This is a genomic window from Roseinatronobacter bogoriensis DSM 18756 (genome assembly GCF_004366635.1).
Lineage (GTDB): Bacteria > Pseudomonadota > Alphaproteobacteria > Rhodobacterales > Rhodobacteraceae > Roseinatronobacter > Roseinatronobacter bogoriensis.
The window spans coordinates 1-57,671 of the sequence record NZ_SORN01000010.1; the positions used below are offsets into that span (position 1 = coordinate 1).

Sequence of the window (57,671 nt, forward strand, 5' to 3'; positions counted from 1 at the left end):
GCAGCCGTCAGTGTCGTCTTGCCGTGGTCAACGTGACCAATCGTCCCGATGTTCACATGCGGTTTATTACGTTCAAACTTTTGCTTTGCCATGGTGGCTACTCCTCAGTCTTGTTGGGTGCGGTGGCATGGGCCACCCTACGGTTTGTGGTAGGGCGGGGCTGTCCCCGCCGCACCGATCAGGCGAATTTCTTCTGGATCTCTTCAGAGACGTTCTGTGGTACCGGTTCGTAATGGTCGAACTGCATGGTGAAGTTCGCACGACCCGATGACATCGAACGCAGTGTGTTGATGTAGCCGAACATGTTGGCCAGAGGCACGAAAGCCGCAATTGCAATCGCGTTGCCGCGCTGCTCTTGCCCGGTGACCTGACCCCGACGCGAGGTAAGATCGCCGATCACGGAACCCGTGTATTCTTCGGGCGATACAACTTCGACTTTCATCATCGGCTCAAGCAGTTTCGCACCAGCCTTTTTCAGACCTTCGCGCATTGCCATGCGTGCGGCGATTTCAAAGGCCAGAACCGATGAGTCAACATCGTGGTATTTGCCGTCCAGCAGCGCAACCTTGAAGTCGATCACAGGGAAACCGGCAAGAGGGCCGCTGTCCATAACCGACTTGATGCCTTTTTCAACACCGGGGACATATTCCTTGGGAACTGTACCACCGACGATGCGGCTCTCGAAGGTGTAGCCTTCGCCCGGTTCGGTCGGGCTGATTTCCAGCTTGACCTCTGCGAACTGACCGGACCCGCCCGACTGTTTCTTGTGGGTATAGGTGTGCTCGATCTTGTGGCTGATGGTTTCACGGTATGCCACCTGTGGCGCACCGATATTCGCTTCAACCTTGAATTCGCGCTTCAGACGATCAACCAGAATGTCGAGGTGCAATTCGCCCATACCCTTCATGATGGTCTGACCGGATTCGAGGTCGGTTTCCACACGGAAGGAGGGGTCTTCTGCTGCAAGACGCGCCAGACCCTGGCTCATCTTTTCCTGGTCATTCTTGGTCTTCGGCTCAACCGCGATCTCGATCACCGGATCAGGGAAGGTCATGGTTTCCAGAACGACGGGCGATTGTGCGTTACACAGCGTGTCGCCAGTTGTCGTTTCCTTCAGCCCTGCAAGCGCGATGATGTCGCCAGCCGCAGCCCAATCGATCTCTTCACGAGAGTTCGAGTGCATCATCATCATACGACCAACACGCTCTTTCTTGCCTTTGGTCGAGTTCAGGATCTGGTCACCCTTGGAGATGATGCCAGAATAAACGCGGGTAAAGGTAAGCGTGCCCACGAATGGGTCGTTCATGATCTTGAATGCAAGCGCTGCAAACGGGTCATCATCTTTTGCCGAGCGCGCGATATTGCGTGTCTCTGTCTCGTCGCTGGGGTCGAAGCCCATATAGGCGGGCACGTCCAGCGGGCTGGGCAGAAAATCGATTACCGCGTTCAGAAGCGGCTGAACACCTTTGTTCTTGAACGCCGAACCTGTACAGACCGGAACGAAATCCAACGCCAGGGTGCCCTTGCGGATCAGGCGACGCAATGTTTCCTGGTCGGGCTCGTTGCCTTCAAGATAGGCCTCCATGACGTCATCGTCCTGATCGACAACGATCTCGATCATTGTCGAACGCCACTCTTCGGCCATGTCCTTCAGCTCGTCACGGATCGGCTGACGGGTCCAGCTTGCGCCCAGATCCTCGCCCTTCCATGTCCATTCTTCCATCTCGATCAGGTCGATGATGCCCTCAAGCTTGTCTTCAGAACCGATAGGCAACTGAACAGCAAGCGGAGTCGCGCCGGTGCGATCCTTGATCATCTTGACGCAGTTGAAGAAATCTGCGCCGATCTTGTCCATCTTGTTGACAAACACGATCCGCGGAACCTTGTAGCGGTCGGCCTGACGCCAGACAGTTTCGGTCTGCGGCTCGACACCGGCATTGCCGTCGAGCAGACAGATCGCGCCGTCCAGAACAGCCAGCGAACGCTCAACTTCGATGGTGAAGTCAACGTGGCCGGGCGTGTCGATGATGTTGAAGCGGTGCTTCTCGCCAATCGGCGTTGAACCGTCGACAGTCTTTTCCCAGAACGTGGTGGTCGCAGCCGAGGTGATCGTAATGCCACGCTCTTGCTCTTGCTCCATCCAGTCCATGGTGGCGGCGCCATCATGAACTTCGCCAATCTTGTGCGACTTGCCGGTGTAGAACAGAATGCGCTCTGTCGTCGTGGTTTTACCAGCGTCGATATGCGCCATGATCCCGAAATTACGGTAGCGATCAAGGGGGTATTCGCGTGCCATGATAATTATCCTCAGGCTTGCAGGTGGGCGGGAAGTTACCAGCGGTAGTGGCTGAATGCCTTGTTGGCATCGGCCATCTTGTGCGTATCTTCACGCTTCTTGACGGCGGAACCGCGCGAATTCACGGCATCGACCAGCTCACTGGCCAGACGCTCTTCCATGGTGTTCTCATTGCGGGTGCGTGCGGCTTTGATCAACCAGCGGATGGCCAGCGCCTCACGACGAGAAGGGCGCACCTCAACAGGAACCTGATAGGTGGCACCACCAACACGGCGAGAACGAACCTCGACCGATGGCTTGATGTTATCAAGCGCTTCATGGAACACTTCGATCGGGGCGCGCTTGAGCTTTTGCTCGACGCGGTCCATCGCGTTGTACACGATCGATTCCGCGACCGACTTCTTACCGTCGATCATCAGGTTGTTCATGAATTTCGACAAAACCATGTCACCAAACTTGGCGTCAGGCAGGATTTCGCGCTTTTCAGCAGCGTGACGACGAGACATCTGATGCTCTCCTTACTTCGGCCGCTTCGCGCCGTATTTCGAACGGCGCTGCTTACGATCCTTGACGCCCTGTGTATCCAGAACACCACGCAGGATGTGATAGCGCACACCTGGAAGGTCTTTCACACGACCGCCGCGGATCAGCACGACCGAGTGCTCTTGCAGGTTATGCTTTTCACCGGGGATATAGCTGATCACCTCATAACCATTGGTCAGGCGCACCTTGGCGACTTTCCGCATGGCCGAGTTCGGCTTCTTCGGTGTTGTTGTATAGACGCGCGTGCATACGCCGCGTTTCTGGGGGCACTGCTCCAGATGCTGCGACTTGGAGCGCTTGACTTTCGGCTGCCGCGGCTTGCGGATCAGCTGTTGGATCGTTGGCATTCCGGTTCTTCCCGTTTCAACCCGTGTTACACGGCGCTTGCGCGCCTCTCTATCGCACGTCCAAGCCACAAGGGCAGAACGCATAAAACCGCTTGCGTCCCAAGCTAGGGTCGCCGCGGTGGAATTTCAGAGGATCGGGGCAATGGGCCCGGATCATGACCACTACAATTCTGATTTCTGACCCACACAGCACAAGGCCGGCGGGCTAGGTAGGCTGGCGTATAGGGGGAGTCGCAGGGGTTGTCAACAGGTGCTAGCCCGCTTGTGCGTTCAACCGCGCAATGCGCCGCATCTTCCCCTCGCGGTAGAGAGTGTAGATCCCGGTCGCCACGATAATCCCGCTGCCAATAAAGGTCAAAGCATCCGGCCATTCATCGAACACAAGCCAGCCTGCGACCAACGCGAACAGCAGCGCGGCGTAGCGGAATGGCGCCGCAAAGGTCAACTCCCCCACCCGCATGGCGAGGATGACGAAATAGTATCCGGCAATGATGAAGCCCGTCGCCCCGAGCAGCCAGATCCAGCCCAAGGCACTGGGGATGGCCCATATCTCGGTCAGGCTGCCAAGCCCGCCAAACAGCATGACCCCGCAAGACGCGGTGAAGGCGACCATGACTGATGGCATCGACCGTCCCAGCATTCGTGTCGCCAGATCTCTGATCGTGATCATGGCAACCGACATCAGCGCAGACAAGGAATAGACTGTGAAACCCTCTGCCCCCGGCCGGACGATGAGAAGCACCCCGCAAAAGCCGATCATGATGGCCGACATTCTGCGCCAGCCCAGGGGTTCCTTCAGCACGACAAAGGCCGCCAGCGCGACTGTTAGCGGAATCACCTGCAAGATCGCTGTCAGATTCGCAAGCGGCATATTGAACAAGGCATGAAGGAAGAAATACGCAGCCGCCGCTTCGGCGAGTGACCGCAACACGACCAAGCCCATATCTTTGCGCGCCAAGCCTGTCATTTGGTCACGCACCTGCCACAGCAACACACCAAAAAACAGCGTGACCACCAGACCGCGCAGGAACAATATCTGGAACATGGGCAACTCACTGCCCAGCAGTTTCAGGAACACATCGTTGATTGTATAGGCACCAGTGCCCAGCATCATGAACAGGGCGGCGCGGATATTGTCGTCTTTCATGCGTGCATCTTACAGGCTCAGCGCCAACAATTCTGCGCGGGTGAAAGGAAAGTTCTGTGCCAGAATCTGGTCAAGCTCTGCATCCGAATACTTGGGCTTTTCGCCCGATGCCAGCGCATCCGAATCATTGTCGCGGTGGACTGTCCGAATGAAGCGCGGTGTGCGCGCTTCGGTATAGCAGTTCCAGCGCGTATGAACACGGCGATGATCCGTGGAAAAGATAGTAGGGCGCGCGCCCACGGGTGCAATCATGCCCATGCCAATGCCAAGCGGCAGTTTCTCGATTACGCCATACAGGCGATTGCCGTGTTCGGACAATTCCAGAAAAAGCCCGTTGTTGAAACAGATCACGGCAGGGGCGTCGCTTGGGTCAAGCGCAGAGACATTTGGTGCGATATGTTTCTGCGCAGCAATGCAATCGCGGCCCAGGGCGTCATCATCATCCAGCCGCACCGAAATCACATGCGTGGCGATCTTCCGCTGACATGCCTCAATCGCGAGTTTGGTGGCCTTGTAATTGTTATGCGGCGGCAGGGCGACAAGATGGGCATCGCGCAAAGGTGCCATTAGCCGCACCAGACGCGCCCGCGCCTCTTGGGGGAAATCATCGCCGATCAATACTGCAACGGTGAAATCCGGGTCTGTCTGGGCCAGCAATGAAGGCAGGGTCAATGCCTCGAACAGGTGAAACCGCCTTTCCAGCCGCTCGGGCGCATACAGCATCTTGCGGATCGCACCGACCCCTTGTGTGCTGATCTTGAAACCAGCCTCGGCGACATAGGAAAACCGAATAACGACAATAACCTGAGCGCGCATGAAGCGTGGCACCTGACATTTAACTGAAACTGTCCCAGCATTGCCCGACCGGCCTGCAAATGAAAAGCCCCCACAGCGAATTCGCTGCGGGGGCCAAACATTTCAAAAGGGTGCCTTAAGGCGGCGCTTAGCTATCGCGCTTGCCAAAGACCTTGTCCGCCTCTGACATCTCGGCGGGTTCCGGCGCGGCAAGTGCCGCTGCGGCTTCGGCCTCGGCGCGGCGCGCATCCAGAACCTTGCGGTCCCGTTCTGCCGCGACCTGACGGACCTTGGTGACAACGCCGCCCGTACCAGCCGGGATAAGACGACCCACGATGACGTTCTCTTTCAGGCCAACCAGATGATCCCGCTTGCCCTGAACCGATGCTTCGGTCAGCACGCGCGTTGTTTCCTGGAACGATGCCGCAGAGATGAAGCTACGGGTCTGCAACGACGCCTTGGTGATCCCCAGAAGGATCGGCTCGCCCTTGGCAGGTGCCAGCCCGTGCGCTGCTGCTTTCTCGTTCATCTCGTCGAACTCGGCCTTGTCGACATGCTCACCTTTCAGCAGCGTGGTTTCGCCACTGTCGAGGATCTCCCATTTCTGCAGCATCTGCCGCACGATCACCTCGATATGCTTGTCGTTGATCTTCACGCCCTGCAGGCGATAGACGTCCTGCACTTCGTCGATCAGGTAGTTGGCCAGCGCCTCGATACCCAGAATACGCAGGATGTCATGGGGGGCAGGGTTGCCATCCATGATGTAATCGCCGCGCTGGACGAAGTCACCTTCCTGAACCGGAATGTGCTTGCCCTTGGGGACCAGATATTCCGCAGGCTCCAGCGAGTCATCGACAGGCTGAATCTTGATGCGGCGCTTGTTCTTGTAGTCCTTCTCGAACCGGACATAGCCATCGATTTCACAGATGATCGCGTGGTCCTTGGGACGACGTGCCTCAAACAGTTCAGCCACACGCGGCAGACCACCGGTGATGTCCTTGGTCTTGGCGCCTTCGCGCGGAATACGCGCGACAACGTCACCCGCCTGCACATCCTGCCCGTCTTCTACCGACAGAACAGCATCAACCGACATCTGATAGGTGATCGGGTTGCCCTGTTCGTTGCGCACAGGTTCGCCAGTTTCCGCATCCATCAGAATGACCTCTGGCTTGAGGTCACCGCCCTTGGGCACGGACCGCCAGTCGGTCACGATCTTCTGGGTCATGCCTGTGGCTTCGTCGGTTTCGTCGCGGACCGACAGACCAGCGATCAGATCGACAAAGCGCACGCGGCCCGTGGTTTCCGCAATGATTGGCAGGGTGTAAGGGTCCCATTCAAACAGCTTCGCCCCACGCTCGACCTGTGCACCATCCTTGACGAACAGTTTGGAGCCATAGCCGGGCTTGAAAGTGGCCCGCTCGACATTGTTTTCGTCAATGATGACAATCTGCATCGAACGGCCTGTGACGATCAACTCGCCCGCGGCATTCTCGATGGTCTGGCTATTGCGCAAGTCGATCCGGCCCGCAGCGTTTGCTTCCTGGAAGGACTGGCTGCCGCCCTGCGCGATCCCGCCGATGTGGAAGGTCCGCATGGTCAGCTGTGTGCCCGGCTCGCCGATTGACTGCGCCGCAATGATGCCGACAGCCTCGCCCTTGTTGACCAATGTCCCGCGTGCAAGGTCGCGCCCGTAACACTTGGTGCAAACGCCCTCTTCCGCTTCACAGGTCAGGGGCGAGCGGATCTTGACCGTTGCGATCCCCGACATCTCCAGCATGTCGGCTTCGCGTTCCTCGATCAATGTGTTGCGCGGCACCAGCACTTCGCCGGTCGCGGGGTCGGTCACATCTTCTGCTGCAACACGGCCCAGAACACGCTCGGACAAGGACGCGACCACTTCACCGTCATTCACCGCAGCTTGTGCTGTGATATAAAGGTCAGTGCCACAATCATCCGTGCGTACGATGCAATCCTGCGCCACGTCCACCAGACGCCGCGTCAGGTAACCAGAGTTCGCGGTCTTCAGCGCGGTATCGGCCAGACCTTTCCGCGCACCGTGGGTCGAGTTGAAGTATTCAAGAACGGTCAGACCTTCCTTGAAGTTCGAGATGATCGGCGTCTCGATGATCTCGCCATTCGGTTTGGCCATCAGACCGCGCATCCCGCCCAACTGCTTCATCTGGGCAGGCGAACCACGCGCACCGGAATGCGACATCATGTAGACAGAGTTCGGCTCCAGTTCGCGGCCTTCGTCATCGCGGCGCACAGCCGAAATTTCGCCCATCATGGCATTCGCCACAGCGTCCGAACATTTCGACCAGGCATCGACAACCTTGTTGTATTTCTCGCCCTGTGTGATCAGACCGTCGAGATACTGTTGCTCGAATTCCTTCACCTGATCGCGGGTTTCATTCACAAGGCCCCATTTCTGATCAGGGATCAGCATGTCGTCCTTGCCAAAGGAAATCCCGGCGCGGAACGCTTCGCGGAAGCCAAGGCTCATGATCTGGTCGCAGAAAATGACCGACTCTTTCTGACCGCAATAGCGGTAGACCGTGTCGATGACATTCTGCACGTCTTTCTTGCGCAACAGACGGTTGACCAGTTCAAACGGCGCTTTCGCGTTCATCGGCAGAAGCGCACCAAGGCGCAGGCGGCCCGGTGTCGTTTCATAGCGGCGCAGAACCTCGTTGCCATCTTCGTCAATCTGTTTGACGCGGCACTGGATCTTGGCGTGCAGATGCACTTCGCCAGCGGCCAAAGCATGCTCGACCTCTTCGATCGACGCGAAGATCATGCCCTCGCCCTTCATGCCTTCGCGCATCATCGAGACATAATACAGCCCTAGAACCATATCCTGCGACGGCACGATGATCGGCGCCCCGTTTGCAGGCGACAGCACGTTATTCGTGGACATCATCAGAACGCGCGCTTCAAGCTGGGCTTCAAGCGACAGCGGAACGTGAACAGCCATCTGGTCGCCGTCAAAGTCAGCGTTGAAGGCCGAACAGACCAGCGGGTGAAGCTGGATCGCCTTGCCTTCGATCAGGATCGGTTCAAACGCCTGAATGCCCAGACGGTGCAGCGTCGGCGCGCGGTTCAGTAGAACCGGGTGCTCGCGGATAACCTCGTCCAGAATATCCCAGACTTCGGGGCGCTCTTTCTCGACCAGTTTCTTGGCCTGTTTGACAGTCGAGGACAGACCTTTGGCTTCCAGCCGCGAATAGATGAAGGGCTTGAACAGCTCCAACGCCATCTTCTTGGGCAGGCCACATTGATGCAGCTTCAATTCGGGGCCGGTCACGATGACCGAACGGCCCGAGAAATCGACCCGCTTACCCAGAAGGTTCTGACGGAAGCGACCCTGCTTGCCCTTCAGCATATCGGACAATGATTTCAGCGGGCGCTTGTTGTTGCCGGTGATCACGCGGCCACGACGGCCGTTGTCAAATAGCGCATCGACCGATTCCTGCAACATGCGCTTTTCATTGCGCACGATGATATCGGGCGCGCGCAGTTCGATCAGGCGCTTGAGGCGGTTGTTGCGGTTGATCACGCGGCGATACAGGTCATTCAGATCCGACGTCGCAAAACGGCCACCATCCAGAGGCACCAGCGGGCGCAGTTCCGGCGGGATGACGGGCAACACGGTCAGCACCATCCATTCCGGGCGGTTGCCGGATTCAATGAAATGCTCGACCACTTTCAGCCGCTTGATGATCTTCTTGGGCTTCAATTCGCCCTTGGCTTCTTTCAGCTCTTCGCGCAGGCGACCAGCTTCATCTTCCAGATCAATATTGGACAGCATCTCGCGGATGGCTTCGGCACCGATATTGGCCGTAAACGCATCAGAGCCGTACTGGTCTTGCGCATCGAGGAATTCTTCCTCGTTCAGCAACTGGCCATAGGTCAGGTCGGTCAGGCCCGGTTCGATCACAACGTAGTTTTCGAAATACAAAATGCGTTCCAGATCGCGCAGCGTCATGTCCAGCATCAGGCCGATGCGTGACGGCAGCGATTTCAGAAACCAGATATGCGCGACAGGTGCGGCCAGTTCGATATGGCCCATCCGTTCGCGGCGGACTTTTTGCAGCGTCACTTCGACACCGCATTTCTCGCAGACAACGCCGCGATACTTCATGCGCTTATATTTGCCGCAAAGGCATTCGTAGTCCTTGATCGGGCCAAAAATGCGCGCGCAGAACAACCCGTCACGTTCAGGCTTGAACGTGCGGTAGTTGATCGTTTCGGGCTTCTTGATCTCGCCATAAGACCAAGACAAAATCCGCTCGGGCGACGCCAGCGAGACACGGATCTGGTCAAAGTTCTTGGTCTGGGCCAAGGGGTTGAACGGGTTTGTGGTCAGTTCCTGGTTCATGATCTTTTCCTTGAAAGGCTCGGAATGGGGTGGCATGGGCGGCGTGAGAACACGCACCCTACCGGCAATGGGCAGGGTGCGTTGGCACGCGCAGCGTTAGCCTTCCTCCTCCGAATCCAGGAGTTCCATATTCAGGCCGAGGCCGCGGACTTCCTTCACCAACACATTGAAGGATTCAGGAACGCCCGCTTCATAATTGTCCTCGCCCTTGACGATCGATTCATAGACCTTGGTCCGGCCCGCCACGTCATCGGATTTCACTGTCAGCATTTCCTGCAAGGTATAGGCGGCACCATAAGCTTCCAAGGCCCAGACCTCCATCTCACCCAGACGCTGACCACCGAACTGTGCTTTACCACCCAAAGGCTGCTGCGTGACAAGGCTGTAAGGCCCTGTTGAACGCGCGTGCAGCTTGTCATCGACAAGGTGGTGCAGCTTGAGCATGTATTTCACACCCACAGTCACGTTGCGGGCGAATTGCTCGCCGGTGCGGCCATCGAACACCGCCGACTGGCCCGAAGTGTCAAACCCGGCCCGCGTCAGAGCATCATTGACGTCGATTTCCTTTGCGCCGTCGAAAACGGGTGTACCAATCGGAACGCCGCGCGTGACCGTAGAGGCGGATTCAATGAGGTGCTCCTCATCCATGCCATCAAACACTTCGGCATAGAAATCGTCACCATATCCGATCCGCATCGCTTCGCGCACAGGAGTCATATCACCAGAGCGGCGATATTCCTTCAATGCCTCGTCGATCTTGACACCAAGGCCACGCAGCGCCCAGCCCATATGGGTTTCCAGAATCTGCCCCACATTCATGCGCGAGGGCACACCAAGCGGGTTCAGAACCAGATCGACCGTGGTGCCGTCTGCAAGGAAAGGCATGTCCTCTTCAGGCACAACCTTTGAGATAACACCCTTGTTGCCGTGACGCCCCGCCATCTTGTCACCGGCCTGAAGCTTGCGCTTCACAGCGACAAAGACCTTGACCATCTTCATCACGCCCGGCGGCAGATCGTCGCCGCGACGAACCTTTTCGACCTTGTCGTCGAAACGGGCCTGCAACTGGCGCTTCTGCTGGTCATAAAGCGCATTCAGCGCCTCGACTTCCTGCGCTTCGGCTTCATCCGCCAGCGCAAGTTGCCACCATTGACCACGGCTCAGGCTTTCAAGCAGTTCCGCGTTGATCTCGGAGTTTGCCTTAACGCCTTTGGGGCCTTTCACAGCAACCTTGCCAAGCATCAACTGACGCAGACGCCCATAGATGTTGCGCTCCAGAATTTCCAGCTCGTCATCGCGGTCGCGCGACAGGCGTTCAATTTCCTCACGCTCGATCTGAAGGGCACGTTCGTCTTTTTCGACACCATGACGGTTGAAGACGCGCACTTCCACGATGGTGCCATAGGCCCCCGGCGGCAGGCGCAGCGATGTATCGCGCACATCGGACGCCTTTTCGCCAAAGATCGCACGCAGAAGCTTTTCTTCCGGTGTCATCGGGCTTTCGCCCTTGGGCGTGACCTTGCCCACCAGAATGTCGCCTGCCTGCACTTCAGCGCCGACATAGACGATCCCCGCTTCATCCAGATTGCGCAGGGCTTCTTCGCCCACATTCGGGATGTCACGCGTAATCTCTTCTGGCCCAAGCTTGGTGTCACGCGCCGCAACTTCGTATTCGTCGATATGGATCGAGGTGAACACATCATCCTTGAGGATGCGTTCAGAGATCAGGATCGAGTCTTCGTAGTTGTAGCCATTCCACGGCATGAACGCGACGACCACGTTACGGCCCACGGCCAGTTCGCCCATATCCGTACATGGACCGTCGGCAATCACCTCGCCACGGGTCACGTGATCGCCCACTTTCACGAGCGGACGCTGGTTGATGCAGCTTGACTGGTTGGAGCGCTTGAACTTGCGCATGCGGTAGATGTCCACACCCGGTTCACCTGGTTCCAGCATCTCGGTCGCGCGCACAACGATACGCTGCGCATCGACCTGGTCGATAACACCTGCACGGCGCGCCATGAAGGCCGCACCGGAATCGCGCGCAACAACGCCCTCGATGCCTGTGCCGACCAGCGGCGAATCTGCCTGCAACAGAGGCACGGCCTGACGCATCATGTTCGAGCCCATCAGCGCGCGGTTCGCGTCATCATTTTCCAGGAATGGAATAAGCGATGCCGCAACCGATACAAGCTGCTTGGGCGACACGTCGATCAGATCGACCGAGTCTGACGGGTTCAGCATGAAGTCACCGCCTTTGCGCGTGCTGACCAGATCATTGACGAACCGCATGTTTTCATCAAGCTGGGCATTGGCCTGCGCAACAGTGTGGCGCTGCTCTTCCGTTGCCGAAAGATACACCACCTCATCGGTGACCTGACCGTTATCGACCTTGCGATAGGGCGTTTCGATGAAGCCGTATTTATTCACCCGCGCGAATGTCGCTAGGCTGTTGATCAGACCAATGTTCTGACCTTCCGGCGTTTCAATCGGGCACATGCGGCCATAATGGGTCGGATGCACGTCGCGCACTTCAAACCCGGCACGTTCACGTGTCAGACCACCCGGCCCAAGCGCGGAGAGGCGGCGCTTGTGCGTCACCTCTGACAGCGGGTTGGTCTGGTCCATGAACTGCGACAGTTGCGAAGAGCCGAAGAATTCACGCACTGCCGCCGCAGCGGGCTTGGCGTTGATCAGATCCTGCGGCATGACCGTGTCGATCTCGACCGAGGACATGCGCTCGCGGATCGCGCGTTCCATGCGCAGCAGGCCGACGCGATACTGGTTTTCCATCAATTCGCCAACCGAACGGACGCGGCGGTTGCCAAGGTGGTCGATATCATCAACCTCGCCCTTGCCATCGCGCAATTCCGTCAACCCGCGAATACAGGCAACGATATCTTCGGGACGCAGGGTGCGCAGGGTGTCGGGCGCATCCAGTTGTAGACGCATGTTCATCTTCACGCGCCCCACGGCCGACAGGTCGTAGCGCTCGGAATCGAAGAACATCTGGTCAAACAGCGCCGAAGCCGTCTCGACCGTGGGCGGCTCACCCGGGCGCATCACGCGATAGATGTCCATCAACGCGTTGTCGCGGCTCCAGTTCTTGTCGGCTGCCATTGTGTTGCGGATATAGGGGCCAACATTGACACCATCAATGTCAAGCACCTCAATGTCGGTGATGTCGTTGTCCAGCAGCACTTTCAATGTGCCGCCCTTGACTTCGCCGTCCTTGTCCAGTTCCCATGTCAATTCGTCACCGGCTTCGACATAAATCTCGCCGGTTTCTTCATTGATGATGTCACGCGCGACATAACGGCCAAGAATGCCCTCGAACGGCACAAGCAGGTCAGTGACCTTACCTTCATCGATCAGTTGCTTGACCGCGCGCGGCGTCATCTTGTCGCCTGCCTTGCAGATCACCTCGCCGGTGGCGGCATCGACCAGATCCATTGTCGGGCGGGTGCCGCGCACGCGCTCGGGGAAGAACTTGGTGACCCAGCCTTTATTCTTCCGCAACGAATAGCTGACCGTATCGTAATAGGCCGCCATGATCTGGTTCTGATCCATGCCCAGGGCATAGAGCAATGTTGTCACGGGCAGCTTGCGCCGACGGTCAATGCGCGCAAAGACATTGTCCTTGGCGTCAAATTCGAAATCCAGCCATGAACCGCGATAAGGGATAATCCGGCACTGGAACAACAGCTTGCCAGAAGAATGGGTCTTGCCCTGATCATGGTCAAAAAACACGCCGGGGCTGCGGTGCATCTGGCTGACGACAACACGCTCTGTCCCGTTGACAACAAATGTGCCATTCGGGGTCATCAGGGGCATGTCGCCCATGAACACGTCTTGTTCCTTGATATCCTTGACCGATTTTGCGCCGGTATCTTCATCGACATCAAACACGATCAGACGCAGCGTCACCTTCAGGGGTGCGGCATAGGTCATGTCGCGCTGCATGCACTCGTCAATGTCATATTTCGGCTTTTCCAGATCGTATTTCACGAATTCCAGCGTTGCTGTCTCGTTGAAATCCTTGATCGGAAATACCGACTGGAACACACCCTTGATGCCTTCGCCATCCAGCGGTGCGTCTGCATCACCAGAGCGAAGGAACAAATCGTAAGAAGATCTTTGAATCTCGATCAGATTCGGCATTTCCAGAACTTCACGGATCTTGCCGAACATCTTGCGGATACGTTTCTGGCCTACATAGGACTGAGCCATGCGCGTCATCACCTTTCCTGGTCTTCGCGGGCGGGCTGGCTGTTGGGCCTCAGCCGCCGGCCGCTTGCGAAATGGGGTGTGGCTCTATTCCTGCAAACCCTCCCACAGGTCTGCTCCCGAGCCGAACACTTTCCCTGGACAAGGCTTTGAAAGCGCGCTTTCACAAAGCCCTGTCCAGAAACAGTGCGAAACTGGGACCGGATAAATCCGGCCCCAGTCCAGTTTTCAGTGGGTTGAGATGCTGTGCATCTCTCCCGATTACTTAAGCTCGACCTTCGCGCCAGCTTCTTCAAGCTTCTTCTTGATCTCTTCGGCTTCCTCTTTCGGGGCGCCTTCTTTCACGGCCTTGCCACCAGCTTCGACCAGGTCCTTGGCTTCTTTCAGGCCCAGACCGGTGATGCCGCGAACTTCTTTGATGACCGCGATTTTGTTTGCACCGGCTTCGACCAGAACAACGTCGAATTCGGTTTTTTCTTCGGCAGCAGGGCCTGCATCACCAGCAGGGCCAGCCATCATGACAGCGCCGCCAGCAGCGGGTTCGATGCCGTATTCGTCTTTCAGGATTGTTTTCAGTTCCTGAGCTTCGAGCAGCGTGAGGTTCACGATTTGCTCTGCAAGTGCTTTAAGATCAGCCATTGTATCGTTCCATTCTGTTCAGGTTTGAGTGTCCGACGCGGGCGCGTTCACGCCACACGGGCCAAAGGTTGCTTATGCAGCTTCCCGCTCTTCGAGCGTTGTGAGGATGCTTGCAATATTCGAAGCTGGGGCGCCAATCGCACCGGCAATGTTCGAGGCAGGGGCACCGATGCAACCCACGATCGAAGCAATAAGCTCTTCGCGTGAGGGCATAGCTGCCACAGCTTTCACACCAGCCGGGTCAAGTGCCGACTCGCCCATTGCACCGCCGAGAACCACCAACTTGGGGTTCGCTTTGGCGTAATCCTCGACCACTTTTGCCGCAGCAACAGGGTCTTCGGAATAAGCGAGAACGGTCATACCCGTCAGAAGGCCGCTGATACTTGCACAGGGCTTTCCTTCAAGGGCGATTTTGGCGAGCTTGTTCTTGGCGACGCGTACAGCCCCACCCGCTTCGCGCATTTGCGCACGCAGGGCCTGCATCTCAGCAACCGTGAGGCCAACGTATTGTGCTACCACAACCACGCCAGAGCTTTCGAAGATCTGGCCGAGTTCCTCGACCACTTTCTCTTTTTGGGCTCTATCCACAGGGTCTCTCCAATTATCGAAGGGTTTCCCCTCCGGCTCGTTTCGCCAGACTTGCGCCTGACATTAGGTCCGAACGGGCCTTCCCAATATCGCCCGAGGAAACCCCGGAAATCGACTTGTTCCACTCCCGTCTCAGGCAGGATTTATGATGTGACCATCACCCACCGTCTCGGACGAATCATCTGTGGTGACGAATTCGCACTCGTCCCCCAGACGGACGGGTGCTTAGCCGCTGAAGGCCACAATGCCAAGGGCAAAAATGCACATTGTCACATCAACATGAAAAACAGCCCCGTGAATACGCCTGCCTTACTGGCGCGTGCCCTGCAACTGGCTGCGATAATATTCAGCCTCAGCGCGCGCTTCGCGCAATCCATCCATCGCGGCGGACAATTCAGCCTCGCATTGCGTCAATCTTGTCGTCAGGTCACGTTCGCGTGTTTCAACATATTCGATGGCCTGATCGCGGATTGACTCGGCTTCGTTCAATGCCTGCGCCATGCGATCCAGCTCTCCCAGATCCGACTGGCGCACCCGCGTGAAACGATGCAGCAGCCAGTTTGCCGCCCAGCCCAACGCAAAGGCGACAAACAGGATAATCGCGGTAACAATGACAAATTCAGTCCGGTTCATCTGTTTCCCTCAGTGCAGGTTATACCCTGCTTGTGTCCATCGCGCATCGAAAACATGTCACGCAACGGTCATCTTTCTGGCCGTTCCGGCGGGCGCGGTGTCTCTCCCGCGCCGGTGTTCACGACGATTTCCAGATCTGCCTCGTCAGGCAGTTCAGTGTCTTCCTCTTCTACGGCCTCGACACCGCCTGAGCGTTCGGCGGCAGCCTCCTCTGCCGAACTTCCGGTCAAGCGGAATTCGATCCGCCGGTTTGCCTCGCGCCCGGCGGCCGTCGAATTATCGGCAACCGGAAACTCCGGCCCATAACCTTTGGCGACGAAATCCGACACCAGAATCCCGCGCGCAGAAAGCGCGGCAACAACGGCCTCGGCGCGTTGCTGGCTGAGCCGCATGTTTGTTTCAAGCCGGCCCTGGCTGTCTGTATGCCCAGCAACCTCCAACTCCAACCGCCCGCAGTCGCGCAAAATCTCGGCGATTTCATCAACGACCCGCCCCGCATCCGACACGATGGAAGCAGAACCGGGGTCAAAGGTGATCTGCTGCTCTGCCAGCACCTCTTTTATCCATGCTTCACAGCGCGCCGGTGAAGGCTGCATCGCGACGGGGTCAAACCTCTCATCATACCGGATGTTAAGATTGAACACAGCCCCGCGCCCAAGCTTTTCCGCCACAGATCGCGATATCTTGTCAGATGCCGATGCATCCCCCGAGACGCCGGTGATGTCGAACCGGTCAGCGCGAACGCGGACCTGCCCATATTCCAACTGCGCAAGCGTATCTACGGCCAGCAACGCACGCACGGGCCACCCTTCGGGCAAGTCCGGGTCAATTCGTGCATTGATACGCACTGCGTTCAGGCCGAATTCACTGCGCGCGACCGTATGCACCGCATCGCGCAGACGCTCGTCGGTCAGCTGTCCGCGCAGCAGGACGACCCCATCTTCACCCCTGCTGGCAACAAATTCGGTAACCGCGTCCTCGCGCCCTGTGTCCTCCCCCACTTCGGGGGGAAGGCGCGCGGCATCAAGCGAGAAGACTTCGGGCAAGACGCGTTCCAGGTCTGCCGCCACACGATCCAGATCTTCAGGCGCAACAGAATGCGCAACCAGCAGCGATACATCTGTATCTGCGATGGTCACGCTGCCCCGCCCCAATTCGCTAAGCGCTTTTATCGCTTCTGTCGCAGCCACCTGCCAACGCGGCGACGGGCTGCCCAGACCGATGGTGCAATCTATCACACCTTGCGCACCGGCGGCACGGCCGCTGCGCAAGATAGCCATGCGTGCTTCGGTCGTGTCGGCGGAACATGCGTCAAAGCGTGCGCCATCCTCCTCGATCACGAAGCGAAGGGTGAAGGGCGTAATAACCGGGCGCGGCGCAGAGATGTTGATGCTGGCAATCAAGCCACGAGGCCGGTCGCGCATGAGTTTCTCGCGCATCTCATCGCGCTGACGCTCGCTATCGGCCAGCCCGGTCACTTCGATCTGGTCCGCGGCGATAGAAATCTTGCTGGCGGGGATAAGGGCAAGCGCTTCCAACCCAAAAGACACCGCCTGTTCCCAGCCATGCGGAACGGGGTGATTGGCCGATTCAAGCATATTAACGACCGAAATCTCAGGGTCTATGCGTTCGATGCGGGACACGATGGAGGCGGTGTCAAACCCTGTCGGGATCAGCCCGATCACCGAGACATCCAGACCATTGCGCAGAATTTCCATCAGGAATCGCGGCGCGGCGATTTGCATGGACGGGGCAACTTGCACATCGTCGATCACACGTTCCGCAGCGACCACAGTCGACACGATGCTCAGGGCGCGAAAGCGGGCCGCCTCATTCTCGGCCTCGCCGCGCAGGCTAAGCAACAGCCCGTCTGTCTGCACATCAGCCCAGTGCAACCCGTTTTCGGCAAGCGCGTCGCGCGCGTCGCGTTCCACCACATGCTCGATCCCGCGCACGGCAAGATTTGCCGCCCCAAAGGACATCAGAATCGCCAGCGCAAAGATCGCGACCATCATGATATAGCCCTTCAGGGGCCCCATATCAGCGGGCTGGAATGCGCGCATTTTCTGCGCGACATGTAACAGTCTGTCTTTCATGCCGATCCCCTAGCGCCTTGGTGCAGCGGGCGCAATCACACGAAAATGGTGATGGCAAGAAACAGCGCAGCCAACAAGCCCGCGTCACGGTTTGAGCGGAACAGACGCAAGCACATTTGCGTGTTGTTGATATCCAGTTTGCCAAGCTGCCAGTTCATGTGCCAGCCCATCGCCCATGCCCCTGCAAGCCCCAACGACATTTTCAACGGGTTTGCCAATGGGGCAAGTGCGTAGATTACCGACAGCGACATCAACACAACTGTCACGACCAGAAATCCGCGCAACCATGTCTCTGTATTCTCGGCAAACAGGCGCGCGGTGGATTTCACGCCGATCAATTCATCATCTTCACGGTCCATATGCGCGTAGATCGTGTCATAGAACAGCGTCCAGCTTATCCCCGCCAGATACAGAAACAACGCAGGCAAACCGATGGAGCCGGTCTGTGCGGTCCAGGCCAGAAGCGCGCCCCAGTTAAAGGCCAGCCCCAGAAAAACCTGAGGCCACCATGTAAACCGTTTGGCAAAAGGGTAGATCGCCACCAACCCCAGCGACAACACCCCAAGGCCAATCGCCGCCCAGTTGAACGTAAACAGAATCAGCGCGGCAATGCCCGCCTGCACCGCCATCCAGATTCCCGCCTGCCGCAGCGTGACCTGCCCGGAGGGGATGGGTCGCGAACGGGTGCGGGCAACTTTGTCGTCAATATCGCGGTCGGTAATGTCATTCCATGTGCACCCCGCGCCGCGCATCAGAAAGGCACCCAGCGCACAGCCAGCGAATATCCAGATTGTCAGCCAGCCAGCAGTCTCGGGAAACGCGGCTGCGCCCAGAAACACCCCCCACCAGCACGGCAGCAACAACAGCCAGGTTCCAATGGGCCGGTCCGCGCGCGACAGGCGCAAATAAGGTTTTGCATTCGGCGGCGCGTATAGGTCCACCCAATTTGCGCTATAGGCATCCGCCACGCTGTCATCTTGGGCCGCACCCTCTGGCCTTTGGTCGTTTCCCGTCATAGTCTTGGCCTCATGGACAGCAGTATCATCCGTGCGAAAATTCGCCTCTTTGTAGAGCAGCCTTTGGGTCAGGGGCAAGGGATAGCCCTGTCGCAGGCACATGCGCATTATCTGGCCAATGTCTTGCGCAAGGGAACAGGCACGCAAGTTGCCCTGTTCAACAGTCGCGATGGCGAATGGCTGGCCGAGATTACCGAAATCGGACGGCGCGGGGCCTTGGCAATCTGTCTGGGCCAGGCGGCCCCCCAGCGTATGCCCCCGGACCTGTGGCTTGTTTTTGCGCCCATAAAGAAAGCGCGTACTGATTTCATTGTCGAAAAGGCCACCGAGCTGGGCGCTGCGCGCATCCTGCCTGTTCAGACAGAGTTCACAAATTCCGAACGCATCCGGCAAGACAGGCTGCAAGCCCATGCTATCGAAGCTGCCGAGCAGTGCGGTGGCACCTATGTCCCCGAAGTGGCCGCGCTGAAACCCCTCACGCGCGTCTTGCAGGACTGGCCCGAGGGACGCGCCCTGATCTGGGCAGATGAATCGCTCGCAGATGCAGGTAAGCCCCCGGCCCTGCCCCCTGCCCCGGCCGCGATCCTGATCGGGCCAGAGGGCGGTTTTTCCCCAACCGAGCGCGCGAAACTGCGCGCCACGTCCGGCGTGCATTCCATGTCGCTTGGCCCCCGGATTCTGAGGGCCGACACTGCCGCAGTCGCGGCCCTGACTCTGTGGCAGGCACAGCAGGGGGACTGGCCTTGATCCGCGAAGCCACCGCGACTGACGCGGAACAGATCACTGCGTTTCTGCAACCGCATATCGAAACGTCTATGTTTCTTTTGTCCAACCTCGAACAGCACGGAATCGGCACTTCGGACCATCCGCATGCAACACGGTATTTCCTGTATGAGGCGGGCACAAAGATTCATGGTGTTTTCGGGGTAACCCAAAATGGCTATCTCATGTGCCAGCATCCCCGCCTTTGCCTTGCAACCGCGCGGGGCTATCTTGCGCGTATCGAGGGGACAACGGTGCAGGGGATGACCGGAGATTCGGATCAGGTCAGCCAATTTATCGACGCCCTGCCCAGCCTGCGTGACACATGGCTACTGAACAGGGTAGAGCCACTCTTCACGCTGGACCTCGCAACGCTGCAAGCGCCCGTTTCCCGGTTGAGCCTGCCCAAGCAAAACGACAGCATGATGCTAGAGGGCTGGTTCGAGCAGCTTCTGATCGAGACTGGAATTGCAAGCGGTGAGAATACGCGCCACCTCGCAACCTTGCGGACCAGAGAGGCGATCGCGGGAACTGGTACGCGTATATACTGCGGCGAGGATCGAGCGCCGATTGGCATGACATCCGTGAACGCGCGCGCGGGTGACTGCGTGCAGATCGGCGGGGTCTTTGTCCGGCCTGACTGTCGCGGCCAAGGTCACGCGGGCCGGATGGTTGCCGCGCAATTGGCGGAATTGCGTGACAGTGGCACACAGACTGCCGTTTTATTCGCCGCCTCGGACGCCGCAGCAAAAGCTTACACCCGAATAGGCTTCAGACGCGTTGGTGACTATCGCGTGGCCATGCTGAATGAAGCCTGCACCCTCGGAGCGACCGCATGAACCTGATCCGCCCTGAATTGCGCGCCGTGCTGTCGCGCTGGTCCGAGGTTCTGACCGGGCTGGGCGTGGCGCTGTTTGGCCTTTGGGCCTTGCAGGCGCGCGGCAGTTTTTTTCAGTTTCTCGCCCTGCTTGTCGTTCTTGCAGGGCTTGGCATTGCGTTTATCGGTTGGCGCAGATTGCGCTTTCAGCGTGCTGGCGCGGGGCCGGGGGTCGTTCAGGTTGTCGAAGGCCAGATTTCCTATTTCGGCCCTGATGAAGGCGGTTTTATCGCGGTAAGAGATCTGGTGGAATTGCACCTGATAGACGCGGCGCAGACATGGTTGATGGTCGCGCAGGACGACACGCGGCTGGAAGTGCCGGTTTCCGCCGCTGGCAGCGAAGCTTTATTTGATGCCTTTGCCACATTGCCCGAATTGCGTATGCAACCCTTGCTGGACGCGCTCAATGACCCTGCCCCACCGCCCGCGCGCGCCATCTGGCTGCACCCTGCGCGGCGCAACCGTCATTTGAGGCTGCACTGAGACTTGACTTGGGGCGGCGCAAACTCCAAGTCTGCCCCCTACACACGGACCAGCAAATCGGAGCGCTCATGTCCATTCCCCAGACCGGCGGCGGGCCGATTGAAGACATTTCCCAACTGGCCGAATACCTCGCCCAAGGGTGCAAACCCAAACAAGACTGGCGCATCGGCACCGAACACGAAAAGTTCGGCTATTGCCACGATACGCTGAACCCCTTGCCATATGACGGCCCGCGGTCGATCAGGGCCGTGCTGGAAGGGCTGCGCGATCGGTTTGGCTGGTCGCCGGTGCTGGAAGGGGACAAGATCATCGGGCTGGAAAAGGACGGCGCGAATGTGTCGCTGGAACCGGGTGGGCAGCTGGAACTGTCGGGTGCACCGCTGGAAACGATTCACCAGACCTGTGACGAGGTGAACCAGCATCTGCGCGAAGTGCGCAGCGTGGCGGACGAAATCGGCGTGGGCTTTATCGGTCTGGGCGCGGCGCCAATCTGGTCGCATGAACAAATGCCGGTCATGCCCAAGGGCCGCTATGCGCTGATGACCGAATACATGGACCGCGTCGGCACGATGGGCAAGACGATGATGTATCGCACCTGCACAGTGCAGGTGAACCTCGATTTCGCGTCCGAGGCCGATATGGTGCAGAAACTGCGCGTGGCGCTGGCGCTGCAACCTGTTGCAACCGCGTTATTTGCCAATTCCCCTTTCCTTGATGGCAAACCCAACGGTCACAAAAGCTGGCGCGCCCGCGTCTGGCGCGATCTGGACGCGGCCCGCACCGGCATGTTGCCTTTCGTGTTCGAGGACGGTTTCGGCTTCGAGGCGTGGGTGGATTACGCCCTCGATGTGCCGATGTATTTTGTCTATCGGGACGGCAAGTATATCAATGCCCTCGGCCAAAGCTTCCGCGACTTCCTGCAAGGGAAGCTGCCCGCCTTGCCGGGTGAAGTTCCGACTCTGTCGGATTGGGCGGATCATCTGACCACGATTTTCCCCGAAGCGCGCGTCAAGAAATTCATCGAAATGCGCGGGGCGGATGGTGGCCCTTGGCGCAGGCTATGCGCCTTGCCTGCGCTTTGGGTCGGTCTGACCTATGATCAGTCCGCGCTGGATGCCGCATGGGACCTGGCCCAAAAACTGGACGCGGAAACCCGCGATGCGCTGCGCATCGCCGCGTCGGTCGAAGGGCTGCAAGGATCGGCAGGCAAGTTCAAGCTGCATGATCTGGCGCGCGAAGTCGTGGATATTGCCGAAGCGGGCCTGAAAGCCCGCGCCTGCCCCGGCGCAGGTGGAATGCTGCCGGACGAGACACATTTTCTGAATGCTCTGAAAGAGAGTGTCGAAACAGGTCAGGTTCCCGCAGATGAGTTGTTGCAGCGCTATCACGGCGACTGGCAAGGCGATCTGTCCCGCATCTATGCAGATTACAGCTATTAAGGCCAGGTGCAGCCCTGCTTGACGAGCTGTCAAGCAGGGTGCAATCACAACCTATGTCGCAAAGCGCCCGCAAACCAAAGGACGAAGCAGGCACAGCACCGCTGCGCTGGAAACACGTGTTCGAAGACCGGCTGACCGCCGCGCTTCTGAGCGTGACACGCATTCTGCCCTATCGGCAGCGAATAGCGGTGCTGGGATGGATCGGCGCATATGTGATCGGGCCTATTGCCGGGGTGCGACCGCGTATCCGCGCCAATCTGGCGTTGATCGCGCCGGACCTGCCTGAAAGCGATGTCCGGCATATATGCCGCAGGGTGCCCGGCAATATGATACGCGCACTGGCCGAGACTTTCGCCGGGCAGGATTTCATCGACCATGTCAAGAACAGCCCCATCGAAGGGGGCGGGCTTGGCGCGCTGGAACAGGCGCGCGATGCGGGCCAGCCGGTGGTTCTGGTCACAGCGCATCTGGGCAATTACGAGGCAGCGCGCGTGGTGTTACAGGAACGTGGGTGCAAGATTGCCGGAATTTACATGCCAATGCGCAACACAGCGTTCAACGCGCGCTATGTGGCGGCAATGTCGCGGATCGGCAGCCCGGTTTTTCCGCGCGACCGTACAGGCTTGGCGGGCTTGCTGAAATTTCTGCGCGGTGGCGGCATGATCGGGCTGGTCGCCGACCACTACATGGATCATGGCGAGTTGATGGATTTCATGGGGCAGCCTGCCCGCACGGCGCTGTCATCCGCTGAGATTGCCCTGAAACACGGCGCTCTGCTGGTTCCGGTCTACGGGATCAGGCAGCCCGACGGGACCAGTTTTTGCATTCGCATAGAGCCACCAATACCACATACAGACGCCACAACGATGACGCGCGCCCTTAATGCCTCTGTCGAAACGCTGGTCCGCGATCACATGGATCAATGGATGTGGTCCCACAAGCGCTGGCGAAAGAACAAGCAATCGAAGAAAGCGAAATCACTCGTCCTTTGAGACGGGTTTAGGCTTGTCGTCATAACGCGTGTCCAGAATGCGCTGACTGTCGCCATCGGGGTCGTCATACATGCCTTTGCGCAATGTCCAGACAAAGGCGACCAGACCCAGAAGGCCCAAAAACAGTGATACCGGAATCAGAATCGCCAGAACTTCCATGATGCCCTTTATTTCAGTCGCAATGCGTTCAGTGTAACCGAGATGGACGACACCGACATGATGGCCGCTGCCCAAAGCGGCGTTGCATAGCCAAATAACGCAATCGGCACGAAAATGATATTGTAGATGCCTGATTGCCAGAAATTCTCGCGGATGCGCTGCATCGCGGTTTTCGACATGCGCACGGCATCCGCCACTGGCGAGATGTCGCGCCCCAACAACACCATATCAGAGGCTGCGCGCGCCGCATCCAGCGCCGAAGCGGGCGAGATCGAGACATGTGCCGCAGACAGTGCCACAGTGTCATTCAACCCGTCGCCCACCATCAGAACCTTGTGGCCCGCCGCCTGCAAGTCGTTGATCTTGTCGGCCTTGTCCTGTGGCAAAGCACCGGCATGCCAATCGGCGATATTCAGACGTTGCGCCATATCCTGCACCGCGCCCGGCACATCGCCAGAGATCAGCCACACCGCCTTGCCCTGTGCCTGAAGCGCAGACACCACATCGGCAGCGCCGGGGCGCAACTGATCCGAAAAGGTAAAGGCATGGGTCACACCATCCAGCGCAAGATAGGCCGCAGTTGTCCCGCGCGCCTCAGCTCCGACCCAGTCGGCACGGCCCAGACGGACAGGCTGCCCGCGCCATTGCGCTTCCATCCCATAACCCGGCTGTTCGCTCAGCTTGTCCAGTTGCGCGGGCTGCACATCCCGTTCGCGCAAGGCGCGGGCAAGCGCTTGTGCAAGCGGGTGGCTGGACGCATCGGCAAGCGCCAGCGCAACTGCGCAGATTTCTGGGCTATGCTGGTCCAGATTGGTTGGCACGGGCGTGCCCATCGTCAATGTGCCGGTCTTGTCAAAAACGACCGTGTCTACCTCGGCCAGCCGTTCCAGTGCTGTCCCGTCCTTGATCAACAGGCCCTTGCGAAACAGCTTGCCGCTCGCAGAGGTGACCACCGCAGGCACCGCTAGCCCCAGCGCACAGGGGCAGGTAATGATCAGGCTGGCCACAGCAATATTCATCGACAGGCGCAGGTCACCGCCGGACAGATACATCCAGACCAGAAACGCCCCAAAAGACAAGATCGGAATGGTCGGTGCGTAAGCGCTGGCTGCACGTTCAGCGGCGGTGGTGTAGCGCGTGCGCGCGGATTCCGCATTGGCCACCAGATCGGCCATACGGTGCAGCGAACTGTCCTTGCCCGCCGCAGTGACGCGTATCTGCAAAGGGCCGGTCAGATTGACCTCTCCCGCGCTGACAATCGTGCCTTGTGCGGCGAAAACCGGCAAAGTCTCGCCCGTCAGAAGCGATCGGTCAATTTCGGAATTTCCCCCGACGACTTCGCCATCGACCGGCATACGGCCACCGGGGCGCACGACCACCACATCCCCCACGGCCAATTCGGCCACAGGCACAGGTTTTTCCACCCCGTCAACCAGCCTGATGGCGCGCGGCACTTCCAGCGCTGACAACTCTTGCGCGGCCGAACGGGCCACAGCGCGCGCCCGGAAATCCAGATAGCGCCCTGCCAGCAAGAAGAAGATCAGCATGACGACTGCCTCGAAATAAGCGTGCTGGCCTGATTGCAGGGTTTCGTAAATTGAAATGAACAGGGTCAGGATCAGCGCGACCGAGATCGGCGCGTCCATGTCCATCCTGCCTGCGCGCAACGCCTTCCATGCGTTGCGAAAGAATGGCTGACCCGCAAATGCCACTGTGGGCACCGCGATCAAGGCCGAAATCAGGTGGAACATGTCGCGCGTGGCCCCTTCGGCGCCAGCCCAGACGGCGACCGACAGCAACATGATATTCATCATCGCAAAGCCGGAAACGCCAAGGCGCATCAGCAATTCGCGCCCCTGCTTCTCTGTCTCGGTCATGGACAGGGTGCCGGGGTCCAGCTCATGGGCTTCATAGCCCAGCCGGTCCAGATGCGCGATGACATCGGCGGCTTCGACCCCGGCCATTGCGTCAACGCTCAGCCGCTTCAGCGTCAGGTTCAGCCGGACGGACCGCACCCCTTCCAACTGCGCCATGCCGCGTTCGATCGTGCCGATACAGGCCGCGCAATGCGCATCGGGCACCGACAGCAGCAGCCGCGCATCTGGCAGCGGCGCTTTACCGGCCAGCGCTTCGGCGGCGGGCGCCGCATCACAAGCCGGACAGGCCGAAGGACGAAGGCTGGCGCTGTGCATCACTGCCCCTTAGCGGATATGAAGAACCACGCGCTGGCGAAACTCTGTGCCATCATTGGCGACAGCATGCAGGCGGATATTCCAGTTGCCCTCGCCGATTTCAACAGGCGCGCGATACGCCCCATCGACAAAGCGGAAATCCGGCGCCTGATCGGCGCGCACATGCGTCGCGGCCCCCAGCACTGCATCCAAATGCGCGACCTGAACTGGACCGTTTTCATCGGTGATCGAAAGCTTCAATATACCATCTTCATGGCTTGCCTTGACTTCCCATCCCAAGGCAAGCTGCTCTGCCAGTTCCTGATTGAAGTTCTGGCTGGCCACGAAGGAGTTATCAACTTCCAACCCTGGGAATGTGCTGACAGCGTTATATGCCAGTGTCAGGTTCGCGGCCAGAATGACGCCAAAGGATGACACCGCGATGATCAAAACCTTGCGCCCCGTCATCTGGAATTTACGGCCTGAATCTTGTGTCATTGGTTTCTCCCGTTGAAGATAGTATCAGAATAGACCCGTTCATTGCTGCCTGAAATCGTGGCCCATATTCTCACCGGACTGCTGTCTGCGCGGTTCGATGGTGTATTGGGTGGCGCGGTCAGATAGACCCGCAAGAGCGCCTGTTCATCTGGGCCGACCGTTACCAGATTAGCGGGTTCCCCCTCGATCGAAAGGGCAAGGTCGGGGTTTTCGGTAATCGACAACGCAAAATCACGCGGCTCATGATACATGTTACGCAAGCGAATGTCATAAACGTTGCGCACGGTTCCATCGGCCAGCACGATATGGGTCGGGTTGCGGACTGGGGCTACGCTCATGTCCAGATCACTGCGGATGAACAAAAGCACGATCAGGCCAATACCGATCACACTCCAGATTGTCGTGTAAAGAATAGTGCGCGGGCGGAAAACATGCTTCCAGATCGACTTGGGTGGCTTGCCTTCGCGCTCTGCAATCTCATCCGACAGGGCCATGTAAGCCACCAGACCACGCGGCTTGCCGATACGGTCCATCACCTCGTCACATGCGTCGATGCACAGACCACAGGTAATGCATTCCATCTGCTGACCGTCACGAATGTCTATCCCCATCGGGCAAACATTGACGCAGGCCATGCAGTCGATGCAATCGCCCTGATTTGGGTCCAACTGGCCCTTTTTCAGTTTTCCGCGCGGCTCTCCTCGCCAGTCGCGGTAGTCGATGGTGATCGTGTCCTCATCCATCATCGCAGCCTGAATACGGGGCCATGGGCAGGCATAGATGCAGACCTGTTCCCGAAAGAACCCACCAAACAGGAAAGTTGTCAGTGTCAGGATCAGCACTGTCATATAGGCGATCGGGTGCGCTTGCCCTGTGAACAGATCGACAAAGAGCGTGGGCGCATCCGCAAAATAGAACACCCATGCGCCGCCGGTCGCCATGCCGATCAGGAACCAGACAGCCCATTTCAACCCGTATTTGCGAATTTTCTCGGCATTCCAGTTCTGACGGTGCAGGCGCAGTCGCGCGTTCCGGTCCCCCTCGATCCAGCGTTCGACCTGAATAAACAGATCTGTCCAGACCGTTTGCGGGCAGGCATAACCACACCACACCCTGCCAAGCGCCGAGGTGAACAGAAAAAGGCCGATCCCCGCCATGATAAGCAAACCTGCCACGAAGTAGAATTCATGTGGCCAAATCTCGATCATGAAAAAGAAAAAGCGCCTGTTGCCAAGGTCCAGCAAGACAGCCTGATTGGGCATTTCCGGGCCGCGGTCCCAGCGGATCCAAGGCACAAGGTAATAGATACCCAGCATCACCGCCAGCAGCCACCATTTCATGGTGCGGAAGCCGCCCTTTACGCGGCGCGGGAAGATGGGTTCGCGCTTCGCATAAAGCGGGGGCGGGGTTTGGTCTTCAGCGCTCACCTGGCGACTCCTACGATATAGCCTGTCGTTTGATCACATACTGCCAGGACCGTGACCTTGACCTGCGTCAAAACAGACTTTGTAAATACATCTTTTGGCGAAACGCCGGCCAGCAATCTTGCCAAATAGAACCACCGGCCCCTGACAACACGCGCGAACAGGATACAGGGACCGGTGGCGCCCTGACATGCAGGACGTGGATAGGATGTGACCTGAGCAGCGCGCGGTTTCATTGATACAGATCAAGTCCTTCAGAGGATCGGTTAACAGATGACACTATGTCGCAACCTTGATGCCATTCCAAACAGGACAGGCCCCCGCGCGGGGGCCTGTGCAGTATGCGAAGCAGAAATAGCCAAGGCTACTGACCACCACCAAGCTGGTGAACATAAGCGGCAACAGCACGAATTTCAGCCTCACGCAGCCGAGTCTCAAAGCCCGGCATCACGCCAAAACGCGAATAATAGATCGTTTCGCGAATGGCCTCGGGTGACCCACCATAAAGCCAGATCTGATTGTTGAGAGCGGGTGCGCCAATGAAGTAATCGCCGCTTCCGTCATCCATGTGACAGGATGCACAATTGATCTCGTAATGCTCTGCCCCGGCCGCAGCAAGCTGCGCGTCGTGATCAGACCCGGACAGCGACAGCACGAAGTTCACGACCTGATCAATCTCTTCATCATCCAGCAATCCATCCGCGCCGAAGGCCGGCATTTCCGACCACCGTGCATCGGGATAGTCTTCGTTGCGAATGCCCCAGGTCACAGTGGTGACAATGTCTTCCATCGTCCCACCCCAAAGCCAGTCATCGTCCAGCAGGTTGGGGAAGCCGCCTGCCTGAACGCCTGCGCCCCCGGTGCCATGACATTGCGAGCACTGGGCCCGGAACACCGACCCGCCCGCATTGATGGCGAAGCGGTGCAGTTCGTCATTCTCGCGAATATCGTCAAGATCGGTTTCAAGAAGCTGCACGAAGAACTGTTCGTTGCGGCTCTCGAATTCGGTGATCTCTGCGGCGACATTTGCCCGCGAGGAATACCCCAGCACCCCTTGGGTGGCGGACTGGATGCCCGGCCAGGCGGGCATGGCGATCCAATACCCCACCGACCAGATGATCGTTATGATGAAAATCCAGACCCACCACCGCGGCATTGGGTTGTCATATTCTTCAATCCCATCCCAGCTGTGGCCAGTGGTCGGCGGATCCTGCTTTAGCTTGGCTGCCGGATCAGGATATTGCCGCGATGCCGGAGTGACCTTGTTTTCAGGCGTTTTATCATTTGAATCGACCATCAGCGGGCCTCTTTCGGTTCTGAATGACGCCCTGCGGAAGTGACGTAATTCTCACTCTCTGGTTTGTCATCATTGCGGAAAATCATGTTCGCAGTCTCGTCATGAACCTTCGATGCGCCCGGCCGCAGGATGTAAATGAACACCCCGATGAAGAAGCAAAACATGAACAGCAGGTGCCAACTATCGGCAAACGCTCTTAGCCAAGTGTAGGTTTCCATAGCTGTCCCCCTTTAGCGGCTGGCATCAGGCACAAATGTGTCGAAATCGACCAATGTGCCCAGCATCTGCATATAGGCGATGATGGCGTCCATCTCGGTCAACTGGGGTTGACCATCGAAGTTGCGCTGCTGCGCGCCCGGATACCGCTCTGTCACGTCGTCGCCGAATTCATCGACCTGCGCGAAGAAATCGGACACAGCCAGATCCATCATCTCATCTGTGTAGGGATGGCCCAGAACACGGTAAACCGACATCAGATCGCGGATATGCTCGGCGTCTGTCCGTGTCAGTTCGCGGTTCATCATAAACCCGTAAGACGGCATGATGGATTCCGGCACCACGGCGCGCGGATCAATCATGTGCTGAACATGCCAGTCATCCGAATAGCGACCGCCAAGACGGGCCAGATCGGGACCAGTGCGCTTGGACCCCCACTGGAACGGATGGTCATACATCGATTCCGCAGCAAGGCTGTAATGCCCATAGCGTTCCACTTCGTCGCGCATCGGGCGGATCATCTGGCTGTGGCAGACATAGCAGCCTTCGCGCACATAGATTTCGCGCCCGGCCAGTTCGAGCGGAGAGTAGGGGCGCATGCCCTCTACTTTCTCGATCGTATTGTCCAGATAGAACAGCGGCACGATCTGCACGATCCCCCCGATGGTCACGACAAGAAACGACAGCACCAGCAACAGCGTGGCATGTGTTTCGATTTTCTTGTGATGATCAAGAATTCCCATCACGCCCTCCGTTATTCAGCGGGCACTGTGGACCCGGCACGGGCAGGCGAACGCTCTGCCGTGCTGGTCACAGTTTTCCACAGGTTGTAGCACATGATGATCGCCCCCAGCAGGAACAGCGTTCCGCCCAGGCCACGCACCACATACATCGGGAATTTCGCAGCCACTGTGTCCGCAAAGGAGTTCACGAGGAAGCCCTGCGCATCGACTTCGCGCCACATCAACCCTTCCATGATACCGGTCACCCACATCGAGGCCGCGTAAAGCACGATCCCGATTGTCGCCAGCCAGAAGTGCCAACTGACCAGCCGCAGACTGTACAGCCCTTCACGCTGCCACAGCTTGGGCACCAGATAATACAGCATCCCGAAAGTGATCATGCCGTTCCAGCCCAGCGCGCCGGAATGAACGTGGCCAATGGTCCAGTCGGTGTAGTGACTTAGCGAGTTCACGGCCTTGATCGACATCATCGGCCCTTCAAAGGTGGCCATGCCGTAAAAGCCGACAGCCACCACCATCATCCGGATAATCGGATCGGTGCGCAGCTTGTCCCAAGCGCCCGAAAGCGTCATCAGACCATTGATCATACCCCCCCAGGACGGCATCCACAGCATGATCGAGAATGTCATGCCCAAGGTCTGCGCCCAGTCAGGCAGCGCTGTATAATGCAGATGGTGCGGACCAGCCCAGATATACAGGAAGATCAGCGCCCAGAAATGCATGATCGACAGCTTGTAGCTGTAGACCGGGCGTTCAGCCTGTTTCGGGATGAAATAATACATCATGCCCAAGAAGCCGGCGGTCAGGAAAAAGCCCACCGCATTATGCCCGTACCACCACTGGATCATGGCAGATTGCACACCCGACCAGACCGGCACGGAACGCGACCCGAATGCAGACACCGGAATTGCCAGATTGTTGACGATATGAAGCATCGCGACTGTCACGATAAACGCCATGTAGAACCAGTTGGCCACATAGATATGGGGTTCGCGGCGCTTGATGATCGTGCCCATGAAGACCAGCAGGAACGCCACCCAGACAATGGTCAGCCAAAGATCGGTCAGCCATTCAGGTTCAGCATATTCATTGCCTTGGGTTGACCCCAGCACGTAGCCGGTTGCCGCCATGACGATGAAGATCTGATAACCCCAGAACACGAACCACGACAGCCCGCCCCCCCATAGCCGCGCCGCAGAGGTGCGCTGGACCACATAGAAAGCCGAGGCGATAAGCGCGTTACCCCCAAAGGCAAAAATCACTGCCGATGTATGCAATGGACGCAGACGACCGAAATTCAGGTACCCTTCGGCCCACACAAAATTCAGTTCCGGCCAGGCCAGCTGAAAGGCGATAACCACGCCCACCAGAAACCCGACAACACCCCAAAACGCCGTCGCTATAACACCGTAGCGAACCGGACCGTCCATATACTCATTTGGATTGGCCACCGGAGCAGGTTCTCCCACCCGACGAATTACCCACACGAAGGTGATGGCAGCAGCCAGCATAATCACCAACATGTGGACCAAATATGGCAAATCGCGTGCCATGCTGGCAGCGACTGCGGCAACCACCACAATCAACCCCAACACCGCAAGCTTAATGTAATCCCACATAATCTGCGTCCCTTAATTATCGCGCTGACACAGAGTATATCGGTGGCAGACACAGTTTTGCATGATGCCTTTTGTCACGGGCCTGAAAAACAGACTTTGATTCATATCAATTATTCAGGCCCCAAAGCTTGCGCGAGATCATCGCTATGCAAAAATATCCTATGGCATACATTAGCGACAAGACGAAAACAGGAGAATGACGCATGGCCTACAAATCTTTATGTACCTTCCTCACGTCTGACGCAGATGTAGTGGCCCAGCTTGATTCGGCCGCTAGCCTTGCGGCCCGTTTTGATGCCCATCTGGAAGTGTGCTGCCTCGGCATTGATTCGACACAAAGCGTAGGCTTCTATGCAGGGGCCCCCGCGATCATTTACCAGGATGCCCTTGATAGCGCGCAGGCCCATGCAGAGGCACTTGCCCAGACCACCAGAAAACACCTGCATGGCGCGAGTATTCGCTGGGGTGTTGATACCGCTGTGCTGACACTTGGCGGGATCAATTCCTTTGTCGGTTTGAAAGCCCGGTTTTCCGATCTCGTGATCCTGCCACGACCCTATGGCGAGAACCGCGGCCCACAGGATGAGGTCACGACTGAAGCGGCGCTTTTTGATGGGGATTCACCCGCCCTGATCATACCGGAACCAGGTGCCGCGCTGCCCGAATTCAAGAAGATCGTGCTGGCCTGGAACCAAAGCGACGAGGCCCTGCACGCTGCCCGCGCGGCGCTGCCATTGCTGAAGAATGCGGACCTGGTCAATGTTGTCATCATCGATCCGCCAACGCATGGTATCGAACGCTCGGACCCCGGCGGACTTTTGACCCAGATGCTTGCGCGCCACGGCGTGCGTGTCGAGGTTTCTGTGATTGCGCGCACCTTGCCGCGGATCAGCGATATCCTGCGCCGGCATGCCACAGATCAGGACGCCGACCTTCTGGTGATCGGGGCATATAGCCATTCGCGGTTGCGTCAGGCTATCTTGGGCGGGACCACACGCAACCTGCTGGAGGAGACCAGCTTGCCTGTTTTCATGGCCCGCTAGCGTTTCGCGCCAGACGCGGGGGGCCGCCACAAGTTGCAACTCTCAGGTTTGCGGGGGGCTATTCCGCCGTTATAATACTCTCTGCGCGGAACCAATGCCGAAGGCCGCCCCCACGGCACGGCGCTGCGCAGCTTGTCTCAATCATCCACCATCCGCACAGTCGCGAAGCCATCATTAGAGCGCCCCTGTCAGGGGGCGCCCATCAGCCTGTCGGCGATAAATCACGCCGGGCAAGCTCGGCCTCAAGGACAAACAGCGCATCTAGATGATAAGGCACCATGAATCCCGGTGCGTTTGCTAGATCGCGCCGCAGACGCGTTTCATAATCCAGAAGGTCTTTCGCCGACATCTGGCGCAACCCTTGGGTAAACCGCTGGTATTGCGCATACTCATAAACCTGTAATTGCACTGGCAACGCGCCCTCGCTGGTTTGCAGCGGCACGGGCATTTGCAAGCCTGCCATGAACTCGGCGCGTGTCAGCGTTGGCGGTATCGTCGGGCCAAGCTTGACGACTGCAATCGTCGAAAGAAGCAAGCCACATAGCGCAATCGGCCAGGCGACACTGGACCCAAGAAAACGCGTGCGGGCCTGTTTGACGGAGTCTCGCGCAGTTGTGGCGGCAAACCGCGTTGAGGAATTGTCGCCCCTCACGACCAGATCTTCATAATCCCGATCCCAATCGAACCCGGGGATAAACGATGCCTCGGCCCCTCTGTAAATGTCGCGCTGCGGGCCTGCATCTGGTGACAAGTCACGGCTCATGGCCAACCCTTTCCAACCGATGAAGCACTTGTGTGACGGGTTGGTTTGCGCTTGGTGACTTGTACATAGCGGATCGCATACGGAAATGACAGCAAGGGCCACGTCCCGATACTGGCGCAAAGGCTCATGACAGCTTCCTCACTCTACTCGTTACGCCTGGCGTTCGACATGCACGCATACTGCACCGGATCGCACCGCCACCTGACATTTTCAGGCCCGGAATAAGGCATTTCCGCGGCGCTTGCGCCTAACTAGAAAACTGAGTGTGCAAACTGCCTTCCAAGCAAGTGTTTGCGCCGCTTTGTAAAGCTTGGCATAACAACGCCAAAGACACAGCGGGCGACTGCGACGCATTCAAAATCTCGGGGGAAACATGATACTGTGTGGCGGTGAAAACCTCGTGGATGTCATCGAAATGCAAACCGTCGATGGCACGCGGGTATTCCGTGCCGTGCCGGGGGGGTCACCGTATAATTGCACGCGCGCGCTCGGCAGGCTGGGAATGGATGTGGGCTACCTGACCCCCATTTCCAGCGACAGGTTTGGCGATGATCTTCTCGCCGGACTGACAGCCGACAATGTCCGGCATCTGGGCCAACGCCCGGACGCACCCACATCGCTGGCGATGGTCACGGTAGAGGATGGGCAGCCAGATTACCGTTTCTACCGCAACGGCACGGCAGAACGCATGGTCACTCAGGACACGCTGCGCAACTGCCTGACGGATGGTGCCGAAGCCTTCCATATCGGCTCGCTCGCTTTATGCGAAGGACGAGATGCGCAAGCCTGGGCGGATTTGTTCATGAGCTGCGCCGCGCGCGGGATCTTCACCTCGTTTGACCCCAATATCCGGCCGCTTCTGGCCGAACAGAATGCATCTGCCTATCGACGGCGGCTGGACCAGATGGCCGCCGTGGCAAACCTCCTGCGGCTTAGCGACGAGGACCTGAACTGGTGGCGACCGGACATGCCCGCCGAAGACGCCCTTGCGGATCTGGCCAGAATGGCGCCCCATGCGCTGCTTGTCCTGACGCAAGGGGCGTCACCAGTCATCTGCCACTGGCCCGGCGGCAGGATTGAAGTGCCTTTGACACCTGTCGAAAACATGGTTGACGCGGTCGGCGCGGGCGACACATTGATGGCCACGTTGCTGGCTGGATTGGCACGCAAAGACTGCCTTGGCGTGGACCAGATCGCTGCACTAGATGCCACTGCCCTTGGACAGATCATCAAGGATGCCAGCAAAGCCGCCGCGATCACCTGTACAAAGACAGGCTGCAACCCGCCCTATGCCAGTGAAATCTGGGGTTAGAAAGCTTGGGGAGGAAGGCCCGCAATGCCTGACATTTTCTTGCTTCAAATACTCTGGGGGTGAATTGGCCCTAGGCCAAGAGGGGGCAAAGCCCCCTGCCTCCACACGCGGTTCCAGCAAAACCCAGCCCGGTCGCCTGGGAAACAGCGCGCGCTTGCCAGCACGTCAGGATCAATAGCGCTCGAAGACAAGATCCGTTCCGCAATACCCGCTTGAGTAATTGCCCATGAAAATATGATACTCGCCCGTCCTCGCATGCCCCAGATTGATCGATGCGTTCAGGTTGCTCGTCAGCGTGGACCGCAAGAGCAAACCAGTCGAGATGGCATCATCGTAATACCAATCACCATATGGGTCGCGGATCAGAAGGGATGCATCGCAACTATTGCCCCGGTTACCATCTTGTGTCCGGATCCGCAGGCGGTTGCCGCTCACATTGCTGGTGTCATTCGTGTAGCGCACAATCTTTGTCGGCGTCGCCCTGGTATAGCGATCTGCGACGTTTATTCCGCAATTGCGCGCCCATGAAACACCACCAGCAACACGGAGCATGCGGGTCGGTCCGCCTGCGCCAATATCGCTATTACGCAATGTCAGGGTCGCAGAGGGAATGCGCGTATCCGGACAACCTGAGTAATCCGAGAAACGCGTGAAAAAGTTGGACCCCAACAAGGCGCTGGCATTCGGAACGAAATGGGCCGCCCCCTGCGCGCCGCGTTCCGCCGTTATGCGAAAGCTCCGAAGGCCAAAGGCTTCATTCCAGATATCCTCATCCAGGCGTGCGGCAAACCCAAGGGTGAACTGGGTTGCGGGGTTTTCCACCTCAATACGAACCCGCCAGACCTGATCAGCCCAGCCCGCCCCGTACAGATTGCGACCGCTGGAAATAAGTTCCATCGTGGTCGTAAACCGCCCCTCGGCGCGTGATGAAACGGTCCGACGGTCATTCGCCATCAAAGGCGGCAGATCAACATCAAAAGCCTCAAGCGCGATTGATGTGCCGTTCACCCGGATTGTAAGAAACTCTCCCTCTGGATAAGACCAATCGGGGTTGTACCCGTCCCAACTGTCAATGATGAACAGGTCGAATTCGATCAGCGCGCTTTGGGATGTTTCGCCGAGGTTTACCTGATACGTGACCGGGTTTTCCCATGTCTCGCGCCCGAAAGGCCCCAGAAAACTGCTTATGTCTGTGTGGGTGACCGACACGCTGTCCGTCGACCAGTTGGCCGTGTCACCATCGGTGAAGTCAGTATCAACGATCGTTACCGTTGTTGTCTCTGGCTCTTCGGGTTCTTCGGGTTCTTGGACAGGCGGATCAACCTCGCCTGCGGGCGGCAGGTATTCGGGCCCGTCTTCCGGGAACACATCGTTATCATGTTCGTACCTTATGAAGGGCGAAAAGCGCGGGCGCGTGACGGCAATTGGCGTCAGGCGTATGTTGTCCAGATAGTCAAACCCCATCCAGCTGATGATCGGACTGCGCCACAGGGTAAAGGCTTCGACCAGAATCAACGCTTCGCCCGGGAATGCCGGTGGGATACGGTCTGCCAGGTTCGCCACGGGAAGCTGTAATATCGGGTTGTCAAAACCGAAAGCCGGTTCCTCTGCTTCCTTGTCGGGATCGTTCCCATCCTCACTGCCGAAGTTTGCCGGTGCATGAATGCCCAGTTCAAGCAGCGATGCCAGATTACGCGTCCCATAAGACCAGATAACCACCGGCATTTCGGCATCGGGATCCCACATGATAGACGATATTCTCAACCGCGTGTCATGGGGCTGCGAATTCAGGAAATCAAAAACATCGTTCATCCCCTCCAGATAGTCATTGGTCACGACTTGGGTGTTTCGAGAGACGAGGTCGGCAACATGCAAGGCTGCAATCTGCGCCTGTGAGCGTGCACGATAGGCGTCTGTAAAGATAAGTGTTGCAACGAAAGCCCATATCAGCATCGGAAACGCCAGCAGGAATTCGATGCTTATCGTTCCGCGCGTGTCGTCACGGTATTTCCGAAAGGGGGACAAGAGCATGTCGCAGATCTTCATAACTCAAACCCTCGGTTCGTTTACAAAAACACTTCTTCCGATCAGGACAAGTTCACCCTTCTCATTCAGCGAGATACCGGCAAGCGGTTTCGTCAGCTTGATGAACGGGTCCACCACGACGCAGACGCGAATGAGCATCAACTCTTGTGCCTGACCGCCAGCTCCGGGATTAAAGGTCACCGCAGGCGTGATCTGCTGTTCACGATCCACACATTTGATCGGGTCATTCAAACCACTGAAATCAGCGGTCGAAATGGGCTGCATCTCAACCGTGATGTTATTCTCGCAATCGGGCAACATGCGCGTGCGCTCGCAGATCATTGACGCAAGGCTGCTTTGTTCAGACACTTGGCCAAGACGCACCTCCCTGACGGAAAGGTCTATGGCGCGATCCAGAAACACCTGACGCATCTTGGAAATGCCGGTATCGACGGCCAGTAGAAAGACCGCCATGAACAACGGAAAGATCACGACGAATTCGACGGTGACGGCACCATCTTCGCGCCACAGCCGTGCTGCAGCTTTGCGCCATTGGTCAATGCGGGTCATTGTGTCAACCTGAGTGCGCCGGTCTGGATATGTGTCGCGATATTCCGAAATGCTGCGACCAACTGCGCCCCGGAAGAGTTGAAGAAATGCCCGGGCGATGATGCGCAAGCCTCCATCAGGTCAACACCAGGCTGAGGGGCTTCGAAAGCAACCCCATAGATGACGACTTCTTGTTCCTTAAGCGCTTCGCAAACAGATACAGTGTCGGCATCCTGCGTTTGACGGTCAGGCTTGCGTGTTGCCGCATCACCCACATGGAAACAGCAATTCGCACCATCTGTCATCAACACAAGGGCGCGGTAACTGTTCGGTGCCTTCCAGTCCAGAGGACGGTCGCGGAACTTGCCCGACACCTGACCATTATCAATCAGATGGTCGATCACAGGGCGCAATGTGGGGTCAAAGAACATGGCACCTGTGCGCAGGCCCAGATCAATCGACGTGCCCCAGTTTGCCCACAGCGTGTCGATGAAATCCTTAGCCTCGCTCACCTCGTACACATAAGGGGTAATCGGCATATCGGTGATCAATGTGCTGGTATTTGACCTCAGGTCACAATTTCTGCGCGTCATGGGGGTATGAAGGCTGTTGGTCACACTGTCCCATGTGTCAAAATCTATGCAGAATCCATTGGTCAAATCCCCTGAGGCAGGGTCAGATAGATTGGAAAAATACGTCAATGTTCCCGGCGGCATGATGACTTCGGTGCTATAGGGCACGAAAGTGATAGAAACGCGGCCATTGTCGTTGTCTTCCAGCATCGCTTCGACGAATTCGGTCGCCGCTGCGTGCAGATCATCGATGCGCGGGTTTGGCATAATATTCCCGAACTCGTCGAGCAGCATCGACCCGGACACGTCCAGAACCAGCACGATCTCGACCTGAACCTCTGCCAGACCTTCTGAGGCAGCGGATACCAATCTCATATCCAGTTCCTGCACGCCGGCCAGACGCATGAAGATCGTCGGCATCCGCGCCTCAGGTGTGACGCGAACAGTGCGCGAGCCGCCGGCCTCCGTCACTTCAATGCGGCCACGCACATAATCGCCCAAGCCTTCTGCATCGAAATAGGCTTGAACAATTTCCTCTGGGGTCAGACCGCCGGAATTCTGGCGCATGGCAGTTGCTGCCAGCACCGCACGATCGGCAGTTCCCTGCATTCTGGCGCGCTCGGCTTCATACCGCATCATGTCAACCGCGATACCGGAGATCATGAGGATCAACACAAAGAAGAGCAGCGACAGGAGAAGAATCGCACCATCTTCTTGCTGCCGAAAGGCCTTCAAACAAGCTTTGCCCCGGGCATACACCCCGCACAACGAACCGAAATTCATTTCAACACCACTTCAACACAAGCAACTTGGCTTAATTCTGGGCTTTTTGCGCTATTCTCGCGCCAATAGGTTAACGATAGCCTCTCAATATGGCGATAATTGGGCCTAAATCTGAAACATTGTGCCGCGTTGAATTGTATCTTTGTGCAGCAAAGAACAAGCTCAAACCTGCATCTGCGCAAAACAGATGATGCGCCCAAAAACAGATCTGGGCTGGTTGTAAAAGCCATTAATTTCCATTATTCGAGAAATATGGAATTAAAAAGCGCTGCATCAGCATTTGCCGCTCTCGGCCATCCGGACCGCCTGGCCGTTTTGCGGCTTCTTATGCGCTTTGCCCCGCGCGGCCAGCGGCCGACCGAGATTGCCCAGATTCTGGGCCTCAAGCAGAATACACTATCCCACCACCTCGCCGATCTGGCCGCGACAGGATTGCTTCAGGTAACGCGGCAAGGGAGGTCATTGTACTACAGCGTCAACTTGACCATGGCCGAAGGGCTGATCGGATATCTCGCGCTTGATGTCGGGCGGGCGCGGCCGGAACTGCTCGCACCTTTCACGCAACCGGATATTCTTCGCGACATTAACGCGCCATTCAGGGTGCTTTTCCTGTGCTCTGGAAACTCTGCTAGGTCGATCATGGCAGAAGCACTGTTGCGCGACCTGGGCAAAGGCAGGTTTCTCGCCTTCTCGGCGGGTATTCAGCCATGCGCGGCCCCCCACCCCAAAGCCCTGCAAATATTGCAGGAACACGGCCACACTGTCGCTGATTTACGCTCAAAGAACACCACCGAATTTCAGGGCGAGGCTGCACAGCAGATGGACGTTGTGATCACGGTTTGTGACCGGGCTGCCGCGCGCGACTGCCCCCCCTTGAACGGCTACCCTATCACAGCGCATTGGGGCATGCCTGACCCGGCAGGCGCGCCACAAGACCCCACCCGAGATCCTGCATATGCGTTCAGGGAAACATATGTTGCCCTGCGCCACCGGCTTGAGGAACTGACCTCCTCCTCACTTTCCCCGCTTGACCGATGCAATCTACAAACCCGCCTCGACAGAATCGAGATCTCCGCCCTTATCAAGGAAAGCGCCTGACACATGACGCCCCACGTTCCGCCGCGCATCGCGCTTAATGGCCTTGGCCGCATTGGCAAGCTTGTCCTGCGCGACCTGATCGACACTGGTTCTGGGGGCCATATCGCCCTGTTGAACGACCCTCTGGGTGATGCAGAACAGCACGCAGTGCTGATGGAATTCGACAGCATACATGGCCGCTGGCGGACCCCCGTAACCCATGACACAGACTCACTGAACCTTGGCGGCCAACACATCTGCCTGACCCACCATGCACGGATAGAAGAACTGCCACTGGCAGAGATGGGCATTGATCTGGTCATCGACTGCACCGGGACATTCAAGACTGCCGAAAAACTGGCCCCATATTTTACCGCAGGTGTCCGCAAACTCGTGGTCTCCGCGCCGGTCAAGAACGGCGGCGCGCTCAACCTCGTCTATGGCATAAACCATCACCTTTATGACGGCAGCCAGACCATTGTCACCGCAGCCAGCTGCACCACCAATTGCCTTGCTCCGATTGTCAAGGTCATTCATGAATCAATCGGCATCCGGCACGGCTCGATCACAACGATCCATGACGTCACCAATACCCAGACGATTGCAGATCGCCCTGCCAAGGATATGCGCCGCGCGCGATCTGCCCTGACCAATCTGATCCCCACCACAACAGGCAGCGCAACCGCGATCACGCTGATCTACCCGGAGCTCAAAGGGCGCCTGAACGGTCATGCGGTTCGCGTGCCGCTGCTCAACGCCTCACTCACAGATTGCGTGTTCGAGTTGGATCGCACCACCACGACAGAGGAGGTCAACGCCCTGTTCAAATCTGCCGCCGAAGGGCCACTCAACGGAATTCTGGGCTTCGAGTCGCGCCCGCTTGTGTCCTGCGACTACCTCAACGATCCGCGCTCCAGCATTATCGATGGGCCTTCCACGATGGTGATCAACGGTACACAACTGAAAGTCTACGCATGGTATGACAACGAATGGGGCTATGCCTGCCGTCTGGGCGATATCACCCGTATGGTCGCACAAAGCCTCTGATGCATTTTCTTGCTCAAAATACTCTCGGGGGGTGAATTGGGCCGAAGGCCCAAGAGGGGGGCAGACAGCCCCCCTCGCCCACCCCAAGCATGAAGCCCTGCAAAGTGATGACATCAGCAAACCCGATGCGCGCCTATATCGCAGTTACTGCCGCCTATTGGGCCTTTATGCTCTCCGACGGGGCCTTGCGCATGCTAGTCCTGCTGCATTTCAACGGCTTGGGTTTCTCACCGGTCCAACTGGCCTGGCTGTTTGTTCTCTATGAAGTAGCGGGCATTGTGACCAATCTGGCAGCGGGATGGCTGGCCGCGCGGTTCGGGCTGGCGGCCACGCTGTATGCGGGGCTTGTCTTGCAGATCGCTGCACTCGCGGCGCTCGCGCAATTGAATCCTGATTGGACCCTCGCCGCCTCGGTTGTTTTCGTCATGGCGGTGCAAGGCGTGTCGGGGGTGGCCAAGGACCTGTCGAAAATGTCGTCGAAATCGGCGGTCAAACTGCTGGCGCCAGCCCAAGAAGGTGCCTTGTTTCGTTGGGTGGCGGTGTTGACAGGGTCCAAGAATGCCGTGAAGGGCCTTGGCTTTTTTCTGGGTGCGGCGCTGCTTGCGACAGCGGGGTTTCAGGCGGCGGTCTGGGGAATGGCGGGCGTGTTGGCTGTCATTCTGGTGGCGGTCGTTCTGTTCTTGCCCGAAGGATTGCCGAGGCGCATGAAAGGGGCTGACACTTGGGCGGGTTGGCGCTCGAAAGATCCGCGCGTGAACCGCCTCAGCCTTGCGCGTCTTTTCCTGTTTGGTGCGCGCGATGTGTGGTTTGTCGTCGGGATTCCGATCTATTTTCAGGCCGTCCTGTCCGATGGCACCGCTGAGGGGCGGCGCGAGGCCTTTTTTCTGGTCGGTGGCTTCATGGCGCTTTGGATCATCGGCTATGGGGCCGTTCAGGCCCTTGCGCCCAAGCTGCTGGGGCGCAAGGGCCAGTCTGAAGGGGCGATCACGCGCAAGGCAATCCTCTGGGCGGGTGTCCTTGTGCCGATCCCGCTATTGCTTGCAATGGCATCAGCCTTTGCTGGCGGCCCTGCGCCCTGGCTGACATGGCTGCTTGTGGGCGGGCTGCTGGTGTTTGGCTTTGTCTTTGCGCTGAATTCCGCCGTGCATTCCTATCTTATCCTTGCCTATGGCGCGGCAGACCGGATCACCCGCGATGTCGGATTTTATTACATGGCCAATGCTGCGGGCCGGTTGCTTGGCACGCTTTTGTCGGGGGTCAGTTACCAGATTGGCGGCTTGCCCCTGTGTCTGGCGACAGCGGGGCTTATGGCAGTGGCAAGCTGGCTGATTGCACGCAAACTACCGGCCCTGTAGCGACGCTTGGTTGACTTTAGCGCGCCGCCCGCCGCACCGCACGCTCCAGAGCATCCAGAAACCGCGACCGGTCCGCCTTGGAAAAGCTGCGCCCGCCGCCTTGTCGAAATGGATCAGCGGCCCGCAAATCAGCCATCAGATCGCGCGTGGCAAGGACATTGCCGATATTCTCGGCGCTCAGGGGCTCGCCATTATGTTTCAACACCTGCGCGCCTGCCTCGACGCATTTCGCGGCCAGAGGGATATCGCCGGTCACCACAATATCGCCCTGCCCCGCGCGCTCTGCGATCCATTTATCCGCCTCATCCGCACCTGCGGCCACAATCACTGTTTCAACCAGCGGGTTGACCGAAGGCCTGATCCCGCCATTTGACACAATGAAAATCTTCAGCTTGTGGCGCGTGCCAACGCGCTCGACCTCGGATTTCACCGGACATGCATCCGCATCAACATAAATTGCCATCACCCATGCCTCATCTTGTCTTGGCCGTCAGCCATCCCGCACGGCAAGCCGGATTTCCCTTGCCTGTCCACCCCTGCCCCACGCGAGGCTGACCTGCAAGAAATAGGCGCAACCGCTGCCGGGCAAGCTGAGCATACGGACGCAGATCCCCTGTTGCCAGTGCAGATACCTTCCCGGCATCTTATCAGCCAAAGGGTTCGGTCGTCCTCTCATTGAATGGTAGGATTCGACCCTCGAAGTAATCTTGCAAGGCGCAACGCCTGCCCGACAATGACACCCGAAAACGGCAGAATGATAAAAATCCGCACGATGTGAAATGCCGTTACGACAGCCAGTCCTTCCTGCAATATCTTGGCTGTCAGCGCCATTTCCGTAACGCTGCCGGGCGCGGTTGCCAGAACCATCACCTGCCACGGCTGGCCCGTCATCCATGTCAGGCCCATCCCCATGATCGCGCAAAGCACGATCATCAGGACAGAGGTCAGGATCGAGCCGGGCAAAAAACCCCGCGCATTGCGAAACAGATCACGGTCAATCACCGCACCCAGCCAGATGCCCAGAAATATCTGTGCACCCGCCAGCACGATATAGGGGTAGGAGGACACTGGCAGCCCCACGACCGACGCCAAGGCCGCCCCGGCCAATCCGCCCAGAAAGAAAGGATTGGACATGCGGATGCGCTTTAGCAAAAGCGCGCCTGCCAGCCCGAAAGCAAACAGCAAGGCGGCACCTGTTCCTGTCCACTCCATGCCACGCAAGACGGCAACCGGATCCGAGACACTGCCATCCAGCAAGACAATCAGCGGCGGGATCAGGATGACAAGCAGCACAATGCGCATGGTCTGGGCGAAGACAATCGGGCCGGGGGTTGCGCCATGTTTGCGGGCCAGAACCGCGCTTTCGACAGGCCCCATAGGAAGCGTGGCAAGAATTGCCGTGCTGGCCCCGACACCCGTGAGTTTCATCAGCACCACGGAAACGCCGAAACTTAGCGCAATTGTCAAAATCGCTGCCAGCACCATGGGCAAGGCCAGATCACCCATCATTTGCAGCGCCTCTGGGGTAAAGGACAGACCGACCGCGCTGGCAACCAGTATCTGGCCAAGTTGGCGGGTCTGCACTGGAATGCGTACCGGAAAATCCAACAGCCGCACTGTGCCCGCAAACACCAGTGCCCCCAGCATCCAGGGCAATGGGAAGTTCAACCGCATGGCAAGAAACCCGAACAGGATCGCACCGCCCATGATCGCCACAACATGTGCGATTTGGCGCAAACCGCTGCTATAAGATGTTCGGAACATATTCGACTTCGCTTCCCGGACCTTGTTGGACCATAGGGCACAGCAAAGCTGACACTCCCCTGCCCTTGCACCGTCGCGCTTTTTGCCTACGGTTGCAAGGATTGCGCCGAAACAAACAAGGGAAAACCGCAGTTTGGTGCAAATCCATGCAGATCGAGTCCGCCAAGGAATATCTAGTGTTTACCGCTTGAGAAAAGATATCCGATGACTGCTTGGAGGGCGTTGCAGTCTTTGAGCAGCGCGGAATCAAGGCCGAAGGCCGCCGCGACTCAAAGGGCCGCCCCCACGGCACGGCGATTTGGCTGCCACCTGCGCAACGATCTGATCTCACGCGGATTTGGCCAGCATAAAGCGCGACAGCTTCAATCGAGGATCGCCGCACCGCGGCCCGACGCTACGCGGCTTTGTCACCTGCTTCTCAATGTCCGCAAACTCCGGCAAAACTGCCTCGCGCGAGGGCATCGCATGGGGCGCGGGAGTCTTTCGTCAGGTGGCGAACACTAGCATGGTCGCCACCTGCGGCCACAGGCCCTGCGCGCTATCGGTCTTTCTGAAGGGTGTTCAGGATTGATGACAACTCGGTCGGGAATGGAAATACAATGGTCGAGTTTTTCTCGGACCCTATGGTTGTCAGCGTTGCAAGGTAACGCAACTGCATCGCGCCGGGGTCTGCACTCAGGATCTGGGCCGCTTCAAGCAGCTTGTTTGCGGCCTGTTGTTCGCCTTCGGCATTGATGACCTTGGCGCGGCGCTCGCGCTCTGCTTCGGCCTGACGCGCAATGGCCCGGATCATGGATTCGTTGATGTCGACATGCTTGATCTCGACATTCGCAACCTTGATCCCCCAGACATCGGTCTGGCTGTCCAGAATCTCCTGAATGTCGTTATTCAGCTTTTCACGCTCTGCCAACATATCATCCAGATCGTGTTTCCCCAGAACAGACCGCAGCGTTGTCTGTGACAGTTCCGATGTTGCCTGCATGAAGTTTTCGACCTGTATCGTGGCCTTTTCAGGGTCCACGACACGGAAATAGATCACGGCATTCACTCGCACCGAGACATTGTCCTGACTGATCACATCCTGACTTGGCACATCCAGCACCCGCACGCGCAGATCGACCCGCACGACCTGTTGAATGACGGGAATGACCAGGATCAGACCCGGCCCCTTTATTCCGCTGAACCGACCAAGGGTGAACACCACAGCGCGCTCATATTCGCGCAAAACCTTGATGGCAGAGGCAAGGAAAGCCAGAACCAGAACGATCAGCACGATCGCAAAGCTCAGATCTCCGAAAATTGCCAGAATATCCATTCGATTTCTCCTTTCACAACATGACCGGACAACGCGCGCTCACGCGTTGCGCGTCATGTCTTGGGGGCGTTCGGTGGCGGACCGACATGCAAGGTCAGCCCATCCTTGCTGATCACGACAACCTCATCACCTTTGGCAAAGGCCTGCTCCGAGGCTGCATTCCAACGCTCTCCATGAACGTAGACATGCCCGGTGTTCGCGTTCCAGTCCTGCACTTTGGCGCGCGCGCCAATCATCTCTGTCGCCCCGGTCGTGACCCGCCGCCTGTGCGAGACATAGCCCAGACGCGCGACAAGCGCGGAAAAGGCAAGCGATGCAACAGCCAGCGCAGCCAACGCTGGGATAGAAGGTTCCAGCCCCGGCACCTCGGAATCGAACAGGAACAAGCCACCCGCCACGATGGCGACAGTTCCTCCAATTCCCAATATGCCGAAAGATGGGCTGAACGCCTCGGCGATCACAAGCAGCAAGCCCAGACCGATCAATGCAAGCCCCGCAAGATTGAAGGGCAGGATGGACAGGGCGAACATGCCAAGGATCAGGCTGATCCCCCCGATTGTGCCGGGGACCAGCGCGCCGGGGTTCAACAACTCGAAGACGATACCATAAAACCCGATGATCATCAGAAACAGTGCGACATTCGGGTTTGCGATGATCGAAAGCAGTTGAGTACGCCAGTCGGGCGCGAGCGAGACAAGGCTCAGGTTTTCGGTGTCCAGCGTGAACTCTTCGCCGTCAAGCTGCACAACGCGGCCATGCGCCCTGTCCAGCAGCTCAGTCAAATTCCGGGCGGTGAAATCTGCCACATTTTCGGCGACCGCCGCACTGGCCGTCAGGGTTGCAGCATCGCGCACAGCAGTTTCTGCCCAATCCGCATTGCGGCCGTGGATTTCGGCAAGGCTGCGAATTTGTGAAATTGCGTCATTCATTGCCTTGGCCATGCCGGCATCTTGCGGTGCGCTGCGGCGGCTTTCGGTTCCCTCGCGGGCCTCATCCTCGTCGTCATCCCCGGCAGGATCATCCATGAACGGCAACCCGCCCCCCCCGCCCAGACTCACAGGTGTTGCGGCCCCAACGGATGTGCCCGGCGCCATCACTGCCAGATGGCTGGCGTAAAGGATGAATGTACCTGCACTGGCCGCGCGCGCGCCTGATGGCGCAACAAAGGTGGCAACAGGCACGCCTGAATTCAGGATGGCGCGGTTAATATCGCGGGTTGATGTAACCAGCCCGCCGGGCGTGTCCATTTGCAGGATGATCAGGCCAGCGCCATCGGCATTCGCGGCCTCGATCCCGCGGATCAGGTAATCAGCCGTTGCGGGGCTGACCGCCCCATCCAGTTCCAGCACAACCGCCTGGCCTGCGCGGCCCGCCTCCTGAGCGCCCAGGCCCAAGCCCAATATTCCAAGGCACAACGCCGCAACCCAACCAAAGCGCCGGAGGAAACCCTGCAGTTGCGACGTTTGTGTCCACATGGCTTGCGGCGTCCTTTCATGCCTCTGCTATGCTTTGTGAAAGATAATGCGCGCCCCGCGCCGTTCAACTGTGGCCCCGCGACATAGATATGGCGATAGAACCGCCAAAGCGCTGAAAGCGGCCTATTTTACTGGGTTTGTCGAGGCGGTTGATACGACCGGGATCTGCGTTCACATCCCCGTCACAGCGAAAGCGCGGACCCGGCCAGCCCGGCTGTGCAACATGAAATACAGAAAACAACCGCTAAAATGGAATGAAATGGTGGGCGATAACGGATTTGAACCGCTGACATCTTCGATGTGAACGAAGCGCTCTACCACTGAGCTAATCGCCCCCGTTTCGTCGCGCTATACTCTGCGGTCATAACAGGCGCAAGCCCTTCGTAGAGGGTCGCGCCCTACAAAAACTGCCGCCGTTATGACACGGCGGCAGTATGATTTAACGGGATTTCAGTTTAGTGCGGTGCACGCAAACTATCAGCGTCGCCGTTATTGCTCAGAAGCGCCTGCCGTGCGGCATCTTCGGCTTCTTCATCCCATTCGATAGCGGTTGGCTGACGAATCAAAGCATGCCGCAAAACATCGCGTACATCACTTACCGGAATGATGGTCAGGCCATCTTTCACATTATCCGGGATTTCCGGCAGATCCTTGGCATTCTCTTCCGGGATCAAAACCGTCTTGATCCCGCCGCGTAGTGCCGCCAGAAGCTTCTCCTTCAGCCCACCTATGCCCAGAACATTGCCCCGCAAGGTCACCTCCCCGGTCATGGCAATGTCCTTGCGGACCGGGATCTGTGTCAGCACCGACACGATGGATGTCACCATCGCAATCCCCGCGCTTGGCCCATCTTTCGGGGTGGCACCTTCTGGCACGTGGACGTGGATATCCAGACGGTCAAAGCGCGGCGGCTTCACCCCGATTTCAGGCGCAATCGAACGCACAAAGGAACTGGCCGCGTCGATGGATTCCTTCATCACATCGCCCAGTTTGCCGGTTGTTTTCATCCGCCCCTTGCCGGGCAGACGCAGGGCTTCGATCTGCAACAGATCGCCGCCCACCTGTGTCCAGGCAAGGCCGGTGACCACGCCAATCTGGTCTTCCTTCTCTGCAAGGCCGTAGCGATGGCGCGGTACCCCCAGGAAATCAGCCAGATTATCACGTGCGACGATCACCTTGTCCGTTTCTTTCCTGACAATCTTGGTGACCGCCTTGCGGGCAATCTTGTTCAGCTCGCGCTCCAGATTTCGGACACCTGCCTCGCGCGTATAGCGGCGCAGGATCTCGGTGATCGCGGCGTCTGATATCGTCAGTTCACCCTTGCGCAACCCGTGGTTCTTGATCGACTTGCTCAACAAATGACGTCTGGCGATTTCCAGCTTTTCATCCTCGGTATAGCCGGACAGCGGAATGATCTCCATCCGGTCCAGCAGCGGTCCGGGCATGTTGTACGAGTTTGCGGTTGTCAGGAACATGACGTTCGACAGGTCATATTCCACTTCCAGATAATGGTCGACAAAAGTTGCGTTCTGCTCCGGGTCCAACACTTCAAGCATGGCCGAGGCCGGGTCGCCCCGGAAATCCTGCCCCATCTTGTCAATCTCATCGAGCAGGATCAGCGGGTTTGTCGTCTTGGCTTTCTTCAGCGCCTGAATGATCTTGCCCGGCATGGACCCGATATAGGTCCGGCGGTGGCCCCGGATTTCAGATTCGTCGCGCACGCCCCCCAGCGAAATGCGGATGAATTCGCGCCCCGTCGCCTTGGCGACCGACCGCCCCAGCGAGGTCTTGCCCACACCCGGGGGGCCGACAAGGCACATAATCGGGCCTTTCAGTTTCTGGCTGCGCGCCTGCACTGCCAGGTATTCGACAATGCGTTCCTTGACCTTGTCGAGGCTGTAGTGATCGGCATCCAGCACCTCTTGCGCGCGGCCAAGATCTTTCTTGACGCGGCTTTTCACACCCCAGGGGATCGACAACATCCAGTCAAGGTAGTTGCGCACGACAGTTGCCTCGGCGGACATGGGCGACATGTTCTTGAGCTTTTTCAGCTCCGCCTCGGCCTTGGCACGCGCTTCTTTGCTGAACTTGGTGGCGTTGATGCGGTTCTCGAGTTCGGTCAATTCGTTCTGACCGTCTTCGCCATCCCCCAATTCTTTCTGAATGGCTTTCATCTGCTCATTCAGGTAATATTCGCGCTGTGTGCGCTCCATCTGGCTTTTCACGCGGGTCTTGATCTTGCGTTCCACCTGAAGGACCGACAACTCGCCCTGCATCAGCGCGTAAATCTTTTCCAGCCGGTCAGAGGTATTACCAGCTTCAAGCAATTTCTGCTTTTCAGCAACATTCGTGCCCAGATGCCCGGCTGCAAGGTCTGCAAGCACCTTCGCATCCTCGGCCTCGGCTATCGCGGCAAGCGCTTCGTCAGGGACATTCTTGCGCATCTTGGCATAACGTTCGAATTCCGTCTGCACCGCACGCATCAGCGCCTTGATGGATTGCGCATCCCCCTCTTCCTCGGGGAAATCGCGTGCGACAGCCTCGAAGTAGTCATCATTTTCTACGAAATCATCAATTTGCACACGCGTGCGGCCTTCGACCAGAACCTTGACGGTTCCATCCGGCAGTTTCAGCAACTGCAACACATTTGCCAGCACACCGACAGTAAAAATGTCAGATTCCTGCGGGTTTTCCTGTGTGTGGTCTTTCTGTGCCACCAGCAGGATCTGTCGATCCTCGGCCATGACGGCTTCAAGCGCGCGAACAGATTTTTCGCGCCCCACAAAAAGCGGGACGATCATATGCGGGAACACCACCATATCGCGCAAGGGCAATACGGGAAAGCGGCTTGATTGATCCATCTGTCTATCCTTAACTCTGTCGCGCCTGCGGCGCGCTGTTGAAACACAATTTGGGCGTGGCAAGTGCGTGTTTCAACCCATGCCCCCTTCGTGCCGAACATTGTTCTGTTACACAAGAAGAATTGGTCGGTTTCGGGGCAGCAGCATGTCAGCGAAACGAATATGGAAACAAAATATATGTTTCGTCACAGTCCAGCGCAGTCGCGATGCACGGCATAAGCCACGTCATTTGACTACGGCGAGTTAGAATTGGGGTTCCGACATACCGGAACCCCACTCACCCATGTGCCTTCACGTCACACGCAGAATCAGACCCCGGTCTTCCTGACCAGATGCCGTAATATTGCAAGCGACCGCCATTCGGGCAAGACGAAACAAGTTTGGATTTTAGCCAACTTGTATTGATCAGCCGAACACGCTTTCCTTGCCGAAATGACGTGCAAGCAGATAATAGACCACCGGGCGGTACTTGTTGCGCTCTGAGCGGCCATATTGTTCGATCACGGCGTCAATCGCATCGTGCAGTTCCTGACTATCGCTGAGGCCAAGTTTCTTAACCAGAAAGTTCCGGCGCACGGTGTCCAGTTCATGCTGCTGTGTGGCCGCAACCGTGCTTGCATCGGCATCATAAATTGACGGCCCACATGCAATTGTCACCTTGCGCAACAACTCCATGTCAGGTTCGACCCCGCATTTGTTGCGCAAATCATCGGCGTAGCGTTCAATCAAGTCATCCCTGCGTCCCATGTACATATTCCCCTAAATTTCAAATGCATTCAAATTCCGATCCGACCGCGTAGATCGCGGTCAGAGTGGAAGAAAAACAGATTTTCACCAAGAAGAATCTATCCGCGGCGCGCGAATGGACAGGTCAGAGCATCCCAAGCAATTGCGGGGTTGGCCAGCCATCAGCCGGCAAACCAAGCTGCGCCTGCACATCCTGCACCGCAGCGCGGGTATTGGCGCCAAGAATACCGTCAACCGCCCCAACATCGAAGCCGCGTTGCACAAGCCTTTGTTGCAATTGGCGCATCTGATCCTGGTTAAGGCCGGTTTCGGGGTTTCCGGCCTGATACACTGGTGCCCCAGACAGGCGGGTGGCAAAATAGGCGGCGGTGGTCACATAGATGAAACTCTGGTTCCACTCGAACAGCACCCGGAAATTGTGAAACACCATGAAGGCCGGGCCGCGATGGCCCTGTGGCACGATGACCGAGGCGCGCAAATTGCCAGAGGGCAAACGCCCATGCGTGGGGCGCACGCCCAGTTGTTCCCACTGGCTGACCGTCAACTCGTTTCGAATGCCGGTTTGTGTCAGGTCCAACCCTTGCGGCAGCGCAACCTCATGCATCCACGGCTCGTTCGGGCGCCACCCCTTGGCGCGCAGCATCGCCGCTGCCGACAAGAGTGCATCTGGCGCAGAGCGTTGCAGATCAATCCGCCCATCACCGTCGCCATCAACTGCATAATTGATGATGTCAGAAGGCAGTTTCTGGACCATCCCGATCTCGCCCGCCCACGCGCCGCGGGTCTGCACCGGGTCCAGCATGCCGCGGCGATACATTTCCAGTGCTGCAAACACCTGCGGGCGGAACAATTCCGGCCTGCGACAGTCATGTGCCAGAGTGACCAGCGCGTTCACTGTGTTGAAGTCGCCCTGCACTGCTCCAAAATCCGTCTCGAACGCCCAGAAGGCCAGCAATATGCCCGGTTGCACACCGTATTGCTGCTGTGCGCGGTCGAACACACTGCGCTGACGCTCAAAGTTGCGCTGGCCATTGGTCAATCTACTTTGCGAGATCAACGCGCGCGAGAAATCCAGAAAGGGGCGCTGAAAAATGCCTTGACGGCGATCTGCGTTGATAACGGCCTGATCTTGCCGGACATTGCGAAAGAAACTGTCGATCCGGGCGCGGTCATAGCCTTGGCTGGCCGCTTCGGATTTCAGCCCCTCAACAAACGCGCCAAAATTGCCACCACAGCTTTGGGCGTGTGCCGCTGTTGACAGGCCCACGGACAGAACAGCCGCCATTACTGGAAGAATACGCATAATACCCCCTGAAGAATTTCCGCCACGCTAGCGCATCAAACCCTTCAGGGGGAGTCGTTTTTATGTGATCGATTCAAAGAGATGCGCGGTCATGCGGCGCTTCGAAATCCAGCACGGGATTGATCGGGATAATCCGGTTGGGATTGATCGTATCATGGCTGTAGTGATAGTGCCGCACGATATGGTCCATCCGCACTGTCTGCGCCACACCGGGATGCTGATACAGATCGCGCGTATAGGCCCAGAGCGCGGGATAATCGACAATCCGGCGACGATTGCATTTGAAATGCAGGTGATACACGCTGTCAAATCGCACCAAAGTGGTGAAAAGACGCCAATCAGCCTCGGTCAGCGTGTCGCCCATCAGATAGCGGCGCGTGGTCAGCCGCTCTTCAAGCCAATCCAGCGCCTTGAATAGCGGATGGACAGCTTTTTCATAGGCCTCCTGCGTGGTCGCAAAGCCGGATTTGTAGACGCCGTTATTCACTTCGTCATAGATGCGCGCGTTAACCTCTTCAATCTGCTCGCGCAGCGCCTCTGGGTAGTAGTCGTCAGTATTGCCTGTCAGACCGTCAAAGGCTGAATTGAACATGCGGATAATCTCCGCCGATTCATTCGATACAATCTTGCCCTGTGCCTTGTCCCACAGCACCGGCACGGTTACGCGGCCTGATATCTGCGGGTCCGCGCGGGTGTAAACCTCGCGCATGAATTTGGAACCGTGCAGCTTGTCACCTGTCGCGCCTTCGAAATCGGTGTCGAAGGTCCAGCCATCATCCAGCATATCCGGATGCACGGCCGACACATCAATCAGCCCCTCCAGCCCTTTCAACGCGCGAAAGATCAGCGTGCGATGCGCCCAGGGGCAGGCATAGGACACATACAGATGATAGCGCCCTGCCTCGGCCTTGAACCCGCCCTCGCCCGATGGGCCAGCGCTGCCATCCGCCGTTACCCAATTGCGAAACCGTGACGTGTCACGCTTGAACGCACCGCCCGTCTTGCTGGTGTCATACCATTCGCTTGACCATTCTCCATTGACCAGTTGGCCCATTTTTGAACTCCTTTTGCTACCGGTACGATCTGCGCATAAAGCGTCGGAATAACAAGCTGCGCACATGCGCAGGGGCTGTGCGCAGGGTTATTGCAGATCAGAAAACGCCCGCTGCAACCGCACTACGGCGTCTTCGATCACGGATCGCGGCGCGCCAAGATTGAAGCGCAGAAAGCTGGTGCCGCCCGTGCCAAAAGTTGGCCCGTGATTGGCGGCAATCTGCGCCTCGCGTTCCACCCGTGCGGTAAACTCTGCCACATCCATGCCTGTGTCGGCAAAATCGACCCATGCAAGATATGTGGCCTCCAGCGGCATGGACCGCAGACCGGGAATTGCGTTTATCCCGTCGTCAAACAGCTTGCGGTTCGTGTCCAGATAGGCGCATAGCGCATCGACCCATTCTGCACCCTGTGGCGAATAAGCCGCCGTTACCGCATGCAGGCCAAAGGAATTGGGCGATATGCCCAGCGCCGCAAGGGTCGTTGCAAACTGGCGGCGCAAATTTTCGTCCGGGATGATGACATTGCCGCAATGTGTTCCCGCAAGGTTGAAGGTCTTGGACGCAGCCGTCAGCATGACCAGCCGTTCCTGTATTTCGGGGGCGGCCAACGGCATGGGCGTGTGACGATACCCGGGCATCACCAGATCATGGTGAATTTCATCAGACACCAACAACAGATCATGGCGCGCGCAGAAATCGGCAACGCCGCGCAACTCCTCCGCCGTCCAGACACGCCCGCCGGGATTATGCGGCGAGCACAGGATCAACATGCGCTCTGCCCCGGTCATCTGCGCATCGGCGGCGGCAAAATCCATCTCGTAGCGGCCATCCATCAATGCCAGCGGACATTCGACCACGCGCCGACCCGCCGCATGAATGGTGCGCGCAAATGCATGATAGACGGGCGTGAACAGCACAACCCCATCGCCCGGTTGCGTCCATGTCTGTAGGCACAGGCCCACGGCATTGACCAAGCCATGCGTGGAAAAGATATGCGCGGGGTCCACCTGCCAGTCATGGCGGTTTTCCATCCACCAGCAGATCGCAGCACGATACGCAGAGTCATCGCCGAAATAGCCATATATGCCGTGGTCCAGTGCCTTTTGCAGCGCATCCTGCACCGCTTGCGGCGGGTGAAAGTCCATATCGGCCACCCACATCGCAATACCGGAATCGGGGGAAACGCCATAAAGCTTGTCCATCATGTCCCATTTGGTCGAATGGGTGCCGCGCCGGTCGATGATCTTGTCGAAATTCATGTCTGTCCTCCGTTTGGGCCGAAGCTGGCCCGCCCTTGCGCAAGGTGCAAGCACAAAAGCCATTGAACGGCGCTCTGGCTTGGCTTACATCGCCGATCATGAGCATTCGACCAATCCTTATCCATCCCGACCCGCGCCTGAAGAAGCTGTGCGCCCCTGTCGAAGGTGTCACCGCTGAAATCGGCAAGCTGGCCGAGGACATGCTGGAGACGATGTATGACGCGCCGGGCGTCGGGCTTGCCGCGCCGCAAGTCGGCGTGCTCAAACGTGTCTTCGTGATGGATTGCGTCAAGGAAGAAGGGGCCACCCCCCGCCCTATGGTGCTGATCAACCCCGAGATCATCGCCACCTCGGAAGAGGTCAACACTTATGAGGAAGGCTGCCTGTCCATCCCCGAACAATATGCCGAAGTCACCCGCCCCAAGCGCGCGACCCTGCGCTGGATGGGGCTGGACGGCAAAACCCATGAAGAAGAATTCGACGGGCTTTGGGCTACCTGCGCACAGCATGAGCTTGACCATCTGAATGGCAAGCTGTTCATCGACTATCTTGGCACGATCAAGCGCAGCATGATCACGCGCAAGATGCAGAAACTCAAGCGCGACAAGGCGCGGGGGTGAGCGTCCGGCCCTGCATCCCCTGGCCCGACAAGCGGTTGCGCAGCCCCGCCGCCCCGGTTGACCAGATTACAGACGAGATCCGCGCCATCTGGGCCGATATGATCGACACGATGGAGGCCATGCCGGGCGTCGGCCTTGCGGCCCCGCAGATTGGCGTCATGCTGCGCCTAGCCGTGGTCGATGCCTCAGAAGAGCGCGGACAGGTCATTCGCATGGCCAACCCCGAAATCCTGCATGCCAGCGCCAAGCTGCGCGCCCATGACGAAGCCAGCCCAAACCTACCGGGTGTATGGGCGCGCGTCGAGCGGCCCCGTGCCGTGACTGTGCAATTCCTGAATGACGCAGGCGAGGTTGAGCAGCGCGATTTCGTGCATCTCTGGGCGACCAGTGTGCAACATCAGATCGACCATCTGAATGGCCGGATGTATTTCGACCATCTGAGCAAGCTCAAGCGTGACATGCTGCTGCGCCGCGCCCGCAAGGCAGGCTAGGCCCCGGCAGGAAAGGACGACCGGATGCGCGTTATCTTCATGGGCACCCCCGATTTCTCGGTCCCGGCGCTGGAGGCCGTGCATGCCGAGCATGAGATCATCTGCGTCTATACACAGCCGCCGCGCCCGGCGGGCCGGGGCAAGAAACCCCGACCGACCCCCGTGCACGCGCGCGCCGAGGCGCTGGGGCTGGATGTGCGCCACCCCGTCAGCCTGAAAGATGCCGCCGCGCAAGCAGAGTTTGCAGCCCTTCAGGCCGATATCGCAGTCGTGGTTGCTTATGGGCTGATCTTGCCGCAATCAGTACTGGACGCGCCGCGATTTGGCTGCCTGAACATTCACGCCAGCCTGCTGCCACGCTGGCGCGGCGCAGCACCGATCCAGCGCGCGATCATGGCGGGCGATGCGGAAACAGGCATCTGTATCATGCAGATGGAAGCGGGCCTTGACACCGGCCCTGTCCTGCTGCGCGAAGCAACACCGATTGCGCCGCTGGATGCGGCCCAAACCCTGCATGACAGGCTGTCGATGATGGGCGCGGCGCTGATTACCCGCGCATTGGCCGGGCTTCCGGCCCTGACCCCCATGCCCCAGCCGGAAGAGGGGGTCACATATGCTGCAAAAATCGACAAGGCCGAAGCCCGCATCGACTGGACACGCCCTGCCGAAGATGTTGCGCGCCATATCCGGGGCCTGTCACCCTTTCCCGGGGTCTGGTTCGACAGCCCGTACGGACGGTTGAAACTGCTGAACGCCCGCCCGGTAGAAGGGCAAGGCACCCCCGGAACGCTGCTGAATGGGCTGACAATTGCCTGCGGCACTGGCGCAGTCGAAGTGCTGGACGTGCAGCGCGAGGGCAAGCGCGCCATGTCGGCGGAAGACATGCTGCGCGGGGCGGGTGGCGCGCAGCGCTGACCTGCGGCACACCGCAAGAGTGGACAGAGCGCTTTCGTCTTGACGGCCACCCCGGGGCAAAGGCATCACACAGTATGCGCATTACAACATTCAACGTGCAAAACTTGCGCCTGCGCCATCCGGCTGGTCGGGCAAGGTTTGATGGTGCGCGCGATTATGATGTGCCTGAAGACAGCACCGCCGAAGCGACCGCCCTTGATCTTGCCGATCGCCGGCTGACCAGTGCAATCATTGCGCAGTCCGATGCCGATGTGATCTGCCTGCAAGAAGTGTTCAATCTGGAAACGCTGGATTTCTTCCACGAGCATCTGATACGCCACGCCGGCGCCGCCTATCCGCATCGCGTCTGCCTGCCCGGCAACGATGGGGGTGGCCGTGATCTTGCCGTGCTCAGCCGTCGCCCGATAGAGGGGATACGCAGCCATGCCGCCCTGACCCCTGACGATCTGGGCCTGCCCCCGCCAGAGGGCATGCGGTCCGATAGTCCCATCTTTCGCCGCGACTGCCTTGCCTTCAGCGTTGGTGACGTGACGCTGTTCAACTGCCATTTCAAAGCGCCCTGGCCAGATACCGCCCGCGCATGGCCGATCCGGCGGATGGAAGCGCTGGCGGTGCGCAAACTGGTCGAGGGCCGCCAGAAAGATAATGGTGGCGCGCTATGGATGATACTGGGCGATCTGAACGAGCCGGTGAAGCCTGTTGAAGATGAACCCGCAATCGCGCCACTGTTACCGCCCTTCTCGGTCGATCTGCTGGAACGGATGCCAGAGCACGAGCGGTGGACATTCTACAATGCGCAGGACGGACATTATGCGCGCCCTGATGCGCTTCTGGCCTCTCCTGCACTGGCACAGCGCTGGCCGGATGCGACACCGCAAGCCTTGCGCGCAGGACTGGACCGGGACGCGGACCGTACAGATGTGGCGCGCCTGCCAGATGTCGGCGCGCACCGCCCACATGCCAGCGATCACGCAGCACTTGTCATTGATCTGGAGGGCCTGTGATCACATAGGCCAAATCGCCTTGCGGGACCAGCTTGCCGATCGTACGCGCGCCCGCCGCACCGCGGCCCGACGCTGCGCGACGACAAACTTTCGACAACAGCCTTTAATCTGTCACTGCGCACCCAGTGTCAGGTAGCGCGTGCCAGAACGCGAGCCACCCGAACACCTGTCACGGATCAGTTCTGTTCCGCCTCATCCGTGCCGGGCTGGTGGCGTTCGACCTGTTTTTGTTTCTGGTCGTGCTCCGTGTCCTTGGCAATGGTGTCTTGGCTATGCGCTTGGCTCTCAGGCACTGTCTTCGGTGGCGCTGCACTGGCATTTTCGCCCGCGCTCAACAGCGGGCGCGCGCGGCTATGGTGCAGGTTGAGGGGCGGTGCGCTGCCATCCTTGTCCTGCCCCATATACAGGGTCATATGTGGGAAGGGGATTTCAATACCGGCTTCATCCAGCACGTTCTTGACAATCTCTGTATAGGCCCGTCCCACGGCCCATTGCATGCCGGGCTGTGTCTTGATCCGGCCCCGGACGACAACCGCAGAATCCCCCAGCGATACCACGCCCTGAATATCCAGCGGCTCCAAAATCGCATCAGCATGTTCTCCCTGTGCCAGAATTTCAAATGCGCGATGCATGAGTGTTTTCACTTCAGAGATATCTTCACGATAGGCCACCCCGATCTCGGCCACGTGATAGGCAAACCCCTTCATGAAATTCGACACCATATCAACTGAACTGAACGGGATCAGATGATATGTCCCGCTGACGTCACGCAGACCGACAGACCGAACCGTCAGCTTCTCGACAACGCCAGTTGTGCCGCCTGCCGTGACCACATCCCCCTCATTCATGGCGTTTTCAAACTGGATGAAAGCGCCGGTGATAATGTCTTGCACCAGCTTTTGTGCCCCAAAGCCGATGGCCAGACCCAACACACCCGCACCTGCCAGC

49 protein-coding genes and 1 tRNA gene (1 of these 50 running past the window's edge) are annotated in these 57,671 nt (G+C 58.2%); 14 read left to right on the top strand and 36 right to left on the bottom strand.

Annotated elements, in window-relative coordinates:
- The 13 genes from EV660_RS15985 to ubiA all read right to left on the bottom strand — a co-directional run.
- Positions 1-92: GTP-binding protein (locus EV660_RS15985; protein WP_134014054.1), on the bottom strand; the 92-nt coding region annotated here is incomplete at its 3' end.
- An 86-nt stretch (positions 93-178) separates the two neighbouring features.
- Positions 179-2,296: an elongation factor G gene (gene fusA / locus EV660_RS15990; protein WP_071479240.1), complete on the bottom strand. Its 2,118-nt coding sequence runs from the start codon at positions 2,294-2,296 to the stop codon at positions 179-181.
- Positions 2,297-2,331: 35 nt separating this feature from the next.
- Positions 2,332-2,802, bottom strand: a complete 471-nt coding sequence (gene rpsG, locus EV660_RS15995) for a 30S ribosomal protein S7 (protein ID WP_071469335.1) — start codon at positions 2,800-2,802, stop codon at positions 2,332-2,334.
- A gap of 12 nt (positions 2,803-2,814) precedes the next feature.
- Positions 2,815-3,186 carry a 30S ribosomal protein S12 gene (gene rpsL, locus EV660_RS16000; protein WP_071479239.1) on the bottom strand — a complete coding sequence of 124 codons (372 nt, stop codon included), beginning with the start codon at positions 3,184-3,186 and terminating at the stop codon, positions 2,815-2,817.
- Positions 3,187-3,439: 253 nt separating this feature from the next.
- Positions 3,440-4,333, bottom strand: coding sequence for a DMT family transporter (locus tag EV660_RS16005; protein WP_071479238.1), 894 nt, complete (start codon positions 4,331-4,333; stop codon positions 3,440-3,442).
- Positions 4,334-4,342: 9 nt separating this feature from the next.
- Entirely contained in the window at positions 4,343-5,149 is an 807-nt protein-coding gene (locus EV660_RS16010) for a glycosyltransferase (RefSeq protein ID WP_071479237.1), read from the bottom strand.
- A gap of 127 nt (positions 5,150-5,276) precedes the next feature.
- Positions 5,277-9,506 (bottom strand): DNA-directed RNA polymerase subunit beta', encoded by a 4,230-nt coding sequence (gene rpoC, locus EV660_RS16015; RefSeq protein ID WP_071479389.1) that lies wholly within the window; start codon positions 9,504-9,506, stop codon positions 5,277-5,279.
- 96 nt (positions 9,507-9,602) lie between these two features.
- Positions 9,603-13,739: a DNA-directed RNA polymerase subunit beta gene (gene rpoB / locus EV660_RS16020; protein ID WP_071479388.1), complete on the bottom strand. Its 4,137-nt coding sequence runs from the start codon at positions 13,737-13,739 to the stop codon at positions 9,603-9,605.
- Positions 13,740-13,997: 258 nt separating this feature from the next.
- The gene (gene rplL, locus EV660_RS16025) at positions 13,998-14,375 is read right to left on the bottom strand and encodes a 50S ribosomal protein L7/L12 (RefSeq protein WP_071479236.1); all 378 of its coding nucleotides are present in this window, start codon (positions 14,373-14,375) and stop codon (positions 13,998-14,000) included.
- A gap of 72 nt (positions 14,376-14,447) precedes the next feature.
- Positions 14,448-14,963, bottom strand: coding sequence for a 50S ribosomal protein L10 (gene rplJ / locus EV660_RS16030; protein WP_071479235.1), 516 nt, complete (start codon positions 14,961-14,963; stop codon positions 14,448-14,450).
- Between the two features lie 309 nt (positions 14,964-15,272).
- Positions 15,273-15,596 carry a hypothetical protein gene (locus tag EV660_RS16035; protein ID WP_071479234.1) on the bottom strand — a complete coding sequence of 108 codons (324 nt, stop codon included), beginning with the start codon at positions 15,594-15,596 and terminating at the stop codon, positions 15,273-15,275.
- 68 nt (positions 15,597-15,664) lie between these two features.
- Entirely contained in the window at positions 15,665-17,692 is a 2,028-nt protein-coding gene (locus tag EV660_RS16040) for an OmpA family protein (RefSeq protein ID WP_071479233.1), read from the bottom strand.
- Positions 17,693-17,727: 35 nt separating this feature from the next.
- A complete protein-coding gene (gene ubiA, locus EV660_RS16045; RefSeq protein WP_071479232.1) occupies positions 17,728-18,708 on the bottom strand; it encodes a 4-hydroxybenzoate octaprenyltransferase in 981 nt (326 codons plus the stop codon).
- A gap of 12 nt (positions 18,709-18,720) precedes the next feature.
- On the opposite strand from ubiA, the gene EV660_RS16050 reads away from it, so the two are divergent.
- From EV660_RS16050 to EV660_RS16070, 5 genes are all read left to right on the top strand, one after another.
- Positions 18,721-19,455 carry a 16S rRNA (uracil(1498)-N(3))-methyltransferase gene (locus EV660_RS16050; protein ID WP_071479231.1) on the top strand — a complete coding sequence of 245 codons (735 nt, stop codon included), beginning with the start codon at positions 18,721-18,723 and terminating at the stop codon, positions 19,453-19,455.
- Positions 19,452-20,309 (top strand): GNAT family N-acetyltransferase, encoded by an 858-nt coding sequence (locus EV660_RS16055; RefSeq protein WP_100319092.1) that lies wholly within the window; start codon positions 19,452-19,454, stop codon positions 20,307-20,309. The genes EV660_RS16050 and EV660_RS16055 overlap by 4 nt, the downstream gene beginning before the upstream one ends.
- Positions 20,306-20,830 carry a hypothetical protein gene (locus tag EV660_RS16060; RefSeq protein WP_084634604.1) on the top strand — a complete coding sequence of 175 codons (525 nt, stop codon included), beginning with the start codon at positions 20,306-20,308 and terminating at the stop codon, positions 20,828-20,830. Before EV660_RS16055 ends, EV660_RS16060 begins: the two co-directional genes overlap by 4 nt.
- A 68-nt stretch (positions 20,831-20,898) precedes the next feature.
- Complete coding sequence (locus tag EV660_RS16065; RefSeq protein WP_071479229.1) at positions 20,899-22,269, top strand: glutamate--cysteine ligase; 1,371 nt, start codon at positions 20,899-20,901, stop codon at positions 22,267-22,269.
- A gap of 53 nt (positions 22,270-22,322) precedes the next feature.
- Positions 22,323-23,261 (top strand): lysophospholipid acyltransferase family protein, encoded by a 939-nt coding sequence (locus EV660_RS16070; RefSeq protein ID WP_084634602.1) that lies wholly within the window; start codon positions 22,323-22,325, stop codon positions 23,259-23,261.
- Here EV660_RS16070 and ccoS read toward each other — a convergent pair.
- From ccoS to ccoN, 8 genes are all read right to left on the bottom strand, one after another.
- A complete protein-coding gene (ccoS, locus tag EV660_RS16075; protein ID WP_071479228.1) occupies positions 23,247-23,420 on the bottom strand; it encodes a cbb3-type cytochrome oxidase assembly protein CcoS in 174 nt (57 codons plus the stop codon). The two genes, EV660_RS16070 and ccoS, sit on opposite strands and share 15 nt — an antisense overlap.
- An 8-nt stretch (positions 23,421-23,428) precedes the next feature.
- A complete protein-coding gene (locus EV660_RS16080) occupies positions 23,429-25,612 on the bottom strand; it encodes a heavy metal translocating P-type ATPase (protein ID WP_071479227.1) in 2,184 nt (727 codons plus the stop codon).
- Between the two features lie 9 nt (positions 25,613-25,621).
- Complete coding sequence (locus EV660_RS16085) at positions 25,622-26,089, bottom strand: FixH family protein (RefSeq protein WP_071479226.1); 468 nt, start codon at positions 26,087-26,089, stop codon at positions 25,622-25,624.
- Complete coding sequence (gene ccoG, locus EV660_RS16090; protein WP_071479225.1) at positions 26,086-27,516, bottom strand: cytochrome c oxidase accessory protein CcoG; 1,431 nt, start codon at positions 27,514-27,516, stop codon at positions 26,086-26,088. The genes EV660_RS16085 and ccoG overlap by 4 nt, the downstream gene beginning before the upstream one ends.
- A 361-nt stretch (positions 27,517-27,877) precedes the next feature.
- Positions 27,878-28,810 carry a cytochrome-c oxidase, cbb3-type subunit III gene (ccoP, locus tag EV660_RS16095; RefSeq protein WP_084634601.1) on the bottom strand — a complete coding sequence of 311 codons (933 nt, stop codon included), beginning with the start codon at positions 28,808-28,810 and terminating at the stop codon, positions 27,878-27,880.
- A complete protein-coding gene (locus EV660_RS16100) occupies positions 28,810-29,028 on the bottom strand; it encodes a cbb3-type cytochrome c oxidase subunit 3 (RefSeq protein ID WP_071479223.1) in 219 nt (72 codons plus the stop codon). The genes ccoP and EV660_RS16100 overlap by 1 nt, the downstream gene beginning before the upstream one ends.
- 12 nt (positions 29,029-29,040) lie before the next feature.
- Positions 29,041-29,769, bottom strand: coding sequence for a cytochrome-c oxidase, cbb3-type subunit II (gene ccoO / locus EV660_RS16105; RefSeq protein WP_071479222.1), 729 nt, complete (start codon positions 29,767-29,769; stop codon positions 29,041-29,043).
- 11 nt (positions 29,770-29,780) lie between these two features.
- A complete protein-coding gene (ccoN, locus tag EV660_RS16110) occupies positions 29,781-31,388 on the bottom strand; it encodes a cytochrome-c oxidase, cbb3-type subunit I (RefSeq protein WP_071479221.1) in 1,608 nt (535 codons plus the stop codon).
- Positions 31,389-31,591: 203 nt separating this feature from the next.
- Between ccoN and EV660_RS16115 the strand changes: the two genes are divergently transcribed.
- Positions 31,592-32,431 (top strand): universal stress protein, encoded by an 840-nt coding sequence (locus EV660_RS16115; RefSeq protein ID WP_071479220.1) that lies wholly within the window; start codon positions 31,592-31,594, stop codon positions 32,429-32,431.
- 202 nt (positions 32,432-32,633) lie between these two features.
- On the opposite strand, the gene EV660_RS16120 is transcribed toward EV660_RS16115, so the two are convergent.
- Positions 32,634-33,194 (bottom strand): hypothetical protein, encoded by a 561-nt coding sequence (locus EV660_RS16120; RefSeq protein WP_071479219.1) that lies wholly within the window; start codon positions 33,192-33,194, stop codon positions 32,634-32,636.
- Positions 33,195-33,567: 373 nt separating this feature from the next.
- Here EV660_RS16120 and EV660_RS16125 point away from each other — a divergent pair, with 373 nt between their 5' ends.
- Positions 33,568-34,506, top strand: coding sequence for a carbohydrate kinase family protein (locus EV660_RS16125; protein ID WP_071479218.1), 939 nt, complete (start codon positions 33,568-33,570; stop codon positions 34,504-34,506).
- Positions 34,507-34,677: 171 nt separating this feature from the next.
- Here EV660_RS16125 and EV660_RS16130 read toward each other — a convergent pair whose 3' ends face one another.
- From EV660_RS16130 to EV660_RS16140, 3 genes are read right to left on the bottom strand one after another with little or no spacing between them, the layout of a single operon-like run.
- Positions 34,678-36,537, bottom strand: coding sequence for a TadE/TadG family type IV pilus assembly protein (locus EV660_RS16130; RefSeq protein WP_134014056.1), 1,860 nt, complete (start codon positions 36,535-36,537; stop codon positions 34,678-34,680).
- Positions 36,538-36,555: 18 nt separating this feature from the next.
- Complete coding sequence (locus EV660_RS16135; RefSeq protein ID WP_071479216.1) at positions 36,556-37,101, bottom strand: TadE/TadG family type IV pilus assembly protein; 546 nt, start codon at positions 37,099-37,101, stop codon at positions 36,556-36,558.
- Entirely contained in the window at positions 37,098-38,435 is a 1,338-nt protein-coding gene (locus EV660_RS16140; protein ID WP_071479215.1) for a Tad domain-containing protein, read from the bottom strand. Before EV660_RS16140 ends, EV660_RS16135 begins: the two co-directional genes overlap by 4 nt.
- Positions 38,436-38,687: 252 nt before the next feature.
- Here EV660_RS16140 and EV660_RS16145 point away from each other — a divergent pair, with 252 nt between their 5' ends.
- The 3 genes from EV660_RS16145 to arsJ all read left to right on the top strand — a co-directional run bounded on the left by EV660_RS16145 (position 38,688) and on the right by arsJ (position 41,914).
- Positions 38,688-39,533 carry a metalloregulator ArsR/SmtB family transcription factor gene (locus EV660_RS16145; RefSeq protein WP_071479384.1) on the top strand — a complete coding sequence of 282 codons (846 nt, stop codon included), beginning with the start codon at positions 38,688-38,690 and terminating at the stop codon, positions 39,531-39,533.
- A gap of 3 nt (positions 39,534-39,536) precedes the next feature.
- Complete coding sequence (locus tag EV660_RS16150) at positions 39,537-40,559, top strand: ArsJ-associated glyceraldehyde-3-phosphate dehydrogenase (RefSeq protein WP_071479214.1); 1,023 nt, start codon at positions 39,537-39,539, stop codon at positions 40,557-40,559.
- A 107-nt stretch (positions 40,560-40,666) separates the two neighbouring features.
- Positions 40,667-41,914 (top strand): organoarsenical effux MFS transporter ArsJ, encoded by a 1,248-nt coding sequence (arsJ, locus tag EV660_RS16155; RefSeq protein WP_071479213.1) that lies wholly within the window; start codon positions 40,667-40,669, stop codon positions 41,912-41,914.
- A gap of 16 nt (positions 41,915-41,930) precedes the next feature.
- Here arsJ and EV660_RS16160 read toward each other — a convergent pair whose 3' ends face one another.
- The 10 genes from EV660_RS16160 to EV660_RS16205 form a co-directional block, all read right to left on the bottom strand.
- Positions 41,931-42,377, bottom strand: a complete 447-nt coding sequence (locus tag EV660_RS16160) for a YaiI/YqxD family protein (protein WP_071479212.1) — start codon at positions 42,375-42,377, stop codon at positions 41,931-41,933.
- A 209-nt stretch (positions 42,378-42,586) separates the two neighbouring features.
- Entirely contained in the window at positions 42,587-43,678 is a 1,092-nt protein-coding gene (locus tag EV660_RS16165; protein WP_084634600.1) for an AbrB family transcriptional regulator, read from the bottom strand.
- A gap of 538 nt (positions 43,679-44,216) precedes the next feature.
- Positions 44,217-44,993 (bottom strand): slipin family protein, encoded by a 777-nt coding sequence (locus EV660_RS16170; RefSeq protein WP_198510659.1) that lies wholly within the window; start codon positions 44,991-44,993, stop codon positions 44,217-44,219.
- Between the two features lie 53 nt (positions 44,994-45,046).
- Positions 45,047-46,468: an NfeD family protein gene (locus EV660_RS16175; protein ID WP_071479209.1), complete on the bottom strand. Its 1,422-nt coding sequence runs from the start codon at positions 46,466-46,468 to the stop codon at positions 45,047-45,049.
- A gap of 260 nt (positions 46,469-46,728) precedes the next feature.
- A tRNA-Val gene (locus tag EV660_RS16180) sits at positions 46,729-46,803 on the bottom strand.
- A 120-nt stretch (positions 46,804-46,923) separates the two neighbouring features.
- Positions 46,924-49,329 (bottom strand): endopeptidase La, encoded by a 2,406-nt coding sequence (lon, locus tag EV660_RS16185; RefSeq protein ID WP_071479208.1) that lies wholly within the window; start codon positions 49,327-49,329, stop codon positions 46,924-46,926.
- Positions 49,330-49,734: 405 nt separating this feature from the next.
- Positions 49,735-50,076: a DUF2853 family protein gene (locus EV660_RS16190; RefSeq protein ID WP_071479207.1), complete on the bottom strand. Its 342-nt coding sequence runs from the start codon at positions 50,074-50,076 to the stop codon at positions 49,735-49,737.
- Between the two features lie 124 nt (positions 50,077-50,200).
- Positions 50,201-51,379 (bottom strand): lytic murein transglycosylase, encoded by a 1,179-nt coding sequence (locus EV660_RS16195; RefSeq protein ID WP_071479206.1) that lies wholly within the window; start codon positions 51,377-51,379, stop codon positions 50,201-50,203.
- Between the two features lie 73 nt (positions 51,380-51,452).
- Positions 51,453-52,433, bottom strand: coding sequence for a glutathione S-transferase family protein (locus EV660_RS16200; RefSeq protein ID WP_071479205.1), 981 nt, complete (start codon positions 52,431-52,433; stop codon positions 51,453-51,455).
- An 87-nt stretch (positions 52,434-52,520) separates the two neighbouring features.
- Positions 52,521-53,693 carry a MalY/PatB family protein gene (locus EV660_RS16205; RefSeq protein WP_071479204.1) on the bottom strand — a complete coding sequence of 391 codons (1,173 nt, stop codon included), beginning with the start codon at positions 53,691-53,693 and terminating at the stop codon, positions 52,521-52,523.
- A 98-nt stretch (positions 53,694-53,791) separates the two neighbouring features.
- On the opposite strand from EV660_RS16205, the gene def (EV660_RS16210) reads away from it, so the two are divergent.
- The 4 genes from def (EV660_RS16210) (at position 53,792) to EV660_RS16225 (ending at position 56,723) form a co-directional block, all read left to right on the top strand.
- A complete protein-coding gene (gene def / locus EV660_RS16210; protein ID WP_071479382.1) occupies positions 53,792-54,313 on the top strand; it encodes a peptide deformylase in 522 nt (173 codons plus the stop codon).
- Entirely contained in the window at positions 54,310-54,804 is a 495-nt protein-coding gene (def, locus tag EV660_RS16215) for a peptide deformylase (protein WP_071479203.1), read from the top strand. The genes def (EV660_RS16210) and def (EV660_RS16215) overlap by 4 nt, the downstream gene beginning before the upstream one ends.
- A 24-nt stretch (positions 54,805-54,828) precedes the next feature.
- Complete coding sequence (fmt, locus tag EV660_RS16220) at positions 54,829-55,719, top strand: methionyl-tRNA formyltransferase (RefSeq protein WP_071479202.1); 891 nt, start codon at positions 54,829-54,831, stop codon at positions 55,717-55,719.
- Between the two features lie 74 nt (positions 55,720-55,793).
- A complete protein-coding gene (locus tag EV660_RS16225) occupies positions 55,794-56,723 on the top strand; it encodes an endonuclease/exonuclease/phosphatase family protein (RefSeq protein WP_071479201.1) in 930 nt (309 codons plus the stop codon).
- A 176-nt stretch (positions 56,724-56,899) separates the two neighbouring features.
- Here the strand turns inward: EV660_RS16225 and EV660_RS16230 are convergent, their stop codons facing one another.
- A protein-coding gene (locus EV660_RS16230) for a mechanosensitive ion channel domain-containing protein (RefSeq protein WP_071479200.1) crosses the window boundary here: on the bottom strand, positions 56,900-57,671 show its end. The gene runs 1,562 nt beyond the window's last position; only the last 772 of its 2,334 coding nucleotides appear in the window; its start codon lies off the right edge, out of view — the gene reads right to left on this strand; it ends in the stop codon at positions 56,900-56,902.

Excerpts from the sequence above, each read along its gene's own strand:
- fusA (WP_071479240.1), bottom strand. The coding sequence starts at position 2,296 with ATGGCACGCGAATACCCCCTTGATCGCTACCGTAATTTCGGGATCATG.
- rpsG (WP_071469335.1), bottom strand. The coding sequence starts at position 2,802 with ATGTCTCGTCGTCACGCTGCTGAAAAGCGCGAAATCCTGCCTGACGCC.
- rpsL (WP_071479239.1), bottom strand. The coding sequence starts at position 3,186 with ATGCCAACGATCCAACAGCTGATCCGCAAGCCGCGGCAGCCGAAAGTC.
- EV660_RS16005 (WP_071479238.1), bottom strand. The coding sequence starts at position 4,333 with ATGAAAGACGACAATATCCGCGCCGCCCTGTTCATGATGCTGGGCACT.
- EV660_RS16010 (WP_071479237.1), bottom strand. The coding sequence starts at position 5,149 with ATGCGCGCTCAGGTTATTGTCGTTATTCGGTTTTCCTATGTCGCCGAG.
- rpoC (WP_071479389.1), bottom strand. The coding sequence starts at position 9,506 with ATGAACCAGGAACTGACCACAAACCCGTTCAACCCCTTGGCCCAGACC.
- rpoB (WP_071479388.1), bottom strand. The coding sequence starts at position 13,739 with ATGGCTCAGTCCTATGTAGGCCAGAAACGTATCCGCAAGATGTTCGGC.
- rplL (WP_071479236.1), bottom strand. The coding sequence starts at position 14,375 with ATGGCTGATCTTAAAGCACTTGCAGAGCAAATCGTGAACCTCACGCTG.
- EV660_RS16035 (WP_071479234.1), bottom strand. The coding sequence starts at position 15,596 with ATGAACCGGACTGAATTTGTCATTGTTACCGCGATTATCCTGTTTGTC.
- EV660_RS16040 (WP_071479233.1), bottom strand. The coding sequence starts at position 17,692 with ATGAAAGACAGACTGTTACATGTCGCGCAGAAAATGCGCGCATTCCAG.
- ubiA (WP_071479232.1), bottom strand. The coding sequence starts at position 18,708 with ATGACGGGAAACGACCAAAGGCCAGAGGGTGCGGCCCAAGATGACAGC.
- EV660_RS16050 (WP_071479231.1), top strand. The coding sequence starts at position 18,721 with ATGGACAGCAGTATCATCCGTGCGAAAATTCGCCTCTTTGTAGAGCAG.
- EV660_RS16060 (WP_084634604.1), top strand. The coding sequence starts at position 20,306 with ATGAACCTGATCCGCCCTGAATTGCGCGCCGTGCTGTCGCGCTGGTCC.
- EV660_RS16065 (WP_071479229.1), top strand. The coding sequence starts at position 20,899 with ATGTCCATTCCCCAGACCGGCGGCGGGCCGATTGAAGACATTTCCCAA.
- EV660_RS16070 (WP_084634602.1), top strand. The coding sequence starts at position 22,323 with ATGTCGCAAAGCGCCCGCAAACCAAAGGACGAAGCAGGCACAGCACCG.
- ccoS (WP_071479228.1), bottom strand. The coding sequence starts at position 23,420 with ATGGAAGTTCTGGCGATTCTGATTCCGGTATCACTGTTTTTGGGCCTT.
- EV660_RS16080 (WP_071479227.1), bottom strand. The coding sequence starts at position 25,612 with ATGCACAGCGCCAGCCTTCGTCCTTCGGCCTGTCCGGCTTGTGATGCG.
- EV660_RS16085 (WP_071479226.1), bottom strand. The coding sequence starts at position 26,089 with ATGACACAAGATTCAGGCCGTAAATTCCAGATGACGGGGCGCAAGGTT.
- ccoP (WP_084634601.1), bottom strand. The coding sequence starts at position 28,810 with ATGGTCGATTCAAATGATAAAACGCCTGAAAACAAGGTCACTCCGGCA.
- EV660_RS16100 (WP_071479223.1), bottom strand. The coding sequence starts at position 29,028 with ATGGAAACCTACACTTGGCTAAGAGCGTTTGCCGATAGTTGGCACCTG.
- ccoO (WP_071479222.1), bottom strand. The coding sequence starts at position 29,769 with ATGGGAATTCTTGATCATCACAAGAAAATCGAAACACATGCCACGCTG.
- ccoN (WP_071479221.1), bottom strand. The coding sequence starts at position 31,388 with ATGTGGGATTACATTAAGCTTGCGGTGTTGGGGTTGATTGTGGTGGTT.
- EV660_RS16115 (WP_071479220.1), top strand. The coding sequence starts at position 31,592 with ATGGCCTACAAATCTTTATGTACCTTCCTCACGTCTGACGCAGATGTA.
- EV660_RS16120 (WP_071479219.1), bottom strand. The coding sequence starts at position 33,194 with ATGAGCCGTGACTTGTCACCAGATGCAGGCCCGCAGCGCGACATTTAC.
- EV660_RS16125 (WP_071479218.1), top strand. The coding sequence starts at position 33,568 with ATGATACTGTGTGGCGGTGAAAACCTCGTGGATGTCATCGAAATGCAA.
- EV660_RS16130 (WP_134014056.1), bottom strand. The coding sequence starts at position 36,537 with ATGCTCTTGTCCCCCTTTCGGAAATACCGTGACGACACGCGCGGAACG.
- EV660_RS16135 (WP_071479216.1), bottom strand. The coding sequence starts at position 37,101 with ATGACCCGCATTGACCAATGGCGCAAAGCTGCAGCACGGCTGTGGCGC.
- EV660_RS16140 (WP_071479215.1), bottom strand. The coding sequence starts at position 38,435 with ATGAATTTCGGTTCGTTGTGCGGGGTGTATGCCCGGGGCAAAGCTTGT.
- EV660_RS16145 (WP_071479384.1), top strand. The coding sequence starts at position 38,688 with ATGGAATTAAAAAGCGCTGCATCAGCATTTGCCGCTCTCGGCCATCCG.
- EV660_RS16150 (WP_071479214.1), top strand. The coding sequence starts at position 39,537 with ATGACGCCCCACGTTCCGCCGCGCATCGCGCTTAATGGCCTTGGCCGC.
- arsJ (WP_071479213.1), top strand. The coding sequence starts at position 40,667 with ATGACATCAGCAAACCCGATGCGCGCCTATATCGCAGTTACTGCCGCC.
- EV660_RS16160 (WP_071479212.1), bottom strand. The coding sequence starts at position 42,377 with ATGGCAATTTATGTTGATGCGGATGCATGTCCGGTGAAATCCGAGGTC.
- EV660_RS16165 (WP_084634600.1), bottom strand. The coding sequence starts at position 43,678 with ATGTTCCGAACATCTTATAGCAGCGGTTTGCGCCAAATCGCACATGTT.
- EV660_RS16170 (WP_198510659.1), bottom strand. The coding sequence starts at position 44,993 with ATGGATATTCTGGCAATTTTCGGAGATCTGAGCTTTGCGATCGTGCTG.
- EV660_RS16175 (WP_071479209.1), bottom strand. The coding sequence starts at position 46,468 with ATGTGGACACAAACGTCGCAACTGCAGGGTTTCCTCCGGCGCTTTGGT.
- lon (WP_071479208.1), bottom strand. The coding sequence starts at position 49,329 with ATGGATCAATCAAGCCGCTTTCCCGTATTGCCCTTGCGCGATATGGTG.
- EV660_RS16190 (WP_071479207.1), bottom strand. The coding sequence starts at position 50,076 with ATGGGACGCAGGGATGACTTGATTGAACGCTACGCCGATGATTTGCGC.
- EV660_RS16195 (WP_071479206.1), bottom strand. The coding sequence starts at position 51,379 with ATGCGTATTCTTCCAGTAATGGCGGCTGTTCTGTCCGTGGGCCTGTCA.
- EV660_RS16200 (WP_071479205.1), bottom strand. The coding sequence starts at position 52,433 with ATGGGCCAACTGGTCAATGGAGAATGGTCAAGCGAATGGTATGACACC.
- EV660_RS16205 (WP_071479204.1), bottom strand. The coding sequence starts at position 53,693 with ATGAATTTCGACAAGATCATCGACCGGCGCGGCACCCATTCGACCAAA.
- def (WP_071479382.1), top strand. The coding sequence starts at position 53,792 with ATGAGCATTCGACCAATCCTTATCCATCCCGACCCGCGCCTGAAGAAG.
- fmt (WP_071479202.1), top strand. The coding sequence starts at position 54,829 with ATGCGCGTTATCTTCATGGGCACCCCCGATTTCTCGGTCCCGGCGCTG.
- EV660_RS16225 (WP_071479201.1), top strand. The coding sequence starts at position 55,794 with ATGCGCATTACAACATTCAACGTGCAAAACTTGCGCCTGCGCCATCCG.